At 71.9% G+C, this 57,518-nt stretch carries 50 protein-coding genes (2 of these 50 cut by a window edge); 23 read left to right on the top strand and 27 right to left on the bottom strand.

All coding sequences use genetic code 11. The features are described from left to right. Positions 1–1,057, bottom strand: partial view of an inositol-3-phosphate synthase gene (locus AB0M79_RS15590; protein ID WP_357535135.1) — the 5' portion only. The gene continues 23 nt to the left of window position 1, outside the view; the window shows 1,057 of its 1,080 coding nt (coding positions 1–1,057); its start codon is at positions 1,055–1,057; the stop codon falls past the left edge of the window. 20 nt (positions 1,058–1,077) lie between these two features. Further along, positions 1,078–1,704 (bottom strand): PadR family transcriptional regulator, encoded by a 627-nt coding sequence (locus tag AB0M79_RS15595; protein ID WP_357535133.1) that lies wholly within the window; start codon positions 1,702–1,704, stop codon positions 1,078–1,080. Positions 1,705–1,953: 249 nt separating this feature from the next. Between AB0M79_RS15595 and AB0M79_RS15600 the strand changes: the two genes are divergently transcribed. The 3 genes from AB0M79_RS15600 (at position 1,954) to AB0M79_RS15610 (ending at position 7,251) form a co-directional block, all read left to right on the top strand. Then, positions 1,954–2,406, top strand: coding sequence for a DUF5318 domain-containing protein (locus AB0M79_RS15600; protein WP_357535131.1), 453 nt, complete (start codon positions 1,954–1,956; stop codon positions 2,404–2,406). Between the two features lie 545 nt (positions 2,407–2,951). Beyond that, complete coding sequence (locus tag AB0M79_RS15605; protein WP_364213241.1) at positions 2,952–5,573, top strand: transglycosylase domain-containing protein; 2,622 nt, start codon at positions 2,952–2,954, stop codon at positions 5,571–5,573. 154 nt (positions 5,574–5,727) lie between these two features. Next, positions 5,728–7,251, top strand: coding sequence for a glycosyltransferase 87 family protein (locus AB0M79_RS15610; protein ID WP_364213244.1), 1,524 nt, complete (start codon positions 5,728–5,730; stop codon positions 7,249–7,251). Between the two features lie 49 nt (positions 7,252–7,300). Here the strand turns inward: AB0M79_RS15610 and AB0M79_RS15615 are convergent, their stop codons facing one another. Together AB0M79_RS15615 and AB0M79_RS15620 are read right to left on the bottom strand one after the other, a co-directional pair. After that, on the bottom strand, positions 7,301–9,727 hold the full coding sequence (locus AB0M79_RS15615) for a hypothetical protein (RefSeq protein WP_364213247.1): 2,427 nt from the start codon (positions 9,725–9,727) through the stop codon (positions 7,301–7,303). A 10-nt stretch (positions 9,728–9,737) separates the two neighbouring features. Continuing rightward, positions 9,738–10,514, bottom strand: a complete 777-nt coding sequence (locus AB0M79_RS15620; protein ID WP_364213250.1) for a deoxyribonuclease IV — start codon at positions 10,512–10,514, stop codon at positions 9,738–9,740. A 194-nt stretch (positions 10,515–10,708) separates the two neighbouring features. Here AB0M79_RS15620 and AB0M79_RS15625 point away from each other — a divergent pair, with 194 nt between their 5' ends. The 5 genes from AB0M79_RS15625 (at position 10,709) to rplI (ending at position 13,558) form a co-directional block, all read left to right on the top strand. Continuing rightward, positions 10,709–11,536, top strand: coding sequence for a hypothetical protein (locus tag AB0M79_RS15625; protein WP_364213253.1), 828 nt, complete (start codon positions 10,709–10,711; stop codon positions 11,534–11,536). A 374-nt stretch (positions 11,537–11,910) separates the two neighbouring features. Continuing rightward, complete coding sequence (gene rpsF, locus AB0M79_RS15630; RefSeq protein WP_212825000.1) at positions 11,911–12,201, top strand: 30S ribosomal protein S6; 291 nt, start codon at positions 11,911–11,913, stop codon at positions 12,199–12,201. 75 nt (positions 12,202–12,276) lie between these two features. Then, complete coding sequence (locus AB0M79_RS15635; RefSeq protein ID WP_364213256.1) at positions 12,277–12,810, top strand: single-stranded DNA-binding protein; 534 nt, start codon at positions 12,277–12,279, stop codon at positions 12,808–12,810. Between the two features lie 44 nt (positions 12,811–12,854). Further along, positions 12,855–13,094: a 30S ribosomal protein S18 gene (gene rpsR / locus AB0M79_RS15640; protein ID WP_007073789.1), complete on the top strand. Its 240-nt coding sequence runs from the start codon at positions 12,855–12,857 to the stop codon at positions 13,092–13,094. A 14-nt stretch (positions 13,095–13,108) separates the two neighbouring features. Beyond that, positions 13,109–13,558 carry a 50S ribosomal protein L9 gene (rplI, locus tag AB0M79_RS15645; protein WP_364213259.1) on the top strand — a complete coding sequence of 150 codons (450 nt, stop codon included), beginning with the start codon at positions 13,109–13,111 and terminating at the stop codon, positions 13,556–13,558. A 73-nt stretch (positions 13,559–13,631) separates the two neighbouring features. On the opposite strand, the gene AB0M79_RS15650 is transcribed toward rplI, so the two are convergent. Together AB0M79_RS15650 and AB0M79_RS15655 are read right to left on the bottom strand one after the other, a co-directional pair. Next, on the bottom strand, positions 13,632–15,134 hold the full coding sequence (locus AB0M79_RS15650; RefSeq protein WP_364213262.1) for a von Willebrand factor type A domain-containing protein: 1,503 nt from the start codon (positions 15,132–15,134) through the stop codon (positions 13,632–13,634). 223 nt (positions 15,135–15,357) lie between these two features. Beyond that, positions 15,358–16,881 (bottom strand): hypothetical protein, encoded by a 1,524-nt coding sequence (locus AB0M79_RS15655; protein ID WP_364213265.1) that lies wholly within the window; start codon positions 16,879–16,881, stop codon positions 15,358–15,360. A 407-nt stretch (positions 16,882–17,288) separates the two neighbouring features. Between AB0M79_RS15655 and dnaB the strand changes: the two genes are divergently transcribed. Continuing rightward, positions 17,289–18,722: a replicative DNA helicase gene (gene dnaB, locus AB0M79_RS15660; protein WP_364213268.1), complete on the top strand. Its 1,434-nt coding sequence runs from the start codon at positions 17,289–17,291 to the stop codon at positions 18,720–18,722. A gap of 13 nt (positions 18,723–18,735) precedes the next feature. Here dnaB and AB0M79_RS15665 read toward each other — a convergent pair whose 3' ends face one another. The 7 genes from AB0M79_RS15665 to AB0M79_RS15695 all read right to left on the bottom strand — a co-directional run bounded on the left by AB0M79_RS15665 (position 18,736) and on the right by AB0M79_RS15695 (position 25,387). Continuing rightward, positions 18,736–19,428, bottom strand: coding sequence for a maleylpyruvate isomerase N-terminal domain-containing protein (locus tag AB0M79_RS15665; RefSeq protein ID WP_364213271.1), 693 nt, complete (start codon positions 19,426–19,428; stop codon positions 18,736–18,738). A gap of 184 nt (positions 19,429–19,612) precedes the next feature. Beyond that, positions 19,613–20,059 carry a zf-TFIIB domain-containing protein gene (locus AB0M79_RS15670; protein WP_364213274.1) on the bottom strand — a complete coding sequence of 149 codons (447 nt, stop codon included), beginning with the start codon at positions 20,057–20,059 and terminating at the stop codon, positions 19,613–19,615. A gap of 22 nt (positions 20,060–20,081) precedes the next feature. Further along, positions 20,082–20,717 (bottom strand): phosphoribosyltransferase family protein, encoded by a 636-nt coding sequence (locus tag AB0M79_RS15675; RefSeq protein ID WP_357535104.1) that lies wholly within the window; start codon positions 20,715–20,717, stop codon positions 20,082–20,084. Between the two features lie 44 nt (positions 20,718–20,761). Further along, positions 20,762–21,133: a CrcB family protein gene (locus tag AB0M79_RS15680; protein WP_364213604.1), complete on the bottom strand. Its 372-nt coding sequence runs from the start codon at positions 21,131–21,133 to the stop codon at positions 20,762–20,764. Beyond that, positions 21,130–21,516: a fluoride efflux transporter CrcB gene (gene crcB, locus AB0M79_RS15685; protein ID WP_364213277.1), complete on the bottom strand. Its 387-nt coding sequence runs from the start codon at positions 21,514–21,516 to the stop codon at positions 21,130–21,132. The genes AB0M79_RS15680 and crcB overlap by 4 nt, the downstream gene beginning before the upstream one ends. Continuing rightward, complete coding sequence (locus AB0M79_RS15690) at positions 21,516–22,868, bottom strand: glycosyltransferase 87 family protein (RefSeq protein WP_364213607.1); 1,353 nt, start codon at positions 22,866–22,868, stop codon at positions 21,516–21,518. Before AB0M79_RS15690 ends, crcB begins: the two co-directional genes overlap by 1 nt. After that, entirely contained in the window at positions 22,868–25,387 is a 2,520-nt protein-coding gene (locus tag AB0M79_RS15695; RefSeq protein WP_364213280.1) for a bifunctional diguanylate cyclase/phosphodiesterase, read from the bottom strand. Before AB0M79_RS15695 ends, AB0M79_RS15690 begins: the two co-directional genes overlap by 1 nt. Positions 25,388–26,045: 658 nt before the next feature. Here AB0M79_RS15695 and moaC point away from each other — a divergent pair. From moaC to AB0M79_RS15715, 4 genes are read left to right on the top strand one after another with little or no spacing between them, the layout of a single operon-like run. Further along, the gene (gene moaC / locus AB0M79_RS15700) at positions 26,046–26,537 is read left to right on the top strand and encodes a cyclic pyranopterin monophosphate synthase MoaC (RefSeq protein ID WP_364213283.1); all 492 of its coding nucleotides are present in this window, start codon (positions 26,046–26,048) and stop codon (positions 26,535–26,537) included. Next, positions 26,534–27,013 carry a MogA/MoaB family molybdenum cofactor biosynthesis protein gene (locus tag AB0M79_RS15705; protein ID WP_357535095.1) on the top strand — a complete coding sequence of 160 codons (480 nt, stop codon included), beginning with the start codon at positions 26,534–26,536 and terminating at the stop codon, positions 27,011–27,013. Before moaC ends, AB0M79_RS15705 begins: the two co-directional genes overlap by 4 nt. Before the next feature lie 41 nt (positions 27,014–27,054). Beyond that, positions 27,055–28,299, top strand: coding sequence for a molybdopterin molybdotransferase MoeA (locus AB0M79_RS15710; protein ID WP_364213286.1), 1,245 nt, complete (start codon positions 27,055–27,057; stop codon positions 28,297–28,299). Beyond that, complete coding sequence (locus AB0M79_RS15715) at positions 28,296–28,724, top strand: molybdenum cofactor biosynthesis protein MoaE (protein WP_364213289.1); 429 nt, start codon at positions 28,296–28,298, stop codon at positions 28,722–28,724. The genes AB0M79_RS15710 and AB0M79_RS15715 overlap by 4 nt, the downstream gene beginning before the upstream one ends. A gap of 10 nt (positions 28,725–28,734) precedes the next feature. Here AB0M79_RS15715 and AB0M79_RS15720 read toward each other — a convergent pair whose 3' ends face one another. Beyond that, a complete protein-coding gene (locus AB0M79_RS15720) occupies positions 28,735–30,189 on the bottom strand; it encodes a glycosyltransferase 87 family protein (protein ID WP_364213292.1) in 1,455 nt (484 codons plus the stop codon). A gap of 311 nt (positions 30,190–30,500) precedes the next feature. Next, the gene (locus AB0M79_RS15725; RefSeq protein WP_364213295.1) at positions 30,501–31,067 is read right to left on the bottom strand and encodes a DoxX family protein; all 567 of its coding nucleotides are present in this window, start codon (positions 31,065–31,067) and stop codon (positions 30,501–30,503) included. A gap of 72 nt (positions 31,068–31,139) precedes the next feature. Between AB0M79_RS15725 and AB0M79_RS15730 the strand changes: the two genes are divergently transcribed. The 5 genes from AB0M79_RS15730 to AB0M79_RS15750 are packed head-to-tail and all read left to right on the top strand — an operon-like array spanning position 31,140 to position 38,917. Continuing rightward, positions 31,140–32,474: an SWIM zinc finger family protein gene (locus AB0M79_RS15730; protein ID WP_364213298.1), complete on the top strand. Its 1,335-nt coding sequence runs from the start codon at positions 31,140–31,142 to the stop codon at positions 32,472–32,474. Continuing rightward, positions 32,471–34,069, top strand: a complete 1,599-nt coding sequence (locus tag AB0M79_RS15735; protein WP_364213301.1) for a DUF5691 domain-containing protein — start codon at positions 32,471–32,473, stop codon at positions 34,067–34,069. The genes AB0M79_RS15730 and AB0M79_RS15735 overlap by 4 nt, the downstream gene beginning before the upstream one ends. Further along, positions 34,066–35,151, top strand: a complete 1,086-nt coding sequence (locus tag AB0M79_RS15740) for an AAA family ATPase (RefSeq protein ID WP_357513951.1) — start codon at positions 34,066–34,068, stop codon at positions 35,149–35,151. Before AB0M79_RS15735 ends, AB0M79_RS15740 begins: the two co-directional genes overlap by 4 nt. Then, entirely contained in the window at positions 35,148–37,757 is a 2,610-nt protein-coding gene (locus tag AB0M79_RS15745; RefSeq protein WP_364213304.1) for a DUF5682 family protein, read from the top strand. The genes AB0M79_RS15740 and AB0M79_RS15745 overlap by 4 nt, the downstream gene beginning before the upstream one ends. Continuing rightward, positions 37,754–38,917: a VWA domain-containing protein gene (locus tag AB0M79_RS15750; RefSeq protein ID WP_364213307.1), complete on the top strand. Its 1,164-nt coding sequence runs from the start codon at positions 37,754–37,756 to the stop codon at positions 38,915–38,917. The genes AB0M79_RS15745 and AB0M79_RS15750 overlap by 4 nt, the downstream gene beginning before the upstream one ends. Positions 38,918–38,983: 66 nt before the next feature. On the opposite strand, the gene AB0M79_RS15755 is transcribed toward AB0M79_RS15750, so the two are convergent. The 3 genes from AB0M79_RS15755 to AB0M79_RS15765 form a co-directional block, all read right to left on the bottom strand. Continuing rightward, positions 38,984–40,216: an ATP-binding protein gene (locus tag AB0M79_RS15755; protein ID WP_364213310.1), complete on the bottom strand. Its 1,233-nt coding sequence runs from the start codon at positions 40,214–40,216 to the stop codon at positions 38,984–38,986. A gap of 122 nt (positions 40,217–40,338) precedes the next feature. After that, positions 40,339–41,073, bottom strand: a complete 735-nt coding sequence (locus tag AB0M79_RS15760; RefSeq protein ID WP_364213312.1) for a hypothetical protein — start codon at positions 41,071–41,073, stop codon at positions 40,339–40,341. 247 nt (positions 41,074–41,320) lie between these two features. Continuing rightward, positions 41,321–42,124 carry a flagellar basal body protein FliL gene (locus AB0M79_RS15765; protein WP_364213315.1) on the bottom strand — a complete coding sequence of 268 codons (804 nt, stop codon included), beginning with the start codon at positions 42,122–42,124 and terminating at the stop codon, positions 41,321–41,323. A gap of 240 nt (positions 42,125–42,364) precedes the next feature. Between AB0M79_RS15765 and AB0M79_RS15770 the strand changes: the two genes are divergently transcribed. Next, positions 42,365–42,982, top strand: a complete 618-nt coding sequence (locus AB0M79_RS15770; protein ID WP_364213318.1) for a prepilin peptidase — start codon at positions 42,365–42,367, stop codon at positions 42,980–42,982. Between the two features lie 16 nt (positions 42,983–42,998). On the opposite strand, the gene AB0M79_RS15775 is transcribed toward AB0M79_RS15770, so the two are convergent. The 5 genes from AB0M79_RS15775 to AB0M79_RS15795 form a co-directional block, all read right to left on the bottom strand. Further along, positions 42,999–46,226 (bottom strand): UvrD-helicase domain-containing protein, encoded by a 3,228-nt coding sequence (locus AB0M79_RS15775; RefSeq protein ID WP_364213321.1) that lies wholly within the window; start codon positions 46,224–46,226, stop codon positions 42,999–43,001. 226 nt (positions 46,227–46,452) lie between these two features. Next, positions 46,453–47,733 (bottom strand): metallophosphoesterase, encoded by a 1,281-nt coding sequence (locus tag AB0M79_RS15780; RefSeq protein ID WP_364213324.1) that lies wholly within the window; start codon positions 47,731–47,733, stop codon positions 46,453–46,455. A 16-nt stretch (positions 47,734–47,749) separates the two neighbouring features. Next, positions 47,750–48,004 (bottom strand): MoaD/ThiS family protein, encoded by a 255-nt coding sequence (locus tag AB0M79_RS15785; protein ID WP_364213327.1) that lies wholly within the window; start codon positions 48,002–48,004, stop codon positions 47,750–47,752. Between the two features lie 2 nt (positions 48,005–48,006). Next, positions 48,007–49,023: a GTP 3',8-cyclase MoaA gene (moaA, locus tag AB0M79_RS15790; RefSeq protein ID WP_364213330.1), complete on the bottom strand. Its 1,017-nt coding sequence runs from the start codon at positions 49,021–49,023 to the stop codon at positions 48,007–48,009. Positions 49,024–49,066: 43 nt separating this feature from the next. After that, entirely contained in the window at positions 49,067–49,957 is an 891-nt protein-coding gene (locus tag AB0M79_RS15795; RefSeq protein ID WP_364213333.1) for a fructosamine kinase family protein, read from the bottom strand. A 156-nt stretch (positions 49,958–50,113) separates the two neighbouring features. Between AB0M79_RS15795 and AB0M79_RS15800 the strand changes: the two genes are divergently transcribed. Next, positions 50,114–50,626 carry a GNAT family N-acetyltransferase gene (locus AB0M79_RS15800; protein WP_364213336.1) on the top strand — a complete coding sequence of 171 codons (513 nt, stop codon included), beginning with the start codon at positions 50,114–50,116 and terminating at the stop codon, positions 50,624–50,626. Between the two features lie 101 nt (positions 50,627–50,727). Then, on the top strand, positions 50,728–51,864 hold the full coding sequence (locus AB0M79_RS15805) for a DUF4192 domain-containing protein (RefSeq protein WP_364213339.1): 1,137 nt from the start codon (positions 50,728–50,730) through the stop codon (positions 51,862–51,864). A gap of 33 nt (positions 51,865–51,897) precedes the next feature. Here AB0M79_RS15805 and AB0M79_RS15810 read toward each other — a convergent pair whose 3' ends face one another. From AB0M79_RS15810 to fdhD, 3 genes are all read right to left on the bottom strand, one after another. Further along, positions 51,898–52,752, bottom strand: coding sequence for a hypothetical protein (locus tag AB0M79_RS15810; protein ID WP_364213342.1), 855 nt, complete (start codon positions 52,750–52,752; stop codon positions 51,898–51,900). An 11-nt stretch (positions 52,753–52,763) separates the two neighbouring features. Next, complete coding sequence (locus AB0M79_RS15815; protein WP_364213345.1) at positions 52,764–53,861, bottom strand: hypothetical protein; 1,098 nt, start codon at positions 53,859–53,861, stop codon at positions 52,764–52,766. A gap of 115 nt (positions 53,862–53,976) precedes the next feature. Further along, positions 53,977–54,822, bottom strand: coding sequence for a formate dehydrogenase accessory sulfurtransferase FdhD (fdhD, locus tag AB0M79_RS15820; protein ID WP_364213348.1), 846 nt, complete (start codon positions 54,820–54,822; stop codon positions 53,977–53,979). Positions 54,823–55,006: 184 nt separating this feature from the next. On the opposite strand from fdhD, the gene AB0M79_RS15825 reads away from it, so the two are divergent. Next, positions 55,007–55,909, top strand: a complete 903-nt coding sequence (locus tag AB0M79_RS15825) for an NTP transferase domain-containing protein (RefSeq protein WP_364213351.1) — start codon at positions 55,007–55,009, stop codon at positions 55,907–55,909. Beyond that, complete coding sequence (locus AB0M79_RS15830) at positions 55,906–56,145, top strand: DUF6457 domain-containing protein (protein WP_364213354.1); 240 nt, start codon at positions 55,906–55,908, stop codon at positions 56,143–56,145. Before AB0M79_RS15825 ends, AB0M79_RS15830 begins: the two co-directional genes overlap by 4 nt. Here the strand turns inward: AB0M79_RS15830 and AB0M79_RS15835 are convergent. Beyond that, a protein-coding gene (locus AB0M79_RS15835) for an FdhF/YdeP family oxidoreductase (RefSeq protein ID WP_364213357.1) crosses the window boundary here: on the bottom strand, positions 56,105–57,518 show its 3' portion. Its footprint extends 872 nt past the window's final position; the window shows 1,414 of its 2,286 coding nt (coding positions 873–2,286); its start codon lies beyond the right edge, outside the window; the stop codon is at positions 56,105–56,107. The two genes, AB0M79_RS15830 and AB0M79_RS15835, sit on opposite strands and share 41 nt — an antisense overlap.

The raw sequence follows: 57,518 nt of genomic DNA on the forward strand, positions 1-57,518 counted from the left end.
TGAAGTCCTCGACGGCCTGGTGGGCCTCGTGGTCGGCGTACTGCACCGGCGGCGACTTCATGAAGTAGCTCGACGCGGACATGATCGGACCGGCGATCTTGCGGTCCAGCGCGATCTTCGCGGCCCGGACCGCGTCGATGATGACGCCGGCCGAGTTGGGCGAGTCCCACACCTCGAGCTTCAGCTCCGCGTTGAGCGGGGTGTCACCGAACGAGCGACCCTCCAGGCGGATGTACGCCCACTTGCGGTCGTCGAGCCACGGCACGTGGTCCGACGGGCCGATGTGCACGTCGCTCTTGGCCATCTCGTGCGGCACCTGGGACGTCACCGACTGGGTCTTCGAGATCTTCTTCGAGACCAGGCGGTTGCGCTCCAGCATGTTCATGAAGTCCATGTTGCCGCCGAAGTTGAGCTGGTAGGTGCGCAGCAGTTCGACCCCGCGGTCCTCGAACAGCTTGGCCAGCGCACGGTGCACGATGGTCGCGCCGACCTGGCTCTTGATGTCGTCACCGACGATCGGCAGGCCGGCGTCGACGAACTTCTGCGCCCACTCCGGGTCGGAGGCGATGAAGACCGGCAGGGCGTTGACGAACGCGCAACCCGCGTCGATCGCCGCCTGGGCGTAGAACTTGTCGGCCTGCTCCGAACCCACCGGCAGGTAGGACACCACGACGTCGACCTGCGCGTCGCGCAGCGCCTGGGCCACGTCGACCTCGGTCTGGTCGGACTCCTGCACGATCTCGCGGTAGTACTGGCCCAGGCCGTCGAGGGTCGGGCCACGCTGCACGAGTACGCCGGTCGGCGGCACGTCGCACAGCTTGATGGTGTTGTTCTCGCTGGCGACGATCGCCTCCGCGAGGTCCATGCCCACCTTCTTGGCGTCAACGTCGAACGCCGCGACGAACTGCACGTCGGATACGTGGTAGTCGCCGAAGGTGACGTGCATGAGACCCGGGACGCGGTCGTTCGGGTCGGCGTTGCGGTAGTACTCCACCCCCTGGACCAGGGATGAAGCACAGTTCCCGACACCGACGATGGCGACGCGGACGGAGCCCATCGCGTTTGCCTCCTTCTTAATCACGGCCGCTCCGGCTCTTTCCTGGACTGCCCAGGCGGAGGCGGGCTTGTCTCTTCTCGTGGCCCACCCGTTCGGGGGGCCCGGCCGGAGCGCTCGTTGGCGATGAGCTCCTCCAGCCACCGAACCTCACGCTCACAGGCCTCCAGGCCGTGGCGTTGCAGTTCGAGGGTGTAGGCGTCGAGTCGCTCGGCGGCACGGCTCAGGACGTCGCGCAGACCTTCGCGGCGCTCCTCGACCTTGCGCCGGCGACCCTCCAGGATCCGCAGCCGGGTGGCCTGGTCGGTGCGGGCGAAGAATGCGAAGTGCACTCCGAAGCCGGTGTCCTCGTACGTCTCGGGGCCGGCCTGCGCGAGCAGTTCGGCAAAACGTTCCTTGCCCTCTGCGGTGATCCGGTAGACGACGCGGCCACGCCGCGAGGTCAGGGGAGGTACCTCCTCGGTGGCGGTCGGCGTGTCGCCCGTCTCACTGATCCACCCGGCCGCCTGCAGCCGACGCAGGGTCGGATAGAGCGAGCCGTAGCTGATCGCCGCCCGGATCGCTCCCAGCTTGGCGGTGAGTTCCTTCCGTAGCTCGTAGCCGTGCATGGGAGATTCCTGCAAAAGGCCGAGGATGGCGAGTTCGAGCACGGCCCTGCCTTCCTCATCCACGCCGGTGGCGCTCGACCCACTCCCGGGGTGGGACGCACCGATGTATCGGCCCGATACATCGCAACGTTAGTCGCCGAATGGGATGCGGGCAAACCCCCGATTTTGCGCACCGGATGTTACGTACAGTGATTGACGATGTGATGCGGTAGGGGTGCGAAGGTCCTGTCGACGCCGTATATGACCGGCGAGTGGTCGCCTCGTTCGGCCGGACCGCGTACCCTTCTGCCCATGCGTACCCAGCGGCAGGCGGTCGACTACTCGCTTCGGCGGCGGTCGCTGCTGCGCGAGGTGTTTTCCGGCCGGGTGGGCACTTACGAGGTGTGTGACGCTTCGCCGTACCTCAAGAACGCCGCGCGGTTCCACGGCGAACCAACCGAGGACCGCTGCCCGATCTGCCGCAAGGAAAACCTCACGCTGGTGCACTACATCTATGGCGACGAGCTCAAGCAGTCGGCCGGCCAGGCCCGGAACCGGGCCGAGCTGTCCCTGCTGGCGATGACGCTGCGTGAGTTTCAGGTCTACGTGGTGGAAGTCTGCCGGGCCTGCGACTGGAACCACCTCGTCGAGCAGTTCCTGCTCGGCCGGGACGGTCTGCTCGACTCCGAGCAGGCCACGGCCGAGCCAATGGCGGCATCGGGCGGCGGTGTCACACCGGAACGAAGGCATGGGGCCGGCCGGTGACCACTGTCCCCCTGGCCCCGACGGCGCTCGACCGAAAACGTAACGCCCGGCAGATCGTCAACCGGATAAGTCCGGTTATTGCAGATAAAGCTGCATATGGCCGCCGTAGATCGGCGCCGCAGCGTGTCCCAACTCACGGCAAACCGGTGGTGTCGCAGCCGCGAACCACCGCGACCGGCAGGGTGTGAGGAATGAACTCGTACGGCGACCCCAGTTCCGCGCGTGGAAGAGCCCGGATCTCCGGCTCCGACGGCGACTCCGGATCCGAGGCCGAGAACCCGTACCGGCGTTCTGGCCAGGACGCATTCGACTCGCCGGCACAGCCGGCAGGCGGCTTCGAGGTGCCGCGGGCCGCGGCGGGCTACAGCGAGCCCGGCCCTCCCCGCGCCGCGGCCACCGGCCGCGCCTCCAGTGGCCGAGCGTCGGTGGGCAGCGCCTCGGTCGGCAGTGCGTCGGTCGGTAGCGCGTCGGCCCGCAGTTCGGCCAGCGGTAGCGCTTCGGTCGGTAGCGCTTCGGTCGGTAGCGCTTCGGTCGGCAGTGCGTCGGTGAACGGTCCGGGTAACGGGACCGGGAGCGCGCCGGCCGGTCGGGCGCAGGTCGGACGCGCGGTCGTACCCGGACCCGGCGGTGACCGGGCCGGTGGGCGGGCCACCGTCGGCGCCGCGCCGGTCGCCGGTCGGGCGACCGTCGGACGGGCCTCCGTCCGTCCGGTGACACCCGCGGCGGCCGGACCGGGCGGTTCGGGCCCGGGCGGCCCGCGCGGTCCGAAGGGACCGGGTGGTTTCGGCCCGGACGGACCCGACGACTCCGGATCCGGTGGACGCCGGAACCGGCGCAGCGGCCCGCCGAGCAAGAAGGCCAAGCGGCGTAAGCGGATCAACCTGCTGATCGCCTCGTTCGCCGTAATGATCATGTTGGCCGGGGCGGGTGTCGTCGGCCTGGCCTGGTTCTCCACCACCGTCAAGTCGCCGACCGACTTCGGTGAGCCGGAGACCACCACGATCATGTACGCCGACGGCAGCCAGTTGGCGAAACTCGGTGAGCAGAACCGCACCATCGTCCCGGCCGACAAGATCTCGCCGGTCGTCGGAAACGCCGTGATGGCGGCCGAGGACAAGAACTTCCTCGACCACACCGGCATCGACATGAAGGGCATCGCCCGCGCCGCGTGGAACAACTTCACCGGCGGTGCGACCCAGGGTGCCTCGACGATCACCCAGCAGTACGCCCGGCACGTGGCCGAACTGACGGACATCAGCTACAGCCGTAAGCTCCGCGAGGCGCTGCTCGCCTCGAAGCTCGAACAGGAACTCGACAAGCAGCAGATCCTCGGCTACTACCTGAACGCGATCTACTTCGGCCGGGGCAGCTACGGCATCGAGGCCGCCGCCCAGACCTACTTCGGGAAGTCGGTCCTGATCCCGCCCGGCGAGAAGGGGGCGCTCACCCCGTCGGAGGCGGCCGTCCTCGCATCGGTGATCAAGCAGCCGGAGCCGGACCGGGTCACCGGCCACATGGGTTACGACCCGCAGGTCAACCGGCCGGCCACCGAGGAGCGCTGGAACTACACGCTCAACAATATGCTGGACAAGAAGTGGATCACCGCTGAGGAGCGGGCCGCCGCCGTCTTCCCCGAAGAGACCCTCAAGACGTACGACCCGAAGAAGTCCTGCGCCACCGACTGTGGCGTCAACACCCCGTCCGGAAACGTGATCAACTACGTCCGCGACGAGCTCGAGGCGATGGGTATCACGGACTGGCGCAAGGGCCGCTACCGGATCAAGACCACCATCGACCCCAGGGTGCAGAAGGCGGCCCAGGAGGCGTCCCGCCGGGCGTCCAAGACGTCGCCGATGTCGAAGCTGCCCGAGAACTACATGGCCGCCCTGGTCGCGGTGGATCCGAACAACGGCCGGGTGCTCGCCTACTACGGCGGTGAGAGCGGCACGGACTACGACTACGCGGGCGCCAACGACGGCGGCACCACCGGTGGTCACGCCCCCGGCTCGACCTTCAAGGTCTATACCTTGGCGGCGGCTCTCAAGGCCAACATCTCCATGGACACGCACTGGGACTCGACGAAGATCAAGGACGGCGACTTCGAGATCTCCAACGCCGGCCGTACGCACTCCTGTGCCAAGTGGTGTTCGCTGGAGGAAATGACGATCGAGTCGTACAACGCGCCGTTCTACTGGATCGCCAAGGAACTCGGACCGGACAAGATCGTGGAGGCGGCCCGCGACGCCGGCATCCGCACCATGTGGAACAACGACGCCAAGGCGATCAACCTGCTGGAGAGCAAGCCCGCGGACGTCGCGCCGTCGCAGTTCGACAAGCAGATCGGCTACGGCCAGTACGGCATCACCGTGCTCGACCACGCCAACGGGGTGGCGACCCTGGCCAACCGGGGCACCTACCACAAGGCCCACTTCATCGAGTTGGTCGAGGAGCGCAACTCGGCCGGCGAATGGGTCAAGGTCGGCGGCGAGCAGTTGAAGCCCAAGGAGGTCTTCCAGCCCGAGCAGATGGACTCGCTCAACGCCGTACTGCAGAAGATCCCGGGCAACATCGGCAAGGGACTCAAGGGCGGCCGGCCGGCGACCGGCAAGACCGGCACCTGGGAACTCCGGCAGAACACGAGCGACAACGGCGACGCCTGGATGGTCGGCGCCACGCCGCAGATCGCCTCCGCGGTGTGGGTCGGCACCAAGGGCAAGCGTGAGGCGGTGAAGGAGGCGAACGGCAGGGCGATGGGTGGTGCCGGCACGCCGGCGGCGATCTGGGACAAGTTCATGGAGGACGCGCACGCCGCGCTCAAGCTCAAGAACGAATCGTTCAAGGAGAAGAAGAGCACCGGCGACCCGAACCACCCGGCGGCCAATGGTGTGTCGCCGCCGCCTGTCGTGCCAACGACCCCCGAATGCACCGACCCGCTGCGGATCACCTGCCCGACCCCGGGCGGTGACAACCCGGGCGGCAACCCAGGTGGTGGCAACCCGGGCGGTGGTGGCAACCCAGGTGGCGGCGACAACCCTGGTGGCGGCGGCAACCCGGGCGGCGGCGGCAACCCTGGTGGCGGCGGCAACCCGGGCGGTGGTGGCGGCGGTGACGACAACCCGTTCGACGGGCTGATCAGGCCGACCCCGACGCCGACCAGGTGGCGGTAACGACAGTCCGCGGTGGACGACGCGCCGGCGGCCGGGCCTCTGCCCGGCCGCCGGCGCCGTTTTCGGGGAACTTTCCCCGGGACAGGCGGGACGAACAGGCCTCCGGTGGGGCAGGATTCCCAGTCATGAGCGAGCGAATCAATCGGCCGGCGTCATGACCGTGCAGTCGGAGCCGCGTACCGACGAACCGGACGACGGGGCGGAGAAGATCGATCATCCGTCCAGGTCGGACGGCTTCGTCAAGGGGCTGTCCCAGGCGATCGGCGGTCCGCTCGGCGAGCACGCCGTCCGCCAGGACGCGCCGGGCGGCCGGTGGTCCGGCGGGTTCTGGACCGCGAGCCGGATCGTGCTCGCCCTGGTCTGCCTGACGCTGGCGCTGCACTGGGTGCAGAAGTCGCCCTGCCAGGACGGTGCCTGGCAGAACAACGTCCAGTACACCCGGTTCTGCTACACCGACGTGCTCGCGCTCTACTACGCCGAGGGCCTCAACGAGGGCAAGGTTCCCTACCGGGACCACCCGGTCGAATACCCGGTGGTCACCGGCTACTTCATGGGGATCCTCGGGCTGCCGGTGCACGAACTCGGCAGCGACCGTCCCGAGATCAACCAGGCGATGTGGTTCTACAACCTCAACGCCCTGGTGCTCTGCGTCCTCGCCGTCGCCACCGTCGCGGTGATCCTGTCGTTGCGTCGCCGCAGGCCCTGGGACGCGGCGTTGTTCGCCCTGTCCCCCGCGCTGCTGGTCACCGCGACCGTCAACTGGGACTTCCTGGTCATCGGGTTCGCCGCCTTCGGCCTGTACGCCTGGGCGAAACAGCGACCCCTGGCCGCCGGAATCCTGCTCGGTATCGCGGCGGCGGCGAAGATGTGGCCGCTGTTCGTCCTCGGCCCGCTGCTCGTGCTCGCGTTGCGCACCGGCCGGTTCAGACAGGTGCTCGTCACCGCCGGATCGACCCTGGTGACGATCGTGTTGCTCAACCTGCCGGTGGCGCTTTCCTACCGGGAGAGCTGGAACCGCTTCTTCGAGCTGAACACCGAGCGCCCGATCGACTGGGGCACGCTGTGGTACATCGGGCGTTACCTCGACGGGAAGTGGAACAGCGGGTCACCCGGCGACCAGGGACCCTTCCAGTGGCTGAGCGACAACATCCCGACCCTCAACAACGTGTCATACGCCCTGTTCTTCCTGGCGTGCCTGGGGATCGGGGCGCTCGGGCTGCTCGCGCCCCGGCGGCCCCGGCTGGCCGCGCTGACCTTCCTGGTCGTCGCCGCCTTCCTGATCACCAGCAAGGTCTGGTCGCAGCAGTTCAACCTGTGGCTGCTTCCGCTGATCGTGCTCGCCCGGCCGAAGTGGGGTGCGTTCCTCGCCTGGCAACTCGCGGAGGTCGGCTACTTCGTCGCCTTCTACGGCGAACTGCTCGGCGCAGGGGGCAAGCAGGTCTTCCCGGAGGGCGTGTTCGTCCTCGCCGCGTCACTGCGCCTGGTCACCGTCGTCGTCCTGTGCGTGCTCGTGATCCGCGAGATCCTCAAGCCCGAGGACGACCGGGTCCGGCGGACGTACGACGACGATCCCGACGGCGGGGTGTTCGACGGCGCACCCGACGCCGAGTGGCTACGTCGCCGACGAGGTGATCCGGCCCCGCTGCCCGTACCGGCGTCGGTGGCCGGCACCCAGTAGCGCGTTCCACCCGTGGCGGTCGCCGGTCGACGGCGACCGCCACGCTGGGTCAGAGCCGGAAGACGACAACCTCGCCGACGTCTTCGCGCTGGATGCCGAGCGAGTCGACCGGCAGGTCGATGGTGGTCTGCCACGGCGTCCCGGCCACCCGGTCGCGCAGCAGCACCACCGTGCGTACCCCGATGTCCCGCAGGTAGGTGACGCTCGCCTGGTCGGGGAAGCTGGCGGTCGCCTCGCGGATCTCGGTGAGCCGGCGCGGGGTGAAGCCGCTGCCGCCGTTGACGACCGGCTGGAACCGGCTGGTCGACCAGAGCATCACGTGCTGGTCGACGCCCTGGTTGCTGGGCAGCACCAGCATCGGCCCGTCGACCTGGCGGAACGCCGCCGGCTGGGCCGGCACGATCGGATGCGGGGTGACATTCAGCCCCTCGACCAGGACCAGCACGAGAGGCAGCAGGGTCGCCAGCCGAAGCCACGGCCCCGGGCGGGCCGGCACCCGCTCGGCCGCGGTTTCCTTCGCCCGGACCACGAGGGCGCTGACCGATCCGGCGGCCAGGATGGCGAGCAACAGCGTGGTCCAGATCGCCAGCCGGCCGGGGGTCCGCAGACCGTCCCAGCCGGGCAACGTCTCGAACAGCGCGACGTAGGTGAACGTCCCGCCGAAGAACTGGGTGCCCATCGAGAGGATGGCGCTGACCAGCACCGCGGCGAGCAGGAAGAGCCGCTGACGCACCGTCCAGATGGAGAAGACCAGTCCGGCGGCGGCCAGCGCGTAGAGCACGAAGCCGGAAAGCAGCGTCATCTCGGCGTTCCACGGCAGTGCCTCGCGGGCGCCGGCGTGCAGTTCGCCCCAGATCCGCGACTCGGGCGGCGCGGTGAAGAAGCCGCCGACCGGCGGCGAGAAGAGTTCCAGGTCACCGACCGACCGCCGGGCGGACGGGTGGAGTTCGGCGACCTTGAAGTAGGCGATGGACAGCGCCAGCCCGGTCGCGGCGAACGCCGCACCGCCGAACAGGTCGGCGAGCAGCAGCTTGATGCCGAACGGCCGCTTCGGGCCGGTGGACCGGAACCGCTGGACCAGCCAGATCACGGCTGTGACGACGACGATGAGCGCCAGCACGTACACGAACGGCAGGCCGATCCCGAACCCGAGGCTGATCTGCCAGGCGGCGACGAACCACCCGGCGAGCGCCCAGCCGGCGTGCCGCCGCTCCGGGCGGTAGCCGTGCTTCAGCGACCAGCCGTGGCCACGGGCCAGCATCGCGAGCGCGAGCGGGATGCCACCGTTGGACAGCACGTGCAGGTGGCCGGCCTGGGAGAGCAGCCACGGCGCGTACGCGTACGCGGCACCGGCGACCGCGGACCCGGTCTTGCCGGCCCCGAGCTGCCGGGCCAGCACGTACGCGCCGAAGAACGCCAGTGCGTGGACCAGCACGAAGATGATGTTGTAGCGGACGAGAGCGGCGACCGGGCCGTCGCCGATCATGCCGGCCGGCGCGTAGCCGAGCAGGGTGTCGGAGAAGGCGAAGGACCAGCGTTCCGGGAAGAACGAGTTGGAGTGCCAGAGTTGGCTGGGGTCGGTCAACAGGATGTGCCCGGACCAGGCCATCTGCCACGCCTGGAGGGTCGGGTCCCAGATGTCCTGGGGGATCGTGTGCTGTGGGTAGCGCAGCGTCGGCCAGGTCATCAGCACGGCCAGCACGACCGCGCCGACGGCGGCGAGGGTCCACTCGTGGATCAGCCCGCGTCCGATGGCGTGGACGACCCGACGGATGCGGCCGGGCACGGTGAGCGGTGCCGGTGCGAACGCCGACCAGCGGTCACCGGGCTTGACCAGGCTGACCTTCTTCACGACGGTCATCGTGGCCGCCGGGGCGGCCGCCTTCGGGTCCGTCTTGGCGGCCGCCGGATCCTTGGCGCCGGGCTTGACCTCCGCACCCGCTTGGCCCTTGGCATCGGGCTTGGTCTGCGTGCCCGCCTTGTCCTTGGCAGCCGCCTTGGCGTCAGCCTTCGCCTTCGCCTTCGCGGCGCGCCTCGCCCGTGCCGCCTCCTTGGCCTCCGCCGCGAGCCGGGCCCGTTCGCTGGGCTTGAACGGGTCGCCGGGCGCGGCCACGGGGACGGGCTTCGCACGGTCCTTGGCCGGGTTGTCCTTGGCCGTTTCCTTGGCCGTTTCCTTCGCCGTGTCCCCGTCGCCCTTTGCCGGGTCGTCCTTGGGGGCCGCGGTCCCGCTGTCGGCCTTGGCAGCCGCGTCGTCGGCCTTCGCCGGGGCGTCGACCGTCGAGCCGGACGTGCCAGCCGCCGTGCCGGGCTTCGCCGGCCGGTCCACGGCCGGTTCGGTCGTGGGCTTCGCGGGCTCCGACGCGGCGGCCTCCGGAGCGACGGGCGGCGGCTCGGCGACCGGTTCGCCGGTTTTCGTCGCCCCGGCCGGGCCGGTGTCCGTGCCCCGGTCGGAGACCTTCGGCTGCTCGGTGCTCATACGGATTCCCCTAGGCGGTGACGCGGTCGCGCAGGAATGCGATGTCCTTGCCCTGTCCGTCGACCCCGCCCGGGGTCTCGACGACGACCGGTGCGCCGGCGGCGCGGACCACCGCGACCAGCAACTCGGGGTCGATCATCCCCTGTGCCAGGTTGTCGTGTCGATCCGCGCCGGAGTCGAAGGCGTCCCGGGAGTTGTTGGCGTGCACCAGGTCGATCCGGCCGGTGATGGCCTTGACCCGGTCGACGACGTCGAGCAGCGCCTCGCCGCCCGCGTGCGCGTGGCAGGTGTCGAGGCAGAACCCGACGTCGTACGACCCAATGACGTCCCACAGCCGGGCGAGCGCGTCGAACCGGCGGGCACACGCGTTGTCGCCCCCGGCGGTGTTCTCGATCAGGATCGGGGTGGCGAAGCCACCGGACTCGGCGGCGAACGCGAAGGTCTTGCGCCAGTTGTCGAAGCCGACCGCGACGTCGTCGCCCTTGCCGACATGACCGCCGTGGACGATCAGCCCTTTGGCGCCGACGGTGGCCGCCGCCGTGGCGTGGCTGAGCAGCAGCTTGCGGCTGGGGATCCGGATCCGGTTGTTGGTCGTGGCGACGTTGACGACGTACGGGGCGTGGACGTAGAGCTCGACCTGCGCGGTGCGTAACGCGTCGGCGTCGGCGCGGGCCTCCGGTGCTTTCCAGCCCTTGGGGTCGGCGAGGAAGAACTGCACGACCTCGGCCTTGCGGGCGGCCGCTTCGGCGAGCGGGTCGCCTGGGTCGACATGGGCTCCGATACGCATGGAGGCGAGCCTACGTCGCCGGTGCGACGGGTACCTGCCGCCGGGCCGGGCCGGCCGGGGTGGGCCGTGGCTCGCGAATCGCCCGCGTCGTGCGCGTCACCCGCCGTGCCGGCCCGTCGTTACCTGCAATGACCAACGGGCCGGGGGCCGCCGATCCCAACCCCGACCCGAAGATCGACATTGGGAGATGGTGGATGTCGCTGTTGTCCCGACATGGTCGTGCCGCCGTCGCGGTCGGCGCCCTGTTTCTCGGTGCGCCGCTGCTGTTCGGTGGTCCGGCGTACGCCGAACCGGGCCCGGCGCCCGGCGCACCGGTGCAGGAGAGCGGCCAGACGGTGGTGTTCAGCGGTGACGGGCTCCTCGGTGTCGCCTGCGGCGCCAAGCCGGACGTCGGTTCGGTGACGGTGCCGGCGGAGAGCACCCTGCGGGTGGTCAACAACACCGGGCGTCGCGCCCGGCTGCTGCTCGACGGCTCGGCACAGGGCGAGGTCGCGGCCGGTGCGACCGCCGACGTGCTTTTCCGGCGCGGTCCGGTCAAGTTGGCCCTCAAGCCCGTCTGCGTGCTGTCGGAGGAGTCGGCCGTACGCGTCGAGGTCGCGGCGGCGGTCCCACCGCCGCAGTCCGCTCCCGGCCGGCCGACGGCGCAGCCGACCACGCCGACACCTGGGCGTCCGTCGCCCACCCGGCCGGTGGAGGAGACGCCGCGGTCGACCGTGGCCCCGCGGGCGGCTGCCACACCGTCGGCGGGCGTCTCGGTCACCCCGTCGACGGCTCCGACGTCCACGCCGGGCTCGGAGGGGCCGGCCAGCGGCGGCCCGGTGCCGGCCGCAGGGCTCGATCTGCCGCCGGCGGATCCCGGTGACGACGCCGCGGCCGAGCCGATGGCGTCGGTCGAACCGATTCGGGACACCGGTCCGATCGGCCTTCTGGCACTTGTCGCGACGGTTTGCGTCGTTGGCGTATCCGCAGGTGCAATTCGGGCTATTATTGCTCAACGAACAAGCCGGACTGCTCCGGCTTAGTGCTACATATCTGGCGCCGGCAGCTCCTGACACGGCGCGACATAAAGGCTCCGCGGGGCGCCTCCTATCCAACCTCGTCGGTGTGGTCGTTCCTCCCCAGGTCCCACCCAAAGAATGCGGATAGCGCGCCCCGCGGCCACGAGAACGGCGAGGGCTCCTCCGGTGAACGGAGGAGCCCTCGCCGTACCCGCGACCGAACGGCCCCGCCGTACCGGCGGGTCACCGGGGGTGGCCATGTCCCGACGCGGTGCACCCGGTACTCTCGTGGGGTTGTCCGTCCGCTCGTGGGTTCCCCCACCGTCCGGCCGGCGACGACGCACGACCTCCTGTCACGGAAGGACCGTGACCGCCAGCCCATAGGAGGTGAGTAAGTCTTGCGTCATTACGAAATCATGGTGATCCTCGACTCGAGTCTCGAGGAGCGCACCGTCGCCCCGTCGCTCGACACGTATCTCAACGTGATCCGCACTGCGGGTGGCTCGGTGGAGAAGCTCGACGTCTGGGGCCGCCGGCGCCTCTCGTTCGAGATCAACAAGAAGGCCGAGGGCATCTACGCCGTCATCGACCTGCAGGCCACGCCTGCGGCCGTTGCCGAGCTGGACCGTCAGCTCCGACTCAACGAGTCGGTGCTGCGCACCAAGGTCATTCGGCCGGAGACGCGCTGACGCGTACCCCGGCCCGCCCGGATCAGCCTCATCACTGTCGTACGGCTCTGCGAGCCTGTGCGCGGACGAAGATGAGTGCGCGAGGAGATGGTCATGGCAGGAGACACCACGATCACGGTCATCGGCAACCTGACCGATGACCCCGAGTTGCGTTTCACCCCGTCGGGTGCGGCGGTCGCAAAGTTCCGGGTCGCTTCGACGCCCCGGTTCATGGACAAGGCTTCCGGCGAGTGGAAGGACGGCGAGGCGTTGTTCCTCGCCTGCACGGTGTGGCGCCAGGCGGCGGAGCACGTCGCCGAGTCGCTGCAGCGGGGCGCCCGCGTGATCGTCTCGGGACGGCTGCGGCAGCGGTCGTACGAGACCCGCGAGGGTGAGAAGCGCACCGTCATCGAGCTCGAGGTCGACGAGATCGGTCCGTCGCTGCGCTACGCCACGGCGAAGGTGCAGAAGATGTCCCGCTCCGGCGGTGGTGGCTTCGGTGCCTCCGGTGGTGGTGGCCAGGGTGGCGGCGGAGGCAACTTCGACGACCCGTGGGCCACGGCCGCGCCCGCCTCCTCCGGTTCCGGTTCGGGCGGTGGCGGAAACTTCGACGACGAGCCCCCGTTCTGATGCCGGCCCCCAGCGGCCGGGACCGCAAACCAGGAGCAAGAGCAATGGCGAAGGCTGCGGCACTGCGCAAGCCGAAGAAGAAGGTGAACCCGCTCGACAAGGACGGGATCACCTACATCGACTACAAGGACACCGCGCTGCTGCGCAAGTTCATCTCCGACCGCGGCAAGATCCGCGCTCGGCGGGTGACCGGGGTCACCTCCCAGCAGCAGCGCCAGATCGCCCGTGCGGTGAAGAACGCCCGTGAGATGGCGCTCCTGCCGTACACCGCCACGGCGCGCTGAGAGGGGGCACCGAAATGAAGATCATCCTGACTCAGGAGGTGTCCGGTCTCGGCACCCCGGGCGACATCGTCGAGGTCAAGGGCGGCTACGGCCGCAACTACCTGCTCCCGCAGGGCTTCGCGATCCCGTGGAGCAAGGGCGCGGAGAAGCAGGTCACCGTGATCCAGCGGGCCCGTTCGGCCCGTGAGATCCGCGACCTCGGCCACGCCAACGAGGTCAAGGGCCAGCTCGAGGGCCTCAAGGTCAGCCTCACCGCCCGCGCGGGCGACGGCGGCCGCCTCTTCGGCTCGGTCACCGCGGCTGAGATCGTCAACGCGGTCAAGGCCGCCGGCGGCCCGACCCTCGACCGCCGCCGGCTGGAACTGCCCGGCAGCATCAAGTCGGTCGGCGCCTACCCGGTCAGCGTCAAGCTGCACCCGGAGGTCACCGCCAAGTTCAGCCTGAACGTGGTGCGGGCCAAGTAAGGCAACACGAAAATGGGGGTCCACCGGCGCCGGTGGACCCCCATTTCTTTGCTGTCGTGACCGGCGCGGCGGCTCAGTCCAGGGTGCCCGCGCGCCGGATGACCTTGGCCAGATCGTCCACCTGCCGGTCCTCGGTCTCCCCCGCCGCCCGATCGGCCACCGTGGCGAGGTCGGCGTACGTCGCCTCCGACCCACCGCGCAGCGCCTCCGCGAAGTACCCGGCGGCGTAGCAGACCCGCAGTCGCGCGGGCGCCGCCTCGAATTCGCCGGTCAGCGCACCCGCGGTCACCCCCGACGACGTCTCCGACGCCGACCGGTCCTGCGGATCCAGCCACCGTACGTCGACCGTGGCCACCCGGGCACCGGCCGGCACCCGGTCGTTCACCCGCACCGCGTACAGCGCGGTCACGCTGTGCCCCGGACCCACCTCGCCACCGTCGACCCGATCGTCCCGGAAGTCCTCGTCGGCGATCGCCCGGTTGGCGTAGCCGATCAGCCGGTACGCCCGGACCGCCGCCGGGTCGAACGTCACCTGCACCTTGGCGTCGAGCGCGCGTACCGCCAGGGTGGCCGGCAGCCGCCGGACGAAGACCTCGCGTGCCTGCTCCGGCTCGCTGACGTACACCACGAAACCGTCGCCCCGGTCGGCGAGCTGCTCCATCAGGCTGTCCCCGTAGTCGCTGCCCACGCCGACCCCGAGCAGTGCGATCTGCTTGGCGGCCTCCTCGTGTACCCGGGCCAGGATCGGTTCCGCGGTGTCGTTGCCGACGTTGGCCAGCCCGTCGGAAAGCAGGATCACCCGGTTGCTGGCGCCCTCGCGGAAGCCGTCCCGGGCCACCCGGTAGCCCAGCTCCAGCCCGGCCTCCAGGTTGGTGCTGTTCTGGGTCTTCAGCGAGTCGATCGCGTCGTGCAGCGCGTCCGCGTCGCCGGCACGGGTCATCTTCCGGATGGTCCGTGCCTCCCGGCTGAACGCCACGATCGCCACCGAGTCGGTGTCCCGCAACTGGTCGACCAGGGTGTGCAGGGCGTCCTGGACCAGGTCCAGCCGGCCCGGCTCGCGCATCGACCCGGACACGTCGACGACGAAGGTCAGCGCCGCGTCCGGCCGGGTCGCCGGATCCTCGCCCCGGGTCTGCAGACCGACCCGGAGCAGTCGTACGTCGCCGGCCGGCTCGGGCCGATGTCGATCGGGCAGCCGGGCCCCGTCGACGTGGATCGCGAACCCGTCGCCGGCCGGTTCGGGGTACTCCTGGTCGAAGGCGTTGACGAACTCCTCGGGACGGATATCCGCCCCGTCGGGCAGCCGGCCGTCGTTGATCAGTCGTCGGGCGTAGCCGTACGACGCGGTGTCGACATCCACCCCGAACGTCGACTGTGGATCCTCGTCGGTCCGAGTCTCGCCGCCGGTGAACGGGATCGGGCTGTGCTCCGTACGCCGATCCGGCTGGGTCGGCGTGTTGCGGTGGGCGGCGGTGTCCGACGCGGACCGCTCGGCGGTGCAGGCGCTGCCGGCGAGCACCGCCGACAGCGCGACGACCAGCACGGCGGCTCTCGACGGGCGACGGAAACGGGCCATCGGTGTCCTCCTACGGGAAGGTTCGGCCGACGAGATCCGGCCCGGCCCGGGGCGGGCGCCGGCACCGGCGTCTCCCGCCCGGCGCCGCCGGATCTTCTGATGCCATTCAGACCATCCGGTGTCGGGGCCGGCTCCGGTCGAGTCCGAGCCGATATCCGACCGTGCCCCGCTGTGACCGGGTCGTACGGAACCCGAGACCTACCGGTGGTTGCGGCAGTGACGCTCAGCCGAGCGGCTCGCCGGTGATGGCGCTCAGCAGCACCGTGGACAGGCCACCCCCGACGACGGCCGCGGCGAGACCGACGCTGACCGCCCGCCACGTACCGCTCGCCCAGCGCAACAGGACGGCGACCGCCAGACTGGTCGCCAGGGCCGCCCCGAACCGGGGGGCGCCGTCGAGCATCGAATTGACCGCGTTCGCCCGCGGCGACCCGCAGCCACCGCCGGCCGCGTCGGTCACACACCCGGCCGGCGCGGTGGAGTCGAGGGTCAGCATCCAGACGAACAAGAACAGCAGCGGTACGGCGTACCACGCCGCCGTGTAGAGCACCGAGGCGACGGCACCGCCCGGATCGGGGTCGAGCAGACCGTCGTCGCGGGTGGCCGGGCGGCGGGTGGGCGCCGTACGGGTGGCCGTGGCCCGGCCGGGTGCCCCGGCTGTGGCAGCCCGCCGGGTGCGGGGCTGGGACGGGATGGTGCTGGCCGGGTGTGACCCGTCGGGCGGAATCTCGTCGGACCGCCCCGGGCCAGGGAAGCTGACCGCCGGCGAGCGCGGCGCGGTGGGCGGCGTCTCGACCCAGCGCGGGTCGTCTTCGGCCAGTCTCGTGCCGGCCCAGAACTCGTCGTCGCGGTTGTGCCGGGCGCGGCGGCTCCGGCCGTCGGTGTCGGCCCGGTCCGGCGCCGACCCGTAACGGTCGGACGGCTCCGACCGGCCGGCCCCCGACCCGTACGGCGGCTCGCCGTCGGACCGCGGCGCCCAGCTGCCGGTGTCGGTCATCCGGTCCCACTGGCCGGTGTCGGTGTAGCTGCTCCACTGCCCGGTCTCGGCGGTGCGTTCCCGCCCGTTCGCCGGCTGCCCGTGCCTGCCACGTTCCGGCCCGTGCCGCCGGCCCTCGTCGCCGTACGGCGTCTCGCCCGGCCCGGCCTCCGCCGATCCGCGGGACCGGCCGGCGGACATCGACCAGCCGGACGTGTCGTCGGGGGCGGGGGTGGGCGGGTGGGGGTACCCACCGGCACCCCACCGGTCGCTGCGGCCGGCCGGATCGCCGCCGGCGCCGGTCACCCGGTCGAACTGCCCGGTGTGGTCGTGACGGCTCCACTCACCGGTCTCGGTCGACGTGGACCAGTCGACCCGTTCGCGGCGTCGCCGGCCGCGGGACACCGGCTCGTCGTGCCGCCAGTTTCCGCCGTAGCCGTCGTCGGCGGTCATCGACCAGTCGTAGGTGCTGGTCGTCTCACGCCAGTCCCGGGTCTGCGTGACGCGTTGCCAACTCGTCGTGGTCTCGGTCTGCTGCCAGGTCGGGCCGGCGCCGTGCCGGTCGGCCGGACGCTCGTCGGTGTCGTCCCGTTCCTCGGCGCGGTGGTGCCGGCCGCCCTGGCGGGGCACCGGACCGGGCAGCGGTGAGCGGTCGGTTCCGGTCGCGGGCAGCCGGGAGCGGTCGTCGCCGGGGTGGCCGACCGCCTGGTCGTCGGGGCCGGCCCAGGCATGGTCGGGCCGTCCGTCGTGCCGCCGGTCCCGGTAGTCCACGGCCGGAGCCTGACCTCTCTCAGATCGGGGCGCAATCGGCCATCCAGACACAACCGTCGGAGCCCGCGATCGCCCGGCACCGATGTGCCAACCTGGCGGATTTTCGTTATCCACAGCATGTGGATTCAGTAACCACAGGTCAAGGCCAGGTGACTCCACCTACTCGTGAGTTATCCACAGGTTGTGCACAGCCAAGCGCACAGCCTGGAGGCTTTCTGTCCACAGGTTGTCCCAAGGCTTGTCCACCGGCCGGTTTGGCCAACCAACCCGGGATTCGTATGGTGACCGTTCGGCCCTGCTTCGCGGATGTGACTCCACCCCGGTCACGCGACGGGACGTGGCCGGCAGAAACTGTCTTACCCAGGCGCTTTGCTGGGGTGGGTCGCCCGATCGGATGGAGGGGTGACATGTCGATCGACGACGACGTGCGCGCGGCAGAGGCGAGACCGTCGGGACCCCCCAAGGGCGGGCCGGGCGGACCAGGCGGGCAGGGCGGGCCGCCACCCGGCCAGTTCGACAAGACGCCTCCACAGGACATCGCCGCCGAGCAGTGCGTCCTCGGCGGGATGCTGCTTTCCAAGGACGCGGTCGCCGACGTCGTCGAGATCCTCAAGACGAACGACTTCTACCGCCCGGTGCACGCCACCATCTTCGACGCCATCCTCGACCTCTACGGCCGGGGCGAGCCGGCCGACCTGGTCACGGTCACCGCCGCCCTGGTCGACTCCGGCGACATCGGCCGGATCGGCGGCGCGCCCTACCTGCACACGCTGATCGCGAGCGTCCCCACCGCCGCCAACTCCTCCTACTACGCCCGCATCGTCGCCGAGCGCGCGGTGCTGCGCCGGCTGGTCGAGGCCGGCACCCGGATCGTGCAACTCGGCTACGGTTCCGGTGGTGGCGGCGGGCGCGACGTCGACGACATCGTCGACCTGGCCCAGCAGGCCATCTACGACGTCACCGAGAAGCGGGTCAGCGAAGACTTCGCGGTGCTCGCCGACATGCTCCAGCCCACCCTCGACGAGATCGAGGCGGTCGGCGCGCAGGGCGGCGTGATGACCGGCGTGCCGACCGGGTTCAGTGACCTCGACCGACTGCTCAACGGCCTGCACCCCGGACAGTTGATCATCGTCGCCGGCCGGCCCGGCCTGGGCAAGTCGACGGCATCCATGGACTTTGCCCGAAATGCGGCCGTAAGAGCCAACTGTGCCAGCGCCATCTTCTCCCTGGAAATGAGCAAGGTCGAGATCGTCATGCGGCTGCTCTCGGCCGAGGCCCGGGTGCCGCTGCACGTCCTGCGCTCCGGTCAGCTCTCCGACGACGACTGGAGCAAGCTGGCCCGCCGGATGGGCGAGATCAGCGAGGCGCCGCTGTTCGTCGACGACACCCCGAACATGAACCTGATGGAGATCCGGGCCAAGGCCCGGCGGCTCAAGCAGCGGCACGACCTCAAGATGATCGTCGTCGACTATCTCCAGCTGATGAGTTCGCCGAAGCGGACCGAGAGCCGTCAGCAGGAGGTCGCCGAGCTGTCCCGTGGTCTGAAGCTGCTCGCCAAGGAGGTCGAGTGCCCGGTCATCGCGGTCAGCCAGCTGAACCGTGGGCCGGAGCAGCGCACCGACAAGCGTCCACAACTGTCCGACCTGCGTGAATCAGGCTCCATCGAGCAGGACGCCGACGTGGTCATCCTGCTGCACCGCGACGACTACTACGACAAGGAGTCGCCGCGCGCGGGCGAGGCCGACTTCATCGTGGCCAAGCACCGTAACGGTCCCACCGACACGATCACCGTCGCCGCCCAGTTGCACCTGTCGCGTTTCGTCGACATGGCCATCAACTGAGGCGTACCGCCGCTCAGCCGAGCAGCGGGAACCAGATCGCCGCCGGCCCCAGGTCGGAGCGGTCCCGGTCGTCGAGGGCGACCCGGCCGGTCGCCTTCAGCAGGTATTCGGCCGGGCTCCAGCGGGCGGGCCGCACCGCGTCGTCGCCGAGCAGGCCGTCGAGGGTGGCGACCGCCGGCCCGTACGCGGCCGGGGCGGGCGGAGGCGCCGACGGCAGCTCCACGATCAGATCGAGATGGTGCACGGCAGCCTCGGTGACCAGGGTCGCCACGAAGTCGGGTACGGACAGCACCCGGCCCTGCGAGGCGACGAAGGCGCCGTACGGCGCGGCGCGGGCCGCCCCCACCACGGCGGTCGAGGTCTCCACCCACGCGTCCGCGATGTCGTCGGGGCGTTCGAAGGCGGCGGTCGCCCGCCGGTGCCGCCACACGTCCCAGACCAGATCTTCGTTGGTTCTGGTGGTGGCGTACCGGCGCCAGTAGCTCACCGCGTCGGTGTCGGCCGGGCCGTCGACCGGGTTGGCGAACGCGAGCAGGGCCCGGCGGGCGTCGGCCAGCAGATGCACCAGCAGGTCGGCCACCAGCAGGCCGCGGCACCGGGTGGGAAGCAGCAGGTCGACGTCGTCGATCCCGCCGACCACGTCGGTGATGCCGGCGTATGCGGCGTCGAGGGCCGCGGGTGCGTCGCGCGGAGAGGCCGCCGTCATCGCACCAGCCTGGCACGCGGGTCCGCCGGAATGCTTCCCGCGACCCGGTTCCATCGGCCAACTTTCATCCGCCGGACCCCGGCCGGCCACCCGGCGCCGCGGTCGGGGCCGTCAGCTTGCCGGCCGGCACCGACCCGGTCCGCACGTCGCGGAGCCGGGCCGGTGCCGGGTGTCCGGCGCGGTGTCAGTCGAACAGTTCGTTGAGGAAGCTCTTCTGGCGCTTCTGCCGGTAGTGCCCGTGGTAGCCGTAGTGGCCGCCACCGTGGGGCGGCGGGTAGCCGTGCCCGGCCGGCGGGGGCGGTGGCACGTGCGCGGCCTGCCGGTAGCCGGGAGGCGGTGGCGGCTGGTATCCACCACCGGGCGGCGGGGGCGGTGCGTATCCGGGCGGTGCGCCGGGCGGGGGCGGCGGGGCGTATCCCGGTGCGCCGGGCGGCGGCGGGGCGTACGCCGGCGGCTGGCCGGGCGGCGTGGGCGGGTGCTGCCGGTTCCAGTTGGCCTCGGCCTCGAAGAGCCGTTCCAACTCACCCCGGTCGAGGAAGATGCCGCGACACTCGCCGCACTGGTCGATGGTGACGCCGCTGCGCTCGTACTGGCGCATGTCGCCCCGGCACTTCGGACAGGTCATCTGCATACGTCGACGTTACCGGTCGGCGTCACCCGGACGGGTTCAGCAGGGCTGTCACTTCCGCGTCGGAAACCTCGTGGAAGTCGGCGTAGAACATCGACACCGCCCCGAACTCGGGGGTGCAGACCGGGCAGACCAGCTCGTCCACGACAGCCTTCACCCGGTCCGTCGCGTCGACCGCGCCGACCGGTACGGCGAGCACGATCCGCCGGGCGCCGAGCCGGCGGGCGACCTCGGCCGCCGCGCGGGCGCTGGCGCCGGTGGCGAGCCCGTCGTCGACGATGACGGCGGTCCGGCCGGTGAGGTCGAGCGGCGGGCGGCCGCCCCGGTAGTGCCGCTCGCGGCGTTCGAGTTCGGCGGATTCCCGGCGGGTCACCTCGTCGATGTCGGCGGGGTCGAGCCCGCTCGCGGTGCGTTCGTCGACGACCCGTACGCCGCCGGGGCCGATCGCGCCGAATGCGAACTCGGGCGCCCACGGTACGCCCAGCTTGCGGATCACCAGTACGTCCAGCGGGGCGTGCAGCCGTTCGGCCACCACGGCGGCGACCGGTACTCCGCCGCGTACCAGGCCAAGGACGGTGACATCGGGCTGATCGGCGAGACTTGCCAGGTGGTCGGCGAGTTCCGCACCCGCCACCGCCCGGTCGCGGTAGACCTTTCCCATTCCTCAGGTCTACGCGGCCCGGTCGCGGGCGGCCGGGAAACGCCTCAGATTGGCGTGCCGTCGAGGAACCGGGCACCGGCGACCCAGCCGACGACGGCGGCGGCGAGACCGACCAGCAGGGTGCCGGCGACGTAGCCGACCGCGCGGAGCCGGGAGTGCCGGGTGCTGGCCAGGTCAACCGTCTCGTACGCGAACGCGGAGTATGTGGTCAATGCCCCGCAGAATCCGGTGCCGACCAGTGGGCCGATCCAGCCGGGCAGGGCGCTGCCGGCACCGGCGACGAGCCCGAGCAGCGCCGAGCCGACCACGTTGACCCCGAAGGTGCCCCACGGCAGCCGGCCGGTCACCGCCTGTCCGACGAGGAACCGGCAGACGGCGCCGAGGGCACCGCCGGCCAGGACGAGCAGCAGGGTCACGGCTGCCCCCACCGGGCCGCCGCCCAGATCCCGAGGCGTACGGCGAGCAGCGCCCCGGCCAGGGTGCCGAGCACGTAGCCGGCGGCCGGTCCGAGGTGTCCGCCGGCGACCAGGTCACGGGCTTCGACCGCGTACGTCGAGAAGGTGGTGAACCCGCCGAGCACCCCGGTGCCGAGGAACGGCCGGACGAGCGGGTGGGCGTCGGTCTTGGTGGTGACGACCCGCATCAGCGCGCCGAGCAGTGCGCAGCCGATCAGGTTGGTGACCAGGGTCGCCCACGGGAAGCCGGTGGCGGGGCCGGGCCAGGCTTCGGCCAGGCCGTAGCGGGCGGCCGACCCGAGCGCGCCGCCGGCCGCGACCACCACCAGCGGGCCGGCCCGCATCAGCCCGCCGTCTCCAGGGCCGGGGAGTCGCCGGTGCCGGCCGGGACGGCGGTGCCGGGTTCGGCTTCGGCGTGGCGCAGGGCGGGGGCCCAGGCCAGGAACGCCACCGGGTAGAGCAGGTAGCCGAACCGGGTGGACGGCATCAGCAGGATGGCGGCGAGGAGGCCGTACCCGCAGATCAGCGCGGTGGTCGCGGCGCCGCGCGGCGGGCGGCGGGCGAGGTGGACGGCGATCGCCAGGCCGGCCGCGACCAGCAGCGCCGCCGCGATCCAGCGGCCACCGGGCAGCGCCGACGCGATCAGGTAGCCGGGGAACGGCGACTGGGCGGGGCTGGTCACCAGTGCGTCGCCGAGCGGGAACCGGATGACGTTGTCGACGAAGGCGGCCGGGTCGACCAGGACGGCGGGCAGCAGGGCCAGCGCCGGCAGGCCGACCGCGCCGGCGGCCATCCGGCCCAGCCGGCGCCGGCCGTGGGTCGCCGCGTGCAGCAGCAGTACGAGCGCTACCGGCCAGGCGAAGAGCTTGAGGGCGGCGGCGAGTCCGACCGCGACGCCGGCCGCCCCGGGCCGGGCGGCCGCGCACAGGGCGAGGGCCAGCAGGCAGAGCGCGAGTACGGGGAGGTCGTCGCCGCCGGTGGCCATCGTCAGCGCGCAGACCGGCAGTACGGTGGCGAGCTGCACCGCCCGGACCAGGGCCGCGTCGCGGTCGGCGGTCCGGTCGGCGGTCAGCCGGGCGCCGGTGCCACGGACGGTGCCGGCGGCCAGCGCCAGGGCGACGACGGTCGCGACCGCGAACCAGATCCGCGCGTCGGTCCACCAGCCGTCGCCGGCCAGTGCCCGGGGCAGCCCGAAGAGGGCCATCCCCGGCTGGTAGGGCAGGTAGCCGAGGAGCTGCTCGCCGGGTGGCAGCGCGGCGATGGCGTCGGTGCCGAGGTAGGGGGTGCCGTGGTCGAGCAGGCGGGCGCCGCCGTGTTCGACGACCACGACCTCTTCCTGCGCCCGGTCGGTCCGGCCGCCGGCCCGCTGGATGGCCTGGAGCACCATCGGCAGCAGGGCGGTCGCGACGAAGGCCAGGGCCGTGACGGCGGCGCGGGCGGCGGTGCCGGCGATCGACGCTCCGGGCCGGGTTCGCCGGGCGACAAGTTGGCCGACGACGACGAGCGCGGCGGCGGCGTAGCCGACGGCTGCCACCGCACCCCAGGCCCGGTGTGGCAGCAGGGTGGAGGTGGCCGCGGTGACGGCGGCGAAGATCGCGGAGAGCGTGTAGAGGCCGAGGTCGGCGGCGAGTCCGCCGGCGGCCCGGTCGATCGACGACCACCGGCGGCGTACGGCGTGGCCTGGCTCGGTGGGAATCACGCGGGCAAGTGTGGCAGACGGTCGGAGCGGCCCCGCCCACCCGGCCGCCGCCCGGACTTCAGGTGGACGACGGCACCCTCGTCGTGCAGGGGCGGGGCGAACTGGCCGGCGCTGCGGCGCAGGGTGGCCAGCATCCGGGTGGCCGGCATCGGGCGGGCGAAGAGGTGCCCCTGCCCGGCGGCGCAGCCCAGTTCCCACAGCGCGTGGCGTTGCGGCTCGCTCTCGACCCCTTCGGCGACCACCGAGAGTCCGAGGCTGCGGCCGAGGTCGACGGTGGACCGGATGACGGCCAGCGCCTCGGCGGAGGTGTCCATCGCCACCACGAACGCCCGGTCGATCTTCAGCTCGTGTACGGCGATGCGGGACAGCACCGACAGCGAGGACGAGCCGCTGCCGAAGTCGTCGAGGGCGAGGCGTACGCCTTCGGTCCGCAGGCGTTCGAGGACCTGGTCGACGACCTCCAGTTGGCTGACCGTCAGCGTCTCGGTGAGTTCGAGGAAGAGCCGGTCCGGGGGGAGGTCGTGGGCCCGCAGGCGGTTGGCGACCCGGTCGGGGAACTGCGGGTCGAGCAGGCTCCGCGGGGCGACGTTGACCGCCACCGGCAGGTCGAATCCGGCCGCCCGCCAGGACTCGGCGGCGGTCAGCGCCTCGTCGAGCACGGTGTCGGCGAACGTCGCCAGCAGCCCGGATCGTTCGATGGTCTCCAGGAACCGGATCGGGTCGATGTCGCCGCGGTCGGGGTGGTGCCAGCGGGCCAGCGCCTCGGCGGCGACCACGGCTCCGGTACCGAGGTCGACGATCGGCTGGAAGTCGACGCAGAACTCGTGTTCGGCCACGGCCCGGGGCAGGTCGCCGCCGAGGGACAGCCGTACGACGTCGGCGGTGTCACTGGCTGGCGCGTAGGTGGCGATCCGCTGCTGCCCTCCGGAGCGTTTGGCCTGGTACATGGCGACGTCGGCGCGGCGTAGCAACTCAGGCATTCCGCCGCTGGGCGGGGCGACCGCGATGCCTCCGCTGGCCTCGACCCGCAGTCGCATGCCGTCGATGTCGAGCGGCTCCTGCAGTGCGGCGAGCAGGCGTTCGGCCCGGTGGGTGGCGACCGCCGGGGCGGACAGGCCCTGGAAGAGCACGGCGAACTCGTCGCCGCCGAGCCGTACGACGAGGTCGTCGCCCTGGGCGGCGCTGCGCAGCCGGTCGGCCACCTGGATCAGGACCTCGTCGCCGGCGCCGTGGCCGAGGGTGTCGTTGACCTCTTTGAAGTGGTTGAGGTCGATCAGCAGCAGTGCGGTGACCCCGTCGGCGTGGCGCTGGCCGAGCAGTTCGGTGCCGTGGTCGAGCAGTTGCCGGCGGTTGCCGAGGCCGGTGAGGGCGTCGTGGGAGGCGGCCGCGGCGTGCTCGTCGGCGACCCGGGTCAGCTCCTGGTACGCCGACGCGTTGCGTACGGCTGTGCACAGTGCGGAGGCGAAGGTGCTCAGGGTGTACTCTTCGCGCTCGTTGAGTTCCACCGGGGCCCGGAACCGGAGCCGGACGATGCCGAGGTCGTGGCTTTCGTCGTGGCCGACCAGCTTCTCCTGGACGACCCACCCCTCGGCGGGGGGCGCGTCGACGCTCGACCCGTCGTAGACGATCTCTCCGGTGTTTCCGCGTACGGTCCGGCCGCGGTCGGTCAGTTCGACGTCGACCTCGTCGGCGGAGAACAGTTCGCTGGCCTGGTGGACCGCGGTGGCGAGCACGACGTCGAGGTCGATGACGTTGAGCGCGTCGGTGGCCTGGGCGAGCTGTCGCCAGGCGGTGCGTTCGACCTGGCTGCGGACCCGGGCCGAGTAGGCCAGGTGCAGGCTCAGCAGCAGCGGGGGTACGGCGACCAGCAGCCAGTTGTCGATCCTGAGGATGGCCAGGGTGCCGACGATCACCGGGAACCGGGCGACGGCGCTGGCCACCCGCAGGCCGAGGTGCTGGCGGAAGAGTTCCCGGCCGCTCTTGCCGGTGGCGTGCGCGATGACCGGCAGGGTCAGCAGCTCGTCGAGCACGACGGCGGTGCAGTAGGCGACCGCGAGCGGGACGACCATCTCGATCGGCTGCCGGCCGGGGTCCCAACCGGACAGGTGCAGGGCGAGCCCGGCCGCGCCGGCCAGGCTCATGTTCTTGGCGATGCCGAAGACGGCCTTGATCAGGGGGAGCCGGTTGGGGGCCAGCATCATCGAGGCGCCGATGCCGACGCCGACGCAGAGCACCACCCATTCGGCGGGGGCGAGGGCGAGGCCGACCAGGATGGCGGTTTCGGACCAGGCGATGTGGTGGTTGGTGCTGCGGATCCGGACCGTCACCTTGATGGTGAAGCCGACCGCGGCGAGAAGGGTCAGGGTGAGCAGGATCGGGAGGCTCACCCGCGGTTCGACGGTTGCCAGGCGGTAGATCGACACCGCGGTCGCGACGACCGCGAGAATGACGACGGGACCGACTAGCAGCAGCAGCCGCCGATCGGTCCCAGCATCACGTCGATTCGTACGAGTCACACCTGCTCCTGACCAGCTACCCAGTGCGTCCCGCAAGACTACGTCCAGTCACCCTCGGGCGACAGGGTGACATCAGCCCCACTCGTGCGAACGCATGTCCGTCTCCTTTGGTTCCCCGATGCCTGTCGAACGTTTAGTCGGTTTGGCTTTTGTGCCATTCCCGTTCGCTTTGCTGGGCAGGAGCCTAAGACGTGGATCGCGTTTTATCGACCATTAAATGTCGCTATGCTCACTATTAGTCAAGCCTAGCCGTTTCTGTTACTCGGTGTTTGCATAAGGAAACTGAGTGCGTTTGTTCGGTGCCTCTCGGGGGCTTATCGGAGTCCTGCGGAGTTTGCCGCGGACGCAGCTTCCCATGGCGTCGCCCGTGGCGTACGGAGGCCCCATCAGCCGTCCGGCCAGCAACCATCCGACGTTGGGTGTGACGGTAATCCGTCGTGGGATGTGACGGGCGCAATACCGAACGGTGAACTTTCAGGTTGGGTACCTCGTTTTGGTGAAGCCTGCCGTTCACCAAGATCAGCGAAGCTGCGACGCTCCGCAAGCGTCGACAATTGTCGATCAATCTCGTCCAATGAATAGGGTACGGAGAGGCCGCGATCGCATCCGCCGTGGCATCAACGCGCCCGACGATAAGAGCGCTCGATAGGCTCGTGCCGTGGCCGACTCCGCAAACCTCACCCACGTCGACCCGGCCGGTGCCGCCCGGATGGTCGACGTCTCCGCCAAGGAGCAGACCGTCCGGCGCGCCGTCGCCGCCGGGCGCCTCCAGACCACCGCGCAGGTCGTCGAACTGTTGCGCCGCGACGGGCTGCCCAAGGGCGACGCCCTCGCCGTCGCCCGGATCGGCGGCATCATGGGCGCCAAGCGCACCCCCGACCTGATCCCGCTCTGTCATCCGATCGCACTGCACGGCGTCACCGTCGACCTGCGGCTGGACGAGACGACCGTCGAGATCGTGGCGACCGCGAAGACCGCCGACCGGACCGGGGTGGAAATGGAGGCGCTGACCGCCGTCGCCACCGCCGGCCTGACCCTGATCGACATGGTCAAGGCCGTCGACCCGGCGGCGTCCGTGGAGGCGATCCGGGTCATCAGCAAAGAAGGTGGCCGCAACGGCACCTGGACCCGGCCGGCGGAGCGGCCGTGATCCGGGCCCGCGTCGTCGTCGCGAGCAACCGGGCGGCGGCCGGCGTCTACACCGACACCAGCGGCCCGCTGCTCGTCGAGGGCCTGCGTGAACTCGGCTGTGCGGTGGACGCGCCGGTCGTGGTGCCCGACGGCGAACCGGTGGCCGACGAGTTGCGCCGGGCGGTCGCCGACGGCGTCGACGTCGTGCTGACCAGCGGCGGGACGGGAATCACCCCGACCGACCAGACCCCCGACGTCACCCGCCGCCTGCTCGACTACGAGATCCCGGGAATCGCCGAGGCGATCCGGGCCCACAGCCGGGCGAAGGTGCCGACCGCCGTACTCTCCCGTGGCCTGGCCGGCGTCGTCGGCCGTACCCTCGTGGTCAACCTGCCCGGCTCGACCGGCGGCGCGCGCGACGGCCTCGCCGTACTCGGGCCGGTTCTCGCCCACACCGTCGACCAGTTGCGCGGCGGCGACCACCCGGCCGCCTGACCTCGGCCGGCTGCGGAGCGGCCCGACGATAGGCTCACCGGGTGAGCGCACAGACCGTACCCGGCCCACCCGCGGCGCCGGTCAGTTGGCCGGTGGCGAGGTCGCTGGTCCACGCGGCCGGCCGCGTCGCCGCGCCGGAACCGGTGGACGTGCCGCTGGCCGGCGCCGACGGACTCACCCTCGCCGAGCCGCTGACGACACTGACCGACCTGCCCGCCTTCCCGACCTCCAGCATCGACGGGTGGGCGGTACGCGGCGACGGGCCGTGGCGGGTCGTCGGCCGGGTGCTCGCCGGCAGCACACCTCCACCGTTGACCGACGCCGGCACCACCGTCGAGATCGCCACCGGAGCGATGGTCCCCACCGGCGCCGACGCGTTGCTGCGCGTCGAGGAGTCGGCCCGCGACGCCGACGGCCAGGTCACCGGTACGCCGCGCGTCCAGCCGGAGTGGCGGCTGCCGGGCGAGGAGGCCACGGCCGGCGAACGGTTGCTGCCGGCCGGCACCCCGGTGACCCCGGCGGTCGCCGGCCTCGCCGCCTCATGCGGTTACGACACGCTGCGGGTACGGCCCGCGCCGCGCGCCGCGCTGCTCGTCTTCGGTGACGAGCTGCTCACCGCCGGCCCGCCCGGCGCCGGCCGGGTACGTGACGCACTCGGCCCCTCCGTGCCCGCCTGGCTGCGGCGGTACGGCTGCGTCGTCGACCCGGCCCGGGTCGTCGCCCCGGTCGCCGACACGCTGCCCGACCACGTGGCCGCGATCCGGCAGGCGCTCGCCGACGCCGACCTGGTCTGCACCACCGGCGGCACGATGCACGGGCCGGTCGACCACCTCCACCCCGCGCTGGCCGAACTCGGCGCGGAGTACGTCGTCAACACCGTCGCCGTACGGCCGGGGTTTCCGATGCTGGTGGCCCGGGTCGCCGGGCCGGACGGGCGCAGCCGGTTCGTCGCCGGCCTGCCCGGCAACCCGCAGTCGGCCGTCGTCGCCCTGGTCTCCCTGGTCGCCCCGCTGCTCGCCGGTCTCACCGGGCGGCCGGAACCCGAGCTGCCGGCGGTCGTCCTCGGTGACGAGGTGCCCGGGCGGGGGAACTACACGCACCTGGCGCTGGTCCGGGTGGATCCGCGTCGCGGCACCGCGCACCCGGTCCGCCACGTCGGGTCCGCCATGCTGCGCGGGCTGGCCCGGGCCGACGGCTTCGCCGTCATCGAACCGGGCACGCGCGGTCGGCCGGGCGACCGGGTGCCGTTCGTGCCGCTGCCGTTGCCGGCCGGGGAACACCCGTGACCACCACGCCGACACTGCTCGTCGAGGTCACCACCGCCGTGCTCGACGTGTCGGCCCACGAGCGGGCGGTGTCCGACCGGGCGGCCGGTGCGGTGGTGTCCTTCCAGGGTGTCGTACGCGACCACGACCACGGGCGGGCCGTCACGCTGCTGGAGTACGAGGGGCATCCGACCGCCGAGGCGGTGCTGGCCGAGGTGGCGCGGGAGATCGCCGCCGACCCGGACGTCTACGCGGTGGCCGTGTCGCACCGGATCGGACCGCTGGCCGTCGGTGACGTGGCCCTCGTCGCCGCGGTCAGCACGGCGCACCGGGCGGCCGCCTTCGCCGCCTGTGCCCGGCTGGTCGACGAGGTCAAGGCCCGACTGCCGGTGTGGAAACGGCAGGTCTTCGCCGACGGCACCGACGAGTGGGTCAACTGCGCCTGAGCCCCGGCGGTCAGTTCGGCCTGGTGCCCAGGGGTCGGCGCTGCAGCCGCAGCATCGAGTCGGTGTAGAACGCGGGTTCCGCGCCGGGCCGCCACGGCAGGGCCGCGACCAGCAGGATCAACGCCAGCGCGAGCGAGTTCTCCATCAGTGCGCCGAAGAGGCCGTTCTGGTAGTGCGACTCCTGCGGCAACCGGTGCTCGTACGCCCAGATCGGGGCGATCAGCATCAGCAGGTAGAGGGCGACCGCGGCGCCGCCATGGCGCAGGCCGGTCAGCGTCGGGAACCAGATCGGCGTACGCAGGCCGGGCGCGTTGCCCGCGAACAGCGGGTTGGGCAGCGGGCTGCCGGTGCGTCCCGGCCCCCGGCTCGCGGCCCGGCGGCGCAGCGCGGCGTCGGCGAGGACGATGATCGCCGGGATGACGAAGACCAGGTGGTGCGTCCACGAGATCGGGCTGATCACGTTGGCGGTGAGGCCGACCAGCGCGAAGGCGGCCAGCTCGTCGCCGTCGGCGTGCGCCGAGGACGCCCGGGAAAGTCCGATGGCGAGCACGACCAGGGAGAACGCCAGCCACAGCAGGGTCGGCGTCTCGACCGAGTCGTAGAGCCGGGCGAGCAGGCCGGCGAGCGACTGGTTCGGCGTCATGTCGGCCTTGCCGATCCGGTCGGTCTGCCACAGCACGCCGGTGAAGTAGGCGGCCGACTCGTGGCCGGCGAGGACGAAGCCGGCCGTCGTGACCCCGACGGCGGTGCCGATCGCGGTCATCGCCGCCCGCCACTGGCGGGTGACGATCAGGTAGACGATGAACAGGGCCGGAGTGAGCTTGATGGCGCTGGCCAGCCCGATCCCGACACCGGCCCACGCGCCGCTGTGCCACAGCCGGCGCAGGAATCCACCGGCCACCGGTGGCCGCAGCCCGGCCTGGGCGCGGCGTCGCAACGCGACGAGATCCGCCATGATCAGCCCGAACAGCAGCAGGTTGACCTGCCCGTAGCCGAACGTCTCCCGTACGGGCTCGATGGCGACCGCCAGCGGCACCGCGAGGGCGACGGCGAACCAGCGCGACCAGCCGTGCCGGTCGGCGATCGGCACGATCAGCGCGACGAGTACGAGCGTGAGGGCGGCGAGGCTGGCGATCAGGTTGATCCAGCCGGCGGCCGCCACGGACAGGCCCGCCATCGGCAGCATGGCGAGTCCGGCGAACGGCGGGTACGTGAACCCGAGTGTGGTTTCGGGTGCCGTGAAGTCGTACAGCTCGTTTCCGCCTGCCCACCACACCACAGCGCCGTGGTAGATCTTCATGTCGAAGAAGATGTACGGCCGTCCGAAGGCTTCGACGGCGAGCCAGGCGGCATAGACGACGCCGGCGATGATGCCGATGCGAATTACTGTCCGACGATCGAGTCCACGTGCGAGGCGGTTAGCTGGTGCAGGGCGGCTGGTCCGTCTCTCGACGGTCGCCGGCATGGCGTGGCCACCCCCGTACCGTTGTCGTGCTTCGCGTTCAGGTCCACCACGGAGCCTAGATCGGCGAGGCACCGCACTACCTCCTGCGTTATGGGACCGTGTCCGATCCCACACTGGTTCGCGACATTTCGTCCTCGTTAACGCAAGGAGTCTATTTCAGGTGATTCACAGCTTGTTCATACTATTGGCAGACTCTAGCCGGGTGTACGAGGCGAGATTGGTCCTTATTGCTCAGTTTGAGTAGGGTACTGGCCGGCCTGATCACGCCGACGCCCGGCCCCGGCCGGACCTGATCACGTGGCTACCCGCCCTCAACCGGGCAGGTGGCGGCCGATCGACGCCGAACGCACCGCGATCCGGGCATCCCGCCGGGCACTACGTACCGCCCGGCCGACCGACCTGCGGCCACGGTCCACCGAGCGCAGCCCGTCGTCGACGGCCCGCCGCGCCCGCCACCCGACACCGGGACGGCCCTGCGTGTCGACCGCCGCCAGCAGCAGACCGCCGAACAGGCCGATGTTCTTGAGAAAGTGGGTCTGCTGGTTACGGCGGTCGGCCGGATCGTCGACACTCCAGAATGGATGCCCGGCGATCGTGGTCGGCACCAGCGACGCGGCCAGCACCGCCGCCGCCGGCCGGGTGCACCGGCCGGTGGCCAGCAGCAGCCCGCCGGCGAGCTGTGCCACGGCATTGACCCGGACCAGGGTGCGCGGATCGGTGGGCAGCCGGGGATCGACCCGTTCGATCAGCGGCGTGACCCGGTCGGTGACCGGCTTCGCCTTCGCGACGAGCGGCTCGGGCTTGGCCAGGTTGCGGATGCCACTCACGACGAAGATCCCACTGAGCAGGGCGCGGGCCGCGGAACGCACGGGAGTCATGACACCTTCATACCCTGGTGGGTGGTTGGCTACCCACCGAACTGTCGCATGACCCCGCTACAGTCCCGAGCCATGTCCGAGGTGGTAACCGACAGCCGGTGGAGCACCGAGCAGGTGCTCGCGCTCGCGCCGGACGCGTCGTCGCAGAAGGCCGGCCGGGGCCTGGCCACGCTCCAGAAGTGGCACGACATCGGCCACGACGGGGGCGGTGAGCAGCCCGGCGGCGTCTGGGGCCTGTGCAAGGGCAGCGGGTCCAAGCCCTACCAGACCTGCGTCGACCTGGCCGAGCCCGCCTACCGGTGCTCCTGCCCCAGCCGCAAGTTCCCGTGCAAGCACGCCCTCGCCCTGCTGCTGCTCTGGGCCGACGGCAAGCTCGCCGCGGGCGAGCCGCCGGAGTGGGTGCGGGAGTGGCGCGACTCCCGGGCCGCCCGCGTCGAACGCGCCAAGACCCGCCAGGCGAACGCCGGCCCCGCCGACCCGGCCGCCGCCGCCCGCACCGCCAAACGCCGCGCCGACCGGGTCACCGCCGGTCTCGACGAACTGGACACCTGGCTCGCCGACCAGGTCCGGGCCGGCCTCGCCGGCGCCGGCCAGCACGGCTACAAACACTGGGACTCGATGGCCGCCCGGCTCGTCGACGCCCAGGCCTCCACCGCCGCGTCGACGGTCAAGCGGCTCGCCGGGTTCGCCGTCGGGCAGCCCGCCGACGCCCTGCTGACCGAGCTGGCTCTCCTGCGCATGCTGGTGGCCGGGCACCGCCGGCTCGACGACCTGCCACCCGGGCTGGCCGCGACCGTACGCCAGCACGTCGGCTACCCGACCAGCACCGAAGAGGTGCTCGCCACCCCGGCCACCCGCGACAGATGGTTGGTCCTCGGCCGGCAGGACGAGGCGGCCGACAAGCTGACCGTACGCCGGGTGTGGCTGCGCGGCCGGCAGACCGCCCGGCCGGCTCTGGTGCTCGCCTTCGCCGCGCCCGGCCAGGCGTTGAACGCCGACCTGGTGCCCGGCACCGTCATCGACGCCGACGTCTGCTTCTATCCCGGCGGCGCGCCGCTGCGGGCGCTCGTCTCCCAGCAGCACGGGGTCACCACCGGGTCGGGCACGGGCGACGTGTCCGGCTCGACCGTCGCGGCCGCCCTCGACGACCACGCCGCCGCGCTGGCCGCCGACCCGTGGCTCGACCGCTGGCCGGTGCTGCTCGACGACGTCGTGGTCGCCGTCGCCGACGGGCGTTGGCACGTGATCGACGCCGCTGGCGACGCCCTCCCGCTCCAGTCCTCGGTCGAACCGTGGGTGCTGGTCGCCGTGGCCGGTGGCCGCCCGGTGCGGGTGGCGGCGGTGTGGACGCCGACCGGACTGCAACTGATGACCGCCTGGCTGGACGGAAAGATGGTGGCGCTGTGACCACGGCAACCCCCGCCTGGACCGAGGTGATGTCGACCGCCCTGGTCGGCACCGACCGGACCGGCCCACCCACCTGGGTCCCGCCCACCGCCCCCGACCCCGCTTCCGGGCTGCTCGAGGTGGCCGCCCTGCTCGCGGTTTCGCGCCGCGCCGGGCGGACACCGGAGCGCGAGGTCGCCCGCCCCGAACCCGCGGCCGACGAGGCCCGGCCGACGGTCGGCAAGGCCGCCGGCAACCGCCTGACGAGACTGCTCGACGGCAACGTGTTCGACGCCGACATCCGTGGCGAGTTGATCCGCGAATGGCTCGGCCTGGCCGCCGGGCGCGGGCTGGTCGCCCCGCCGCAGTCGCTGCCGGCGCTGCTCGACGCCGGGCGGGCCAGCCGCGAACTCCGCTCGCTGGTCGCCGTGGTCGGCGGCAACCGGGCCCGCTGGCTCGCGGAGCAGCGTCCGAGCTGGGGCTACCTGCTGGAGGAGGCCGACGACCCGGACGAGGTCGACCTCACCGAGGAGTTCGACCATCCGTACGAGGAGACGGCCGCCCCGCCGTCCGCCGCTGCCGTCGCCTGGGACGAGACCCGCTGGCAGGAGGGCAACGCCGGCACCCGGGCCGCCCTGCTCGCCCGGGCCAGGCGCGGCGACCCGGATACGGCCCGTGAGCACCTGATCGCGGCCTGGTCCAAGGAACCCGCCGCGAACCGGGAACGGTTCATCGCCACGCTCGCCGTCCGGCTCGGGCCGGGCGACGAGGAGTTCCTGGAGAAGGCCCTCGACGACCGGGCCAAGGCGGTCCGGCAACAGGCCGTCCGGCTGCTCGCCCGGCTGTCCGGTTCGGCATACCAGGAACGGATGGCGCAGCGGGCCCGGGCCGCCGTACGCCTCGACGACTCGGGCGGGTTGATCATCGAGCCACCGGCCGAGGTCGATCCCGCGATGGTCCGTGACGGTCTGTCGGCCGATCCCGGGAACGGCGCCGGGTACGGCAAGCGGGCCTGGTGGCTGGAAGCGCTCGTCGCCGCCACCCCGCTGTCGACCTGGCGGGACTACGCACCGGACCCGGCGACCTTCCTCCTGAGCCGGCCGGACGCCGACGGCTGGGCGGAGAACCTGATGCGCGGCCTGGCCCGGGCGGCGGCCCGCGAACGCGACGTCGAGTGGGCCCGGCAGTTGCTCGCCGCGCCATCGGCGAAGGCGCTGCTCCGGCCCAGCTACGGAGTCCGCCCGGCGGAGGGCCTCTACGAACTGCTGCCGCCGGCCGAGTTGAGTGAGCACGCCCGCGATCTGCTCACCGACGACAACGCCAGCCAGCAGGTCTACCAGTTGCTCATGATGTGCCCCGCGCCGTGGCCGGCCGACCTGGGCACGGCCGTACTCGACCGGGTCGTCGTGCTGATCACCCGCCAGCGGCAGGGCTACCGGGCGGATGCGCTCTGCCAGTTGGCCATCAGGAAACTGTCGCCGTCCGCCGCCGCCGAGGTCGCCGCCCGGGCCGCGGCACTGCGTAACGACGAGACCCAATACACCTACGAGCGGGCCATCGAGCGGCTCGCCGAAGTCCTGTACTTCCGCCAGAAAATGATCGAGGAGCTTGCGTGACCACGTCCACCCTGCCCCCAGCCGTGTTGCGCCAGCACGCGGAGCAGCAGTTCGCCGACGAGTTGGCCATCCTCGCCAAGTCCGACGACCGGCCCCGCCCCCGGGGCTGGCAGCTCTCCCCGCAGGCCGTGGTGACCTACCTGCTCGGTGACGGCGACGAGATCACCCCGAAATACGTCGGCCCGCGCCGCCTGATGGAGGTGGCGGTCGCCACCCTGGCCACCGACCGGGCGCTGCTGCTGCTCGGCGTGCCCGGCACCGCGAAGACGTGGGTCTCCGAGCACCTCGCCGCCGCGATCAGCGGCGACTCCACCCTGCTCGTCCAGGGCACCGCCGGCACCGCCGAGGAGGCGATCCGGTACGGCTGGAACTATGCCCGGCTGCTGGCCGAGGGACCGTCGCGGGCCGCCCTGGTGCCGAGCCCGGTCATGCGGGCGATGGCCGACGGCCGGATCGCCCGGGTCGAGGAACTGACCCGGGTGCCGTCGGACGTGCAGGACACCCTGATCACGATCCTGTCCGAGAAGACGCTGCCGATCCCCGAGTTGAGCGACGAGGTGCAGGCCACCAAGGGCTTCAACATCATCGCCACCGCCAACGACCGCGACCGGGGCGTCAACGAGCTCTCCTCGGCGCTGCGCCGCCGCTTCAACACCGTCGTCCTGCCCGTGCCGGCCACCGCCGACGAGGAGGTCGAGATCGTCACCCGCCGGGTTGCCTCGCTCGGCCGGTCGCTGGAACTGCCCGAGATGCCGGCCGCCGTCGACGAGATCCGGCGGGTCGTCACGATCTTCCGCGAGCTGCGTGGCGGCCTCACCGAGGACGGCCGCACCAAGCTCAAGTCGCCCAGCGGCACGTTGTCGACCGCCGAGGCGATCTCCGTGGTCACCAACGGCATGGTGCTCGCCACGCACTTCGGCGACGGCGAACTGCGCGCCGACGACGTGGCCGCCGGCATCCACGGAGCGGTGGTCAAGGACCCCGCCGCCGACCCGGCCATCTGGCTGGAATACCTGGAGACCGTCGTACGCGAGCGCGACGGCTGGCGGGACTTCTACCGCGCTGCCCGGGACGCCGGGTGACCGGCTCCCCGATCCTGCTCGGTGTCCGGCACCACGGCCCGGGTTCGGCGCGCGCGGTGCGCCGGGCGCTGGACGCCTACCAGCCCGACATCGTCCTCATCGAGGGTCCGCCCGAGGCGGACGCCCTGGTGGCGCTCGCCGGCCAGGACCAGATGCGGCCACCGGTGGCGCTGCTGGCCTATCCGACCGACCTGACCTCCCGCGCACGTACGGCGAAGACCGCCGCCGCCACCACCACCGGCGGACCGGTCACCGCCGTGGCAACCGTGGCCGGACCGGCCGCCGGAGCCCCGGACGGCTCCGGCGCACCCGACGGTTCCGGCCAACCGGGGTCGGGCGGGCCGGCCGACGACGCCGACCCGTCCGACCCCGACGCCCGGCCGGGTGGCGAACCCGCGTCCCGGGCGGCCTTCTGGCCCTTCGCGGAGTTCTCGCCGGAGTGGCAGGCCCTGCGCTGGGCGGTCGGTCGCGGCGTGCCGGTCCGGTTCTGCGACCAGCCGGCCGCCCAGCAGTTCGCGACCGTCGGCGGCGACCTCGGCGCGGAACGCGACGAGCGGCGCAACCCGATCGTCGAACTGGCCGAGGCCGCCGGCTACCCGCGCCCGGAAGACTGGTGGGAGGACGTCGTCGAGCAGCGCCTCGACGTGTCCTTCGCCGGTGACGACGAGTTGAGCCGGGCGCTGGCACCGTTCGAGGCGATCGCCGAGGCGATGACCGAGGTACGGGCGGCCGCGAATCCGCGGACCGGATCGCACGCGGCCGAGGAGGAGCGGCGCGAGGCGCACATGCGTACCGCGCTGCGGGCCGCCTGCCGCGAGTTCGAGCGGGTCGCCGTCGTCTGCGGTGCGTGGCACGTGCCGGCCCTGACCGCGCCGCTGCCGCCGGCCGCGCAGGACGCCCGGATCCTGCGGGGCATACCCAAGGCGAAGGTCAGCCTGACCTGGGTGCCGTGGACCCACGGCCGGCTCGCCTCCTGGCGCGGCTACGGCGCCGGCGTCACCTCACCGGGGTGGTACCACCACCTCTTCACCACCGAGGACCACCCGGTCGCCCGGTGGTTCGTGCAGGTCGCCGCCGTCCTGCGCGACGAGGGGCTTCCGGTCTCCAGCGCCCACGTGATCGAGGGCGTCCGGATGGCCGAGACGCTCGCCGTCGTCCGGGGCCGGCCGATGCCCGGCCTGCCCGAGATCACCGAGTCGGTGCGGGCCGTCCTGTGCGACGGCGACGACCTGCGGGTCGAGCTGGTCGACCGGCGGTTGGTGGTCGGTGACCGGCTCGGCGCGGTGCCCGACGAAACCCCGGCCGTACCGCTGCTGCGGGACGTGGCCGCCACCCAGAAGCGGTTGCGGTTGCCGGCCGAGGCGCTGGCCCGCGACCTCGATCTCGACCTGCGCAAGGACATCGACCGGGAACGCAGCCGGCTGCTGCACCGGCTGCGGCTGCTGGGAGTCGACTGGGGACGGCCGGCGCCGGCCCGGCGCGGCAGCGGCACGTTCTGGGAATCGTGGCATCTCGGCTGGGAACCCGGTTTCGCCGTCGACCTCATCGAGGCCAGCGCATACGGGCTCACCGTGGCCGAGGCCGCCGGTGCCCGGGTCCGGGAGAAGGCGGCCCGGTCGACGAGTCTCGGCGAGGTGACCGCGCTGGTCGAGCAGTGCCTGCTCGCCGACCTGCCGGCGGCGCTGGACGACGTGCTGGTGGCACTCGACGCGCGGGTCGCCCTCGACACCGACGTCGCGCACCTGCTCGCCGCGCTTCCGCCGCTGGCCCGTACGGTTCGTTACGGCGACGTACGCGGCACCGACCTCGGGGCGCTGCGGTCGGTGACCGGTGGCCTGGTCGTCCGCGCCTGCGTCAACCTGCCCGGCGCGCTCGCCGGACTGGACGACGCGGCGGCCCGCGAGATGCGCAAGCACGTCGACCTGGCGCACACCGCCATCGGGCTGCTCGCCGAAGCGGCCCAACCCGGCCCGCCGGCCACATCGGACGGTCCGGTTCGAGCCACATCGGACGGACCGGTCGAGGCCACAGCGGACGGCGCGGCCGGTCCGGCCACATCGGACGGCGGACGTTCCGGCCGGGCGGTCGACGGCGGCGACCTGCGCGAGCGGTGGCTCGGCGCCCTCGACCGGGCCGTCAACCGCGACGACCTGCCCGGACTACTCACCGGTCGACTGACCCGGCTGCTGTTCGACGCCGGCCGGCTCGACGCCGACGAGGTCGGCCACCGGATGGCGCTCAACCTGACCGTGGGCGTGCCACCGGCCACCGCCGCGGCCTGGGTCGAGGGTTTCCTGGCCGGCGGCGGGCTGCTGCTCGTCCACGACCCGCGCCTGCTGGCGCTGGTCGACGGCTGGCTGACGGCGATCCCGGCGGACGTGTTCGTCGAGATCCTGCCGTTGCTGCGACGTACGTTCAGCCAGTTCGAGGCGCCGGAGCGCCGGTCGATCGGGGAGCGGGCCCGGGCGTTGGAGAGCGGCACGCCGGTCGCCGCACCGCGGGCCGAGGCCGACCTCGACCCGGCCCGGGTCGCCCTGGTCGTGCCGACCGTGTCCGCCCTGCTGGGCTGGGCGCCCGTTCCCGATCAGGAGGCGACCGTCCGATGAGTACCGAAGCCCAACAGGAGCGGATGCGTCGGTGGCGGTTGGTGCTCGGCGGTGATTCCGACGCGACCGGGCAGAAGCTGAGGGGTGACGACGTGGGCATCGACGCCGCTCTCGCCGCGCTCTACGGCGGTGCCGGCGCCGGTGGTTCGGGTTCCCGCAAGGGTGGCCTCGGCGGCTCGGCGCCGAATGTGGCCCGCTGGCTGGGCGACATCCGCACCTACTTCCCGTCGACCGTCGTACAGGTGATGCAGGCCGACGCGGTCGATCGGCTCAACCTGACCCGCCTGCTGCTCGAGCCGGAAATGCTCGAAGCGGTGGAGCCGGACATCAACCTGGTCGGCACGCTGCTGTCGCTCAACCGGGTCATGCCGGAGTCGACCAAGGAGACCGCCCGCCAGGTGGTCGCGAAGGTCGTCGCCGACCTGGAACGACGGATCGCGCAGCAGACCCGGGCCGCGGTGACCGGTGCGCTCAACCGGGCCACCCGGATCAACCGCCCCAAGCACCGGGACATCGACTGGGACCGGACGATCCGCGCCAACCTCGCCCACTACCAGCCCGAATACCGCACCGTCATCCCACAGCGGTTGATCGGCTACGGCCGGCGGTCGACCGCGGTGCACCGTGATGTGGTGCTCTGCATCGACCAGTCCGGGTCGATGGCGGCGTCGGTGGTCTACTCGAGCGTGTTCGCCGCGGTGCTCGCGTCGATGCGCGCGTTGCGTACGTCGATGGTCGTCTTCGACACCGCCGTCGTCGACCTGACCGACAAGCTCGCCGACCCGGTCGAGGTACTTTTCGGCACCCAGCTCGGTGGCGGAACCGACATCAACCGGGCGATCGCCTACTCCCAGGGCCTGATCAGCCGGCCCAAGGACAGCATCTTCGTGCTGATCAGCGACCTCTACGAGGGCGGCGTACGCGACGAGATGCTGCGCCGGGTGGCGGCGATGACGGCCGCCGGGGTGCAGGTGATCGTGTTGCTGGCGCTGTCGGACGAGGGGGCACCGGCGTACGACCACCAGAACGCCGCCGCGCTGGCCGCGATGGGGGTGCCGGCGTTCGCCTGCACGCCGGACGCGTTCCCGGAGTTGATGGCCGCGGCGATCGAACGGCGCGACCTGCGCAGCGTCATCGAACGGTTGCAGCCTCCCGGCTGACCGTCCCGTTCGGACCTGGCCGCCGGCTCCGCATACCGCGGGGCCGGCGGGCCGGGAGTCCCGGCGCTAGCCCGGCTGCGTACGCAGGTAGCGGCCGAAGTGCGGGACGGTGAACGCGACCGTGCCCCGTTCCCCGGAGTAGATCAGCCCCTTCTTGATCAGGGCGTCCCGGGCCGGGGAGAGGCTGGCCGGCTTGCGGCCCAGCGAGCGGGCCACGTCGGCGGTCGGCACGGCGGCGTCCAGGTCGTCGCTCTGGGCATCCTCCACCCGCGCCAGCGCGGCCATCGCCCGCATGTAGTCGCGTTCGGCCGGGGTGGCCCGTTCGAACCGGGAGCCGAAGAAGCCGACGGCCAGTTCCGCCTCTGCCTCGGGCGCCGCCACCCGTACGTCGGCGGCCGTGATCGGCGATCGGGGGGCGTGGTCCCAGGTCGCCTTCCCGTACGCCTGCACGAAGTACGGGTATCCGCCGGACTTCTCGTAGAGCAGGTCCAGTGCCTTCGGCTCGTACGCGACGTCTTCCCGCTCGGCCGGCGCGCACAGCGCCCGGTCGGCGGCGATCCGGTCCAGCCGGTCGATCCGCTGGTAGCGGAAGAGGCGTTCGGAGTACGACTTCGCGGCCGACAGCACCGCCGGCAGGTGTGGCAGGCCGGCCCCCACCACGATCAGCGGCGCGCCGAGTTGGGACAGTTCGTGGCAGGCGGCGCAGAGCGCCGACACGTCGGCGGCGCCGAGGTCCTGCATCTCGTCGATGAACAGCGCGACGCCGGTGCCGACGTCGGTGGCGACGCTGGCCGCGTCGGTGAAGAGTTCGACCAGGTCGATCTCGATGTCGCCGGAGTCGGCCCGCCCGGTCGCGGCCGGCACGTCGATCCCGGGCTGCCAGCGGTCCCGTAGCCGGGGTGCGCTGCTCCGGCCACCGGCCGGTGGGTTGGCCCGCAGCGCGAACGCCTTCAGCACGCCGAGGAACTCGTCGATCCGGTCCGGGGCGCGGTGGTGCGGGGCGAGTTCGCGGATCGCCATGTGCAGGGCGGCGGCGACCGGCCGGCGCAGCGACTGATCCGGCCGGGCCTCGATCTTGCCGGTGCCCCAGAGCCGGCCGATCGCCTGCGAGCGCAGGGTGTTGAGCAGCACGGTCTTGCCGACGCCGCGCAGGCCGGTCAGGACGAGGCTGCGTTCGGGGCGGCTCCGGGCGACGCGTTCGAGCACCACGTCGAACACTTCGAGTTCACGGCCGCGGCCGGCGAGTTCGGGTGGGCGCTGGCCGGCGCCCGGCGCGTACGGGTTTCGGACCGGGTCCATGCATCGCACGGTATCGGCATGTCTAGCGCGAACCCTAGATGTGCGTAGATCGGGGTATCGGCGTGTCGAGCAAAAGATAGGGCCGTCTAGCGTCAACGCTAGACGGCCCTATCTTTGGTAATTCAGCGCTTCTTGAGGCAGAGCACGTAGTCGGCCGCGTCGATCGGGTTGTCGTGGGTGTAGTTGGCGTCCGAGTCGGGGTCGCCGAAGATCGGGTCGGTCTGGCACTTCTCGCCGTCGGTGGTGAACGGGATCCGGGACAGCACCTCGTACGTGTTCGGGCCGCACGGCACCTTGCGCAGTTCGGCGTCCTCGGCGGTCCCGTCGTTCACCACGCAGTCGCCCTTGGCGAATGTGCCGCTGTCGCTCGACCGCGACGGCGAGGCCGACGGCGACGGCGAGGCGCTCGACGACGGCTCGCCGGTCGGGTCGACCGGTGCGGACACGGTCGGCGTCGGCCGTGCGTTCGGGTCCGGGTCGTCGTCGGAGTTCAGCAGCCACCAGACGCCGACCCCACACAGCGCGAGCATCAGGAGCACGACCAGGCCGATGATCAGGGCGATCTTGCCGCCACCGCCCCGCCTCGGCGGGGGCGGCGTCGGCTGGTATCCGACCGGGCCAGGCTGACCCCACTGGGCGGTCGGCGGCGGTGGCGGATACCCGCCGCTGACCGGCTGGCCGTACGGGTCCGCGGGCTGGCCGTACGGGTCACTCGGCGGCGGGGGGTAGGACGAGGGCGGCGGAGGGTACCCACCCGGACCGCTGGTGGGCGGTGGCGGCGGGTAGCTCCCGTACGGCGGCTGCTGGTTGTACGGGTCATCTGGCTGGCCCGGGCCGGGTGGACCGTAGCTCGACATGATCTCCCCAAGATCGAAGGGCGCTCCGCAACCGGTGATTCCCCAGGCTGCCTACGCACCGTAGCCTGCGCGCCCCCGGCTACCCACCCGTGGTGATCAGTCCACGGTGGGTCGCCCGGTGCATGAGTTCGTTTCTACGCCATTGGTGCAAGCCCGACGTCCTAACAATACGGATCAATCGGGCATCAGGATCTGTGGCCGGCGGGTCGGAGGCTCTGCCGGCCTCCGACCGCTCGATCACGGATAGTCAGCGCTTCTGGAGGCACAACACGAAGTCGAGTTCGTCCAGCTCGCTGTCGAAGTAGTACCAGTCCGAGTACTTGCCGACCCCGACCTCACGGCCGCACTTGGCCTTCGCGTCCGCCGACCCGTTCGTCTTGCCGTTGATCCGGCTCAGCACGGTGTAGGTGCCCTCGCCACACTCCACGATGACCAGAGTCGGCTTCTCGTTCGTGCCCTCGTTCTTGACGCACTGACCGTTCTGGACCTGGTCCAGCGGGTTGTCCGAGCCGGGCGCGGCGCTCGACGGCGCCGGCTCCGGCTCGGCGCTCGGGCTCGTCGGGGCGCCGGTCGGATCCGCGCCCGAACCGCCCTCCGGCTGGGTCGTGGCGCCGGTTCCGACGACGTCGGGCTTCTTCTCGTCACCACCGAGGAGCGTCCACGCGGCCACCCCGCCGCCCCCGAGGACCAGGACCGCGAGCACCGCGACCAGGGCGATCAGCGGGCCCTTGCTCTTGCGTGCCGGCGGGACGGGAGCGGCCTGCGTCCAGACCGGCTGCGGCTGCCCCTGCGGACCGAACTGCGGCGGTGGCGGGTAGGGCTGCTGGTCGAAACGCTGGGTACCGCCGACCGGCTGGGTCGGTTCGCGGTAGTCGTGATAGCCGGGATCGCCGGCCGGGGACCCGGTCGCGACGGGCGGGGTGGACACCTGCGCGTCCGGCCCACCCCACGGGTCGGACGGCTGCCCGTACCGCGGCTCGTCGGGCTGGCCGGCCGGCCACTGCGGTGGCTGACCGGGGTTGGGCCCGCCGGGCGGTCCGTAGTTGGACATGAACGTTCCTCCTGGCACGAGAGGTCGAGACGGGCCACCCGTACGGGACGGCGGTGTACGACGCCACCGTAGCGTGACCCCTCGATACCCCCACCTCCCCTAAGTGCGCCAAAGCCGCGGTGTCCGCCCGGTTCGCCCGAAGTGCCGTGGCCGCTCGACCCGGGATGTCGGCAACCTGACGGCCCTTGATCGCGTACGTCACACCCCCGGGCGAGCGGTGCCCCGGTCTAGCCTCCGGCGGTGCTGCTCACCCTCGTGGTCACCGGATCCGGCGCCGCGCTCGGCGCCCGCCTCCCACCCCTGATCCGCCGCTACTCGACCGCACCGCCGCCGGCACGGTCGGTGACCGCAGGCGTCACGGCGGTCGCGTTCGGACTGCTCGCCGCGAGCCTCGGTGCCGATCCCGTCCTGCCGGCGCTCCTCGGCATCGCCGCCGTCGGCGTGGTCCTCGCCTTCGTCGACCTGGCCTGCCTGCGGCTGCCGGACCCCCTGGTGCGCACCATGCTGGGGGTAGCCGTCGGCGGGCTGACCGGCGCGGCCTTCCTGACCGGCACCGGCACCGGACTCGTACGCGCCGCCGGGGCCGGCGCCGCCTGCCTCGCCGGCTACGTCGTACTCGCCCTGCTGCCGGGCTCCCGGCTCGGCTTCGGCGACGTCAAGCTCGGCGGCGTGCTCGGCCTGCCGCTGGGCTGGCTCGGCTGGGACACCGTCCTGTCCGGTGTGGTCCTGCCGTACCTGCTCGGCGGGCCGGTCGCCCTGGCGCTGCTGCTCACCGGCCGGATCGCCCGGGGCACCCCGCTGCCGTTCGGGCCGGCCCTGCTCACCGGCGCCCTCCTGGCCGTCGCCCTGACGGCGTGAGCCACCCGGGCCGTCGTCAGAGCAACCGGAGCTGGCGGTCCTTCGGCCGGCGCGGTTCGGTGTCGCCGAGCCGTTCGAAGAGGCCCGAGTCGATCGCGTCGAGGAACGGCGTCGGCCGGCACTCCCGCTCCCCGCCGTGCCGCATCCGCCGAGCGGTATGGCTGACGTAGAGGCGGTTCTGCGCGCGGGTCAGACCGACGAAGAAGAGCCGGCGCTCCTCGGCCACCTCGTCGTCCGACGGCATGGTGCCCGGCCAGCGCATCGGCAGCAACCCGTCCTCGCAGCCGACCATGAACACGACCGGGAACTCCAGTCCCTTCGCCGCGTGCAGGGTGAGCAGGGTGACCGCCTCGGCCCTCGGGTCGAGGGCGTCGACCTCGGCACCGGTCGTGACCTGGGCCAGGAACTCCGGCAGGTCGTCGCCGCAGCGTTGGGCGAGCGGGGTCAGCAACTCGACCGCCGACCAGACGTCCTCGGGACTGGCCGTACCGGATCCGTCGAGCGTCGGCGCGGTGAACCGTTGTGCGAGCACCTGGCCGGCCAGCCGTACCCGGGCGGCCAGCGATCCGCCGAGCCCGTTCTCGTGCCGCAGCTCGCGGATGATCGCGGCGACGCCGGCCCGGTCGCGGAGCCGGTCGTGGGACCGCTTCTGCACCGGTATGCCGGCCCGGGAGAGCGCGTCGACGACGGGGGCGGCCTGCGCGTCGGTGCGGTAGAGAACCGCGATGTCGGAGAACGACACGTTGGACACCCGGCCGTCGATCCGGCCGGAGTCCAGCGACCGGTGGGACACCCCGCCGACCAGCTCGTCGACGGTGCGTACGACGAAGTTGGCCTCGTCGACCACACCGGCCGCCGCGTAGCGGCCGACCAGCGGCGCCTCCGGATCGAGGCGGGCCGGATCGAGGCGCCGGCCGCGGACCAGCGACGACGGGGCGATGGCCTGGACCGCCGCGGCCAGGATCGGCGCCGACGAGCGGTAGTTGCGGTTGAGGCGGACCAGCCGGGCCTCCCGGAAGTCCTCCGAGAAGCGCAGGAAGTAGCCGACGTCCGCACCCCGGAACGAGTAGATCGCCTGGTCAGGGTCGCCGATCGCGCACAGGTTGCCGTCCGGTGGGCTGAGCAGGCGCAACAGCTCGTACTGGTCGGCGTCGACGTCCTGGTACTCGTCCACGAAGATCCACCGCCACCGGTCGCGGTAACGCTCGACCAGTTCGGCGTCGTCGCGCAGCAGGGCCAGCGGCAGGGTGACCAGCTCGTCGAGGTCGACCAGATCCTGGGCCCGCAACAGGTCGGTGTAGGCGGCCTCGTCGTCGCCGGCCTCGGCCCTGGCCTGGGCCCGGTCGGTGTCGTCGGCGATCCGGAAGTCGGGCGGCAGCCCCGCGGCCTTGGCGTTCTCCCGCAGCAGCGCCAGGCCCAGCGAGTGGAACGTGGCGACGGTGACGTCCTCGGCGACCGGGCCGAGCAGCCCGTCGAGGCGGGCCCGGAGTTCCTCGGCGGCCCGCCGGGTGAAGGTGATCGCCAGACAGTGCTCCGGGTAGACGTTCAGCTCGGCGCAGAGGTAGGCGATGCGGTGGGTCAGCGTACGCGTCTTGCCGGTTCCGGGACCGGCGACGATGAGCAGCGGCCCGCCCGGTGCCGACGCGGCCACCCGCTGCATCGCGTCGAGCCGGTCGAGCAGCCCGGTGCCGACCTCCTCCATGCCGGCCAGCATCGGCTCGAACGGCTCGTGCGGTGACGGCGGTGGCGGGAGCGGCGGCGCGGCGGCCGGCTCGGGCTTGGCCTTGGCGGTCTTCGCGGTCTTGGCGGCGTTCGCGGCCTTCGCGGCGTTCGCCTGGGCGGTCGCCGCCCGCCGCCGGGCCGCCGCCTCCGCCGGTGGCCGCTGCTGCGGCACCGGTACGTCGAACAGCGTCTGCGCCTGACCGGCCCGGTCCAGCTCACCGGGCTCGAAGAGCCGGATGACGCCGTACTCGCCGTCGAAGCCGGGGGTACGACGTACCTCGCCGCGCCGCAGCCGGCCGATCGCCTCGGCGAGCAGTTCACCGCCGGTCTGCCCGATGTCGTCGACGGGGACGGTGGTCAGGATGCCGAGTTCGGAGCCGAGCGCGGCGACGAGGGTGTTGAGTTGGCCCTCGACGGTCTTCGACTTCGGGCCGACCCCGTTGATCTCGCCGACGATCTCGGGCAGCGCGACCAGGTGGGTGACCTGGCGGGCGTGGGCGGGCACGTGCCCCTCCGGCCGGTCGGCCAGCTCCTCGACCCGGCTGAGCACGCCGACGGTCAGCGGCTTGCCACACTGCGGGCAGCGGCCCTCGGCCGCCCGGGTCTGCTCGGGTTGCCAGTTGACACCGCAGTTGCGGTGCCCGTCGGCATGGTATTTGCCCTCTTCGGGAAAGAACTCGATCGTGCCGTGCAGCCCGTCGCCGGTGCGCATCGCCTCACGTACGGCGTAGTAGTCGAGGTCGGTCGCGAACACCGTCGCCTCGCGGGCCAGTGCCGGCGGCGAGTGGGCGTCGGAGTTGGACACCAGTTGGTACCGGTCCAGGCTGGACACCCGCCAGTTCATCGCCGGGTCGGACGACAGACCGGTCTCGACGGCGAAGATGTGGTCGGCCAGGTCGGCGTAGCAGTCGGCGATCGCGTCGAAGCCGGACTTGGAGCCCAGCGCCGAGAACCACGGGGTCCAGATGTGGGCGGGGACGAGAAAGCCGTCCGGGCTGGCCTCGAGCGTGATCTCCAGCAGGTCGCGCGAGTCGAGGCCGAGGATGGGCCGCCCGTCGGAGGCGATGTTGCCGATCCGGGCGAGCGCGGTGTTGAACCGGGCCACGGCGTCGAGATCGGGCAGGTAGATGAGGTGGTGCACCTTGCGGGTGCGGTCGTCGCGCTTGTAGATCGTGGAGATCTCGACGCTGAGCATGTAGCGCACCGGGTTGGCCTCGGCGACGCTGGCCAGCCGGGCCGGGAGCTTACGGGCGATCTCGCGCTCGGCGTCGCGGCTGAGCCGGTAGAGCCCGGGCTCGGCCGGCTGGAGGCTTTCCCGGAGGTGTTCGTACCAGGCGGGGTGGGTGAAGTCGCCGGTGCCGAGCAGGCTGACACCCTTGCGCCGGGCCCACCAGGCCAGGTTCGACATGTTGAGGTCGCGGCTGCAGGCCCGCGAGTATTTGGAGTGGATGTGCAGGTCCGCCACGAACGGCCCGGTGGCCGTGGGGGAGCCGCCGGGGGGTGCAGCGCTGAACGGAAGCACGCCGCATCAAATCACGCGCGCGTCGGGCAGCGGTGGGCGCCACGCGCGACCGTGACATGCACTATCCCGTCAGGTTACCCGTCAGTGCGGTAGATCAAGGACAAATCACCCGATAAAAGAGGCATAGGGGGCACGATGTTTCCTTGATCGCCGCGCTGGCCGGGCGGTGTGGTGCCGGGCGGTGCGGTGGCCGGGCGCCGCACCGGCCGGGTGGGCGGTTCGGGGATCAAGGACTGCGTAGCTCGATCAGGCTGATCTGGGGCGGGGCGCCGACCCGTACCGGTGGTCCCCAGAAGCCCGCGCCGTTGGTGACGTAGACCTCGGTGCCGTCGACGTTGCCCCGGCCGGAGACCACCGGCTGCTCCAGACCCACCAGCAGGTTGAACGGCACGATCTGGCCGCCGTGGGTGTGCCCGGACAGTTGCAGGTCGACCCCGTACTTCGCCGCCTCCTGTGCCAGCACCGGCTGGTGGGCCAGCAGTACGACGGGACGGTCCGGGTCCCGGTCGCCGAGCGCCCGGTCGAAGTCGGGGCCGCCGGTGGCGCCCGTACCCTCGCCCGCCGGGTCGTTGACGCCGGCCACGTCGAGCACCCCGCGCGGCGTGACGATCTCCCGGCGCTCGTTCTCCAGCACCTGCAGACCCAACCGGTCGACCTCGGTGACCCACTCCTCCGCACCGGCGTAGTACTCGTGGTTGCCGGTCACGAAGAAACTGCCGTGGCGGGCCCGCAGATCCGCCAGCGGGGCCGCCGCCGGCCCCAGCTCCGCGACCGGCCCGTCGACCAGGTCGCCGACCACGGCCACCAGGTCGGCGTCGAGCCCGTTGATCAGATCCACGATCCGTTGGGTGTGCGCCCGGCCGAGCAGCGGCCCGATGTGGATGTCGGAGACGGTGGCGATCCGTAACCCGTCCAGGGCCCGGGGGAGCCGGGCGAGCGGGATGCTCACCCGGTCGATACGTGGCGGGCCGAGCGCGGTCGACACGCCGTACCCGGTGAGGCCGGTGGCGGTGAGGCCGGCGAAGATCGCGGCGCCGCGGGCGAGGAGCAGCCGGCGGGCGGGATCGTGGCCCGGCTCGGCCGCGGGCGGAGCGGGCGGTGCGGTGGGGGCCGGCGGTTCGGCCGGGCCGCCGCCCACCAGGGCCGGTTCGGTGACCAGGGACTCGGTGGCCGGTTCGGTGTCGGACGGTCCGGTCGGCGCGGCAGCCGGTCGGCGGCGCAGCGTCAGCCGGGCGACGAGCATCGGAATCTCGAGCACCAACATCACGACGAGCAGATAGAACATGACGGCGAGCCACAGGTAGCCCGGCCAGACCAGCCACGTCAGGCCGGACCGCGACGTGACCAGGGTGACCGGTACGAGCACGGCCAGGGCGAGCGCGGCCACGCTGCCGACCTGCCGCCACCGTCCCCGGCGGGTGGTGTCGCGGACCAGCCGTTTCCACAGATAGAGGTGGATCAGGCCGGTGACGACCGCGATCGTCCCCGCGAAGCCGATGACGGCCATGGAATCCAAGCCCTCCTCAGCCGCCGGCGAACGGCGGCAGGACGTCGACGGTCGCGCCCGCCGGAAGTGGTGCTAGACGATCATGCCAGGCGGTTCCGTCGACCAGAAAACTCGCGATCCCCAGTACGTGGGCCAGCCGTTCCCCGTGCGCGGCCGCGAGTACGCCGACGAGTTCGTCCAGCGACCGTACCGCCGCGAGGGTCTCCTCGGCGGTGCCCGCCGCAGCCCGTGCGGCGGCGAAGTAGCGCACGGTGAGCTGCGATTCCGCCACCCTCAGCCGCCGATCGCCGACATCGGGCGGGCCGGTTGCAGGAACGTCGGGTCGTCGATGCCGTGGCCGGCCTTCTTGCCCCACATCGCGGCCCGCCACCGGTCGGCGAGTTCGGCGTCGCCGGCACCGGCGCGCAGCGCCGCGCGCAGGTCCGTCTCCTCGGCGGCGAAGAGGCAGGCGCGTACCTGCCCGTCGGCGGTCAGCCGGGTGCGGTCGCAGTCGCCGCAGAACGGCCGGGTCACCGTGCCGATCACGCCGACGCGGGCGGAGTGGCCGTCGACCAGCCAGGTCTCGGCCGGTGCGCCGCCCCGTTCGGTCGGGTCGGGTCGCAGGGTGAACCCGGTCCGCAGATCGGCCAGGATCTCGTCGGCGGTCACCATCTCCGCCCGGTTCCAGCCGTGCTGCGCGTCGAGCGGCATCTGCTCGATGAACCGCAGTTCGTAACCGTTGGCGAGGGCGAACCGCAGCAGGTCGACGGCCTCGCCGTCGTTGATCCCCCGCATCAGCACGGCGTTGACCTTCACCGGTGTCAGGCCGGCGGCCGCCGCGGCGGCCAGCCCGGCGAGTACGTCGGGCAGCCGGTCCCGGCGGGTCAGCTCGGCGAAACGGGCCCGGTCGAGGGTGTCCAGCGACACGTTCACCCGGTCGAGTCCGGCGTCCCGCAGCGGTCCGGCGAGCCGGGCCAACCCGATCCCGTTGGTGGTCAGCGACAGCCTCGGACGAGGGCTGAGCCCGGCCACGGCCGCCACGATGCCGACCAGGTTGGGGCGGATCAGCGGTTCGCCGCCGGTGAACCGGACCTCGGTGACGCCCAGCCGCTCCACCGCGACCCGGACCAGCCGGATCACCTCGGCGTCGCCGAGCATCTCGTCGCGCGGCAGCCAGGCCAGCCCTTCGGCCGGCATGCAGTAGGTGCAGCGCAGGTTGCACCGGTCGGTCAGCGAGACCCGCAGGTCGGTCGCCGTCCGACCGAAGCGGTCGGCGAGCCCGGCCCGCTCGGGCTGCCCGACGGTCGTCATCGTCCGACGGTAGCGCGTCGCCGGTGCCCGCCGTAGCCGGTGCTCAGGCACGCAGGGCCGCCTCGGCGGCGGCCCGGACCGCGCCGGCGTAGGCGGCGCCGAACAGCGCGGTGTGCACCAGCAACAAGTGCAACTGGTGTACGGGCACCCGCTCCCGCCAGCCGTCGGCCAGCGGCCACACCTCGCCGTACCCGTCGATGATCTCCGCGAGGTGCGGTGCGCCACCGAAGAGCGCGAGCTGGGCCAGGTCGGTTTCGCGGTGCCCGCCGTGCGCCGCCGGGTCGACCAGCCAGGCCCGCCCGTCCGCGGCCCACAGCACGTTGCCCGGCCACAGGTCGCCGTGCAGGCGGGCGGGCGGCTCCGTGCCGCCGTACCCGTCGATCCCGGCGACCAGCCGCTCCACCAGGGCGACCTCGGTCGCGGAGAGCGCGCCGTTGTCGACCGACCGCCGCAGGTAGGGCAGCAGCCGACGCTCGGCGAACCACGCCGACCACGGCCCGGCCGACGGCGTGTTGTCCTGCGGCAGCGCGCCGATGAAGCCCGGCCACTCGGCGCCGAAGGCGGGCGCCCCGGCCCGGTGCAGCGCCGCCAGTTCCCGGCCGAACCGGGCGGCGGCGCGGGCGGTGGCCGGTCCGGGCTCGACCCACTCGAGCGCCAGCAGGTCCGGCAGGGCCACGACCACCTCCGGTACGGGCACCGCGTCCGCCGCCCGCAGCCAGGCCAGCCCGGCCGCCTCGGCGGCGAAGAACCCCTCCGGTACGGGTGTGGCCGGCCCCGGCGGCCAGGTCTTGGTGAACAGCGAGCTGCCGTCGTCGAGGGTGAGGCGGGACGCCGCGCAGATGTCCCCGCCACCCACCGGCGTCTCGCGAATCCGCTGGTGGGTGAGGAAGGTCGGCAGGTGCTGCGGGTGCGCCCGGAGGTAGGCCAGGTCCATCCGGGCAACCTAACCGTTGCCCAGCCAAATCTGTGCTCCCCAGGTGGTATCGCGGCGGCCGATTCGGGGGTAGAGATGAGGTATGAGCGAGCGTAGTGAAGGAATCGGCAAGCTCAGATCGAATCATGGCGGCCGCGAGCGAAGTGAGCAGGCGTTATGAACGAGGTCGCGATCCGCCCGTACCGGCCCGCCGACCACGGAGCCGGCCGGAGTCTCTGCGCCGAACTGGCCGCCCACCATGGTGTGCTCTACGCCGATCCGGGGCACGGCGGCGCCGACCCGGGTGCGGCGTTCGAGGAATACCTGACCAGGCTCGACCTGTCCGGCGTGTGGGTCGCCGAACACCCGGTCGACGGCGTGGTCGGCCTGGTCGGTCTGATCATGGACGGGTCGTCGGGGCAGGTCGAACCGGTGGTGGTGGCGCGGACCCATCGCAGCCGGGGAATCGGTCGCGCGCTGCTCCGCCGGGTCGCCGACGAGGCCCGCCGCCGGGGCCTAAACAAGCTGACGGTACGCCCGCAGGCCCGCAACGAGCAGGCTCTGCGCTGCCTGCACGCGGCCGGCTACGACGTGCTGTCCGCCGTCGAGCTGACCCTCGACCTGCAGCCGGGTGGTGGCGGTGGCGACCGCGACGACGTCGCACTTCACGGAGTGCGGTTTCGGTCCTGAGCAGCGACAATACTCTGCGTGACTGTGGATGACCGGCGTGTCGTCCACAGGCGCGGGGCAGGGCATTCCGATCAACGGGCGGCCGGGCCAGGCTGCTCGGCATGACCCTGACCGATCCCCCGCCCCCGCCCGACCAGCCGCCGTCCACCGGACCCGGCGCCCGGTCGGGGCCGCCGCCGCCGCCGAAGCTCTCCGTGCGCTCGCCCGCCGACCTCCTCGCCGCCGTGCCCTACCTGATCGGGTTCCACCCGGCCGACAGCGTCGTGGTGGTGGCACTTCGCGGCTCGAAGATCGTCTTCGCGGCTCGGGGCGACCTGCCCACGCCCGGCGCGTCCGCCCCGGCCCGGGACGCCACCGCCCGGCATCTCGCCCTGGTCGTCGCCAGGCAGCGGGCCGACAGCGCGATGATCGTCGGCTACGGTGCCGCGACCCGGGTCACCCCGACCGTCGAACTGGTCGGGACGGCGCTGCGTGAAGCCCGGCTGCGTGTGCTGGAGGCGCTGCGGGTGACCGAGGGCCGCTACTGGTCGTACCTGTGCGACGCCGTCGACTGCTGTCCCGCCGAGGGCACCGCATACGACCCGGCGGCAACCGAGGTGGCGGCCGCCGCCACCTTCGCCGGCCAGGTCGCGCTCCCCGATCGGGCGGCGCTGGCCAACCAGGTCGCCCCGGTCGTCGGGCCGGCCCGCGAGGCGATGCGGCAGGCCACCCGCCGCGCCGACAACCGGCTCCGCGAACTGGTTGACGGGGCGGCTCCGCCGACGACGGCCGACCGGGTGGTGCGCATCGCGGGCGAGGCCGCCGTACGGGCCGCGATGACCCGGCACCGGGAGCAGGGGCGGCTCACCGACGACGAGTTGGCCTGGCTGACCGTGCTGTTGCCGCACCTGCCGGTCCGGGACCACGCCTGGGAACGCATCGGCGACGACGACTGGCAGGTGACGATGTGGACGGACGTGGTGCGACGGGTGGAGCCCGGACTCGCCGCCGCCCCCGCGAGCCTGCTCGCGTTCGCCGCCTGGCGGGCCGGCAACGGCGCGCTGGCGAGCGTCGCGATCGACCGGGCGTTGCACGCCGAGCCCGGCTACCCCATGGCGCTGTTGATCGACGAGGCGCTGCAACTGGGAACCCCGCCCTCGATGCTCGCCGAGTGGCCACAGGCCGGTGGCCGCATGCCCCCTCGGCGTTCTGCCGGACCAGCACGCCGCCGGACCCGCCGTCGCCGGATCGGCACCTGACCGCCGTGGGCCCGCCCTTCATGGGCGGCCCGTTCAACTGTTGTAACTGCGTAGCAGCGTTGCCATGTATGCCGGGGCCAGCGTTCGGACGAATGCCTCGGGCGTGGCTGTCGTTAGAGCCTGGACAGCCAGGTCGACACCGGGAGAGCGCCTACGGCCGAATAGTTCGCGCAGGTGTTCGACGCCCTCGCGTACGCTCGCGCCGGCCATGTCATCGTTGGCCAGTGTCCGTAGCCTGGCTCCGACATGGTCGGCAGGATCTGACTGCATCAGACGGATCACGTCGCTGGCGTCCTTTGGCTTGACTCGGTCCAGTCGCCTGGCATCTACGGCGGTCAGTCGTTCATGCAGCTTGTGCGCCTTTGCCACCAGCAATGCTGCGGTTCCTGCTACTGGGACGAGCAGTGCGCGTCGATCGACCTGCGGTTCCAAGCTGGTGATCAGTACGTTGCTGTGGTCGGCGGCGGCAGCCTCCAGGCCAGGGGTCCGACGGGCCGCATTCTTGCCGTGTGTTGGCAGTTCCGCCGAGCGTCGGCCCCGGCCCGCGAGCCTCTCGGGTACGAGTAGATCGACTGGAACGTCAACGGTACGGCCACCTATGGCGGTCGAGGCGATCCAGATGCCCGGCTCGGTAGTTAGTCGGAACCCTGCTGACCGCATCGCTTCCTCGATCTTGGGTTCCTGGCCGAGCATCCGAGGGTCGAGGGTGAGGTCGGCGTCCGTTGTGAATGGCGCGATGCTGATGTCGAGTTCAGCGTCGCCGGTGCGCACGTATATCGCCTGAGCGCCGGCCAGGATGACAGCCTTTCGGTGTTCGGCCAGGGCTTCGAAAGCGTCCAGTAGTACACGGCGCGCAGCTATGTACAGGGGGTCCGTAGAGGTGCTCACGGGAGGCGACCTTAGTCATCGAAGCCAGGAAAATCTCGGCGCCGCCAGTCGCTTTCGTTTGTGCGCATCCACTCCAAAACTGCCCGTCCTTCTTCCGGAAGTCGGCCGTTGCCGCCGAGGCAGTCCAGCACCAACTGGCTCAATCCGACGTGTATGCGTCCGGTCACCGGCCGCGTTCGCTCGACCTGCATAGGATCCTCTGGCCGCAGGAGCACTACGTCGGCTCCTCGGTCTGCTGGAAGTAGACGGCCAAGCCGAGAAACGGCAGAGGTGTCTTCCACATAGAGGACCAACTGCGTCGGCGCGACGACCGGCGCGATGGCCGATGCCGCGAATGAGCCGGTCACAACCGCTCTTGGAGCCGCATCGCCAAGCTGGTGGTACAGGTTGGCCGCACCCACTGGTGAGATAAAGAGTTCGCCTGGATTATTGCGCAAAAGATCGTACGGGCTCGCTGCGGCCACGAGTAGCGCCGGCCAGTCGACGTCTTCGACGACCCCCCTTCGATCACGCTCGAGGAGCGCTTGTTCGTCCAATGTGTTGAGCAGACTGGAGACGTAGCCCCGGTTCAGATCCCCGGCCCGTGCGAGGTCGGTCAACCGGTAGGGCGGAGCGAAATCGACAAGTAACCGCACCAGCCTTCGCGCCTTCGCGCCGGACAACCGGACCGGCGGACGCAGCCTCGGGTCGGGATTGCGGTCAGCTCCTTGCAGTCGCAGATAGACGGCCGGTCGCTCGACCCGGAAGTTGACGTTGCCGGTCAGATCGAGATAGGAGCAGCCTTGCCGCTCAAGCAGTTCCCGTGACCGAGCGCTCAACCACGGCGCGACGAGCAGGAGGGTGACGGGTTGTTGCGCCGTCAGTCGACCCGGTTCTGTCCCCTGGGCATGCAGGCGCCCGGCATCCCGCGGTTCCAGAGAGTTCTTCGCGACGACGAAGATGAGGCTTTCGCTACCGTCGGTGGTTCGCACCCTCCACAGCCTGTCAACGGCTACGTCAGCACCCGGTTGACCGTCCGTCACGTCGCTGAGCTCGAGGTATTCCGGCAGAAGCGTCACCAGTTGTTGCCACGCCTGGCTCAGCAGGCGCTTACTATCCGTCAAACTCACTGCTCTAGTTTGCCATGCTGGCGAGTTTGCGGCTATCGCAAACTCGCCTATATAGCAAACACGGGATCGCCGGTCGGTGTTCTGCAGCCAGAAGGGCCGGACTTCAGGCGAGTGCTCACGTGGTGATCCGGTCCGGCCGGGTGTAGACGTTCATCGTGGTGCCGCGCAGGAAGCCGACCAGTGTCATCCCGGCCTCGGCGGCCAGGTCGACGGCGAGCGTGCTCGGCGCGGACACCGCCGCCAGCAGCGGAATCCCGGCCATCCACGCCTTCTGGGTCAGCTCGAAACTGGCCCGCCCGGAAACCAGCAGCAGATGGTCCCGCAGCGGCAGGCGCTGCTCCCGGAGCGCCCAGCCCACCACCTTGTCGACCGCGTTGTGGCGGCCGACGTCCTCGCGCAGCACGACGAGGTCCCCGTCCCCGGTGAACAGGCCGGCGGCGTGCAGTCCGCCGGTGCGTTCGAACGCCCGCTGCGCCGCCCGCAACCGGTCGGGCAGCACGGTCAGCAGCTCCGCCGGCACCGTCAGCGGATCGGTGTCGACGGCGAACCGCGACCGGGTACGGATCGCGTCGATGCTCGCCTTGCCGCACACCCCGCACGAGCTGGTCGTGTAGAAGTTGCGGGACGGGTCGGTCTGCGGCTCCGGCAGCCCGTCGGCGAGCACCACGTCGACGACGTTGTAGGTGTTCGGGGTGTCGGTGCCGGCGCACAGTTGGGCGGTCACCACGTCGTCGGTGGCGCCGATCAGGCCCTCGGTGAGCAGGAAACCCATCGCCAGGTCGAGGTCGTCGCCCGGCGTACGCATCGTCACGGCGAGCGGCCGCCGCCGGTCGGGACCGGCCCGGCCGACCCGGATCTCCAGCGGCTCCTCGGCGCTGAGCGTGTCCGGCCGGCGCCGGGCGGCGGGTTGCGCCGCAGTGTCGATCCGCAGCACCGTACGCCGATCCGTCGCCCGTCCCATCCCGCCATCTTGCCTCGCCGGACGGCGTGCCGGCCCCGCCCCGGTCATGGCGTCTCGATCGTCTGCGGCTCAGACCGTCGACACGCCGGCCACGGAACGCCTCACCCGCAGACGATCACGCAGCCCGGAAACACCGCCGCGTACCTCCGATCGTGAGGACGTACGGGGCGGCTACCGTGGGGCGGTGGACCAGTACGCGGCGGTGCTGCTCGCCGGTGGGGCTGCCCGCCGGATGGCCGGGGTCGACAAGCCGGCCGTACCGGTCGGCGGCCGGCCGATGCGGGACCGCGTCCTCGCCGCCGTCGCCGACGCGCACCCACGGATCGTCGTCGGTCCCCCGGACGGTCTGCCGGCCGACGTGCTGACCGCCCGGGAGGACCCACCGGGCTCCGGACCGGTCGCCGCGCTGGCCGCCGGCCTCGCCCGGCTGACCATGGCGGCGTCCGTCCGGCCCGGCAGAGACATCTCCGACCGTTTCACCGGGGACACCGCCGACCTGTCCACGGCCGACCCGTCCGTCACGGTCACCCCGACCCCGACCGCCCTGCCCGGCTCGCACCCGTTGCCGGTCGCGCCGATCGCCCACCCGGCCGTGGCCGTTGCCCGGCCCGAGGCGGTCGTCGCCCCGTCCGCGCCACACCTCACCCACACCGCGCCCCGGCCGGAACTGGTCGCGGTGCTCGCCGCCGACCTGCCGTTCCTCACCGCGGAGGCGGTGGCGTCGCTGCGTCGGCACTGCACCCGCGACGGGGCGCTCTTCGTCGACGGGAACGGCCGCCGGCAACTGCTGTGCGGTGTGTGGCGGATCGACTCGCTGCTGGCCGCGACGGCCCGGCTCGCCGAGACCCGGGGCGGGACGCTGGTCGGCGCGTCGATGCGCGCGCTGCTCGACGGGCTCGACGTCGCCGAGGTGACGTGGGGGATCGACTCCGGCAGCCCGGGCCGGCCCGACCCGACCGGTCCGGAGGGGAACGACCCGACCGGTCGGGAGGAGAACAGCCCGACCCGGACCGGGAACGCCCCGCCGCCATGGTTCGACTGCGACACTGTCGACGACGTACGGCGGGCGGAGGAGTGGACGCGATGACGGCACTGGACGACTGGGTCACGACCGCCTGCGCCGAACTGGGACTCGATCCGACCGAGGTCGACGTACCGGTGGTGCTGGACCTGGCCCGCGACGTCGCACACCACGTGATCCGGCCCGGTGCCCCGGTGACCGCCTACCTGCTCGGGCTGGCGGTCGGTCGCGGTGCCGACCCGGCCCGGGCGGCGGCCCGCCTCAGCGCGCTTGCGCTGGAGCAGGCTCCAGCCGAACGATGATCTGCTTCGAGGTCGGTGTGTTCGAGCCGACCGCCGTCGAATCGAGCGGCACCAGCACGTTCGCCTCGGGGAAGTAGGTCGCGGCACAGCCGCGCGCCGACGGGTAGGAGACCACCCGGAACGCCGGTGCCCGCCGTTCGACCCCGTCGGACCACTCCGACACGATGTCGACGAGTTCGCCGTCGGTGAACCCCAGTGCGGCCAGGTCGTCGGGGTTGACGAACACCACCCGCCGGCCGGCCTTGACGCCCCGGTAGCGGTCGTCCATGCCGTAGATGGTGGTGTTGTACTGGTCGTGGCTGCGCATCGTCTGGAGCAGCAGCCGTCCTTCCGGCACCCGGATCACCGACAGTTCGTTGACGGTGAAGTGGGCCCGGCCGGACGGAGTGTCGAAGGCCAGCCGGTCGCGGGGCGGGTGCGGCAGCGTGAAGCCGCCGGGTCGCGACACCCGGGCCTCGAAGTTCTCGAAGCCGGGTACGACGGCGGCGATGATCTCGCGGATCGCCCGGTAGTCGGCCTCGTACGTCTCCCACGGGATGGTGGAGTCCGGCATGAGTGCCCGGGCCAGCCGGGCCACGATCGAGATCTCCGACAGCAGCGAGTCGGAGGCCGGGGCGAGCCGCCCCCGGGACGAGTGCACCGCCGACATCGAGTCCTCGACGGTGACGAACTGCTCGCCGGACGCCTGCACGTCCCGTTCGGTCCGGCCGAGGCAGGGCAGGATCAGCGACGTCTCTCCGGGTACGACGTGCGAGCGGTTGAGCTTCGTCGACACGTGGACGGTCAGCGGGGTGGACCGCAGGGCGGCCAGCGTCACGTCGGTGTCCGGGGTGGCGGCGGCGAAGTTGCCGCCCAGGGCGACGAAGACCTTCGCCCGGCCGTCGCGCATCGCCCGGATCGCCTCGACGGTGTCGTACCCGTGCCTGGTCGGCATGTCGACCGACAGCAACTCGCCGAGCCGGCCGGCCCACGACGGCGTCTCGTGCCAGATACCCATGGTCCGGTCGCCCTGGACGTTGGAGTGGCCGCGGACCGGGCAGAGGCCGGCGCCGGGCTTGCCGAGCATGCCGCGCAGGAGTTGCACGTTGACGATCTCGCGGATGGCGCCGACCGAGTCGCGGCGCTGGGTGAGCCCCATGGCCCAGCAGACGATCGTGGCTTCGGAGTCGGCGAACATCCGGGCCGCGGTCTCGATCTCGGCCCGGGTCAGGCCGGTCGAGGCGATCACGTCGTCCCAGTCGAGTTTGCGCAGCGCGTCGACGTAGTCGTCGTGGCCGGTGGTGTGGGCCGCGACGAACGCCGGGTCGACGGCGTCCCACTCGACCAGCAGGGCCCCGATCGCCTGGAAGAGGGCGAGGTCGCCGCCGACGCGG

It is taken from the genome of Polymorphospora sp. NPDC051019, from assembly GCF_040683055.1.
GTDB lineage: Bacteria > Actinomycetota > Actinomycetes > Mycobacteriales > Micromonosporaceae > Polymorphospora > Polymorphospora lycopeni.

Bases quoted from the DNA above. Each gene is read 5' to 3' on its own strand.
- AB0M79_RS15725 (WP_364213295.1), bottom strand. From the start codon at position 31,067: ATGACTCCCGTGCGTTCCGCGGCCCGCGCCCTGCTCAGTGGGATCTTC.
- AB0M79_RS15760 (WP_364213312.1), bottom strand. From the start codon at position 41,073: ATGTCGAGCTACGGTCCACCCGGCCCGGGCCAGCCAGATGACCCGTAC.
- crcB (WP_364213277.1), bottom strand. From the start codon at position 21,516: ATGCGGGCCGGCCCGCTGGTGGTGGTCGCGGCCGGCGGCGCGCTCGGG.
- fdhD (WP_364213348.1), bottom strand. From the start codon at position 54,822: ATGGGACGGGCGACGGATCGGCGTACGGTGCTGCGGATCGACACTGCG.
- AB0M79_RS15670 (WP_364213274.1), bottom strand. From the start codon at position 20,059: ATGCAGATGACCTGTCCGAAGTGCCGGGGCGACATGCGCCAGTACGAG.
- AB0M79_RS15755 (WP_364213310.1), bottom strand. From the start codon at position 40,216: ATGGACCCGGTCCGAAACCCGTACGCGCCGGGCGCCGGCCAGCGCCCA.
- AB0M79_RS15750 (WP_364213307.1), top strand. From the start codon at position 37,754: ATGAGTACCGAAGCCCAACAGGAGCGGATGCGTCGGTGGCGGTTGGTG.
- dnaB (WP_364213268.1), top strand. From the start codon at position 17,289: ATGTCGATCGACGACGACGTGCGCGCGGCAGAGGCGAGACCGTCGGGA.
- AB0M79_RS15625 (WP_364213253.1), top strand. From the start codon at position 10,709: ATGTCGCTGTTGTCCCGACATGGTCGTGCCGCCGTCGCGGTCGGCGCC.
- AB0M79_RS15730 (WP_364213298.1), top strand. From the start codon at position 31,140: ATGTCCGAGGTGGTAACCGACAGCCGGTGGAGCACCGAGCAGGTGCTC.
- AB0M79_RS15675 (WP_357535104.1), bottom strand. From the start codon at position 20,717: ATGGGAAAGGTCTACCGCGACCGGGCGGTGGCGGGTGCGGAACTCGCC.
- AB0M79_RS15780 (WP_364213324.1), bottom strand. From the start codon at position 47,733: ATGGCCGTCATCGGCTTCGCGGGGACGATCGCGGTCGTCACCGGCCTG.
- moaA (WP_364213330.1), bottom strand. From the start codon at position 49,023: ATGACGACCGTCGGGCAGCCCGAGCGGGCCGGGCTCGCCGACCGCTTC.
- AB0M79_RS15765 (WP_364213315.1), bottom strand. From the start codon at position 42,124: ATGTCCAACTACGGACCGCCCGGCGGGCCCAACCCCGGTCAGCCACCG.
- AB0M79_RS15615 (WP_364213247.1), bottom strand. From the start codon at position 9,727: ATGAGCACCGAGCAGCCGAAGGTCTCCGACCGGGGCACGGACACCGGC.
- AB0M79_RS15805 (WP_364213339.1), top strand. From the start codon at position 50,728: ATGACCCTGACCGATCCCCCGCCCCCGCCCGACCAGCCGCCGTCCACC.
- AB0M79_RS15720 (WP_364213292.1), bottom strand. From the start codon at position 30,189: ATGCCGGCGACCGTCGAGAGACGGACCAGCCGCCCTGCACCAGCTAAC.
- AB0M79_RS15620 (WP_364213250.1), bottom strand. From the start codon at position 10,514: ATGCGTATCGGAGCCCATGTCGACCCAGGCGACCCGCTCGCCGAAGCG.
- AB0M79_RS15800 (WP_364213336.1), top strand. From the start codon at position 50,114: ATGAACGAGGTCGCGATCCGCCCGTACCGGCCCGCCGACCACGGAGCC.
- AB0M79_RS15600 (WP_357535131.1), top strand. From the start codon at position 1,954: ATGCGTACCCAGCGGCAGGCGGTCGACTACTCGCTTCGGCGGCGGTCG.
- AB0M79_RS15795 (WP_364213333.1), bottom strand. From the start codon at position 49,957: ATGGACCTGGCCTACCTCCGGGCGCACCCGCAGCACCTGCCGACCTTC.
- AB0M79_RS15665 (WP_364213271.1), bottom strand. From the start codon at position 19,428: ATGACGGCGGCCTCTCCGCGCGACGCACCCGCGGCCCTCGACGCCGCA.
- rpsR (WP_007073789.1), top strand. From the start codon at position 12,855: ATGGCGAAGGCTGCGGCACTGCGCAAGCCGAAGAAGAAGGTGAACCCG.
- AB0M79_RS15650 (WP_364213262.1), bottom strand. From the start codon at position 15,134: ATGGCCCGTTTCCGTCGCCCGTCGAGAGCCGCCGTGCTGGTCGTCGCG.
- AB0M79_RS15610 (WP_364213244.1), top strand. From the start codon at position 5,728: ATGACCGTGCAGTCGGAGCCGCGTACCGACGAACCGGACGACGGGGCG.
- rplI (WP_364213259.1), top strand. From the start codon at position 13,109: ATGAAGATCATCCTGACTCAGGAGGTGTCCGGTCTCGGCACCCCGGGC.
- AB0M79_RS15830 (WP_364213354.1), top strand. From the start codon at position 55,906: ATGACGGCACTGGACGACTGGGTCACGACCGCCTGCGCCGAACTGGGA.